The sequence below is a fragment of the Corynebacterium rouxii genome (genome assembly GCF_902702935.1).
GTDB lineage: Bacteria > Actinomycetota > Actinomycetes > Mycobacteriales > Mycobacteriaceae > Corynebacterium > Corynebacterium rouxii.
This window is the reverse complement of the sequence record NZ_LR738855.1, coordinates 1-57,055: the sequence shown is the minus strand read 5'-3', so window position 1 is coordinate 57,055 and position 57,055 is coordinate 1. Positions and strand designations below refer to the sequence as shown.

Sequence of the window (57,055 nt, the reverse complement as noted above, 5' to 3'; positions counted from 1 at the left end):
CAAGCTTCGTAGGACACAGCGGGCTCCCTTACAGTAGCGTTCTCGAGCACAATATCCCAGCTCCCGCCATTTCTATCGGTATAGCCATTACCGTCATCGTTAGCATTTTGGCAGGAATTAGCTCATCTCGAAAAATTGTACGCGGTGATCTTATTACTGGCGTTAAAGCCTCCTCATCTTTCGAGACAAAGCGTGGTTCAGTCAAAGGCTACATATTCACAACTACGCTCGGGGTGACGTTTCTCGTTGGAATCATCGCAATCTATTCTGCGATTGGAAACCGAACCGAACTTACCGATCCGCAGGAAATCGGTGATTTCGTCACAATCTACCCAGGCATGGGTATACTGCTTTGTCTTGTTTTTGCATTCCTTGGCCCATTCTTAATCCGTGCACTTGTCGCACTAATTCAACTACGTCCTGGCAAAGTTTCCTTTTTTCTAGCCGCTAGGGAAGCCTCCTCGCGCCCTGCACTAACTAAAGCGCTTGTCATGCCGATTAGTCTCGCAGCCTCCGCTGTTGGGGTAATGACATCGTGGGTATCGAAACTTAAAGATATTCTCGAAACAGTTAGCGGGGCTTCTAGCTCCGTCTCTGCCCCACCTGAGCAAATGGCATTATTGCTCGCAGGTCCTATCATTGCGGCATGTGTATCGGCATCATCAATCGTCTTTGCGACGGCCTCAAACAGAGAGCAAGATAATGCACTCTTGATTGTGTCCGGTTCCACTCGGAGCGCAGCTTATACAAAAGCACTGTTTGAGACCATCGTTTATGCGTTTATCTCACTATTCTGCGCTTATTTCATAATCATCGCTAACGAACTTGCAATGGTCGCTGCTTTTTCATCGGGACCAATTCCCTCCGCACAAGTTTCATTACCAAGTTGGGCGGCTACCGGGGTTGTCACATTTGGCATGTCACTCACACTGCTCATGCTACTTACCGTGACAAGCACAGGTTTCCGAAAAGAATCCATAACCGTCGTACTGGGGAGTAAATAATGACAGCACTCATCACAGCCACCGGAGTGAAGAAAAGCTTCGGTAAAGGTAGTCAGAAAGTAACAGTTCTCAAGGGAATTGATCTCACTATATTACCTGGAGAATCTGTTGCAATTGTCGGAAAATCGGGTTCAGGAAAATCTACATTACTGTACTGCTTAAGTGGATTACTCGCACCCGATGAAGGATCTATCTCCCTAGCCAATCAGAACATCACCGCCATCTCGCCACGAAAAGTTGCTGAGATCAGGAGAAATCACGCAAGTTTCATCTTCCAAGACTTAAACCTCATTAGCTCCCTGACGGTCGCCGACAACATCCGGCTTCCTTCAAAGCTTGCTGGCCGAAACCCAAAAAAACGCGAAATCGACTCAGTTCTTGAAAAAGTGGGGCTGTCAGGAGCTGGCAATAAGTATCCAAACCAATTATCCGGAGGACAACAACAACGCGTAGCTATCGCACGTTCTCTTGTCAGATCTCCCCAGATACTCTTTGCCGACGAACCGACTGGAGCACTAGACGTTACAACCAGCGCAATTATCCTAGAACTACTTCAAGAAACGGTCACCAAGAGAACTTCTCTAGTTATGGTCACACATGATCTGGATATTGCAGCATCAGCTGACCGTGTTGTGGTGCTAAAAGAAGGAAACACAGGTCAAATCCTCCATCACGCAACACCAACAAACATATTTGATGCTATGCATAAGAGTTAGTCAAAACGGTATCATCGCCAGTCTTGAAGGCGCGCCCTCAGTGTGAACAAAGCCGAAAAAAGAACTCGAATAACGCTGCCAAAGCACCCCACGGGGTGCTTTTATTTTCCCTGTTCAGGTTGCGCATATTTACCCTCACGGAGACAATTATCCACAGGGTTTGACCAGCAGGTTTACCTATTTCCACAGGTCACCTATAACTATATAACTATATACCTAGGGGTAAAACAGATCAGTAACCGTTACTGCGTCTTGGTGGTGGAGTGTTATCGGGTGCTAGCGCGGAAACCCTAAGGGTTCCCTTGCTCACGAAAGTAGTAGGGCAAGGAAGCTATAAACAAACAGGCAACAAGATGATGACCCATAGGTTGCTATATAGAAAGCTATTCATTTCCATGAAGTGATTGCTACGATGAGGTGAAGAAACCGGAAAAATTTCTCGCCTCTACCTGCTGGATCCGGCTTGGTTAATAACCAACAAACCTATTCCGCAGCGTTGCTGTTTAAGTTTCCTTATGCTGTTGCAAGCTTTTGCGCCCTTTGGTAGGACACCTCGAGAATATCACCCATGTCGCGTACAGTCATACCGGACTTTTTCATTGCGGCAGCCAATTCCCGGGTACTTTCTTGCGTTGTTCATCGGCACGTGTCTTTAGCTCGGCGATATTAGAGGGGAGGATAGCTTCAACAACAATATTGAAGCTATCGGGACTTGCTCCTGCTTGGTAGGCCATAGCTTCTCGCATCTCGGCAGCGGCATGGTCTAGCCGCTTGGTCTGGGACACAGCTCCCAGTTCGACACATTCAAGCACCCACACGTCGCTGCCTCGTTCTGCAGTGACCGTGTATGTCTTTGCCATTATCTCCACCAACCTTTTACTAATTCTTGTGCATACTGATCAAAAAACTTTTTCGCTGTCACGTCGTCGATCTCGCGGTGCCTGCCAAGCGTTCGGGTAGCCACACGCTAAATGAACAGTTGCCCCTAGACTATCTGCACTGTTCGCTAGGGTTGAATTATGAATAACCAAACACATACGCCACTTTTTGTAGACCCTAGCGAACATATTACGCCTATCGTGGGGCAAAAAATCGGCTACGCACGAGTAAGTACCACTGAACAAAACCCCGAACGCCAGCATGCCAGGTTACGTAACGCGGGTGCTGTTCGTATCTACACTGATTGCATCAGTGGCGGTACTCGCCACCGCCCACAACTTGATGAGGCTTTACGTTATCTTCGTGAAGGCGACCGCCTGATTATCACAAGCATGGACAGGCTTGCTCGTTCGCTTACTGATCTCAGCAGTATTGTCACCAAATTAACCGAGCGTGGTGTTATCGTCGAGTTCCTCAAAGAAAACCAAACCTATACCGCTACTAGTGATCCGATAGCCCGACTTATGTTGGGGATCTTGGGGGCCATCGCAGAGTTTGAGCGTTCACTGATTCGTGAGCGTCAGGCAGAAGGTATTGCCCGAGCTAAAGCTAGAGGAGTGTATAAGGGGCGCGCAAAAGTCCTTACCGACGAACAAATCAGTCAGGCTCGGCAGTGGGTAGATACAGGTGTTCCGAAAGCTGAAGTCGCCCGCCGTTTAGAGATCGGCAGAACCACTCTCTACAAATATCTAAGCATATAGCCTTATGTCTATATGGGCATACGGCTATATAGACCTTAATCAAATCGTACGTTCACGATGGATACCCCATCTTCAGCTTTGCACTAGGAATACGTCTATTCGCTAACCATATTTTCTTTAAGAGAGCAATTCGTGCGTGGTTGGGGTCTTTGATTATGCCTACAACTCCGGCTCATACGAACTGTGTTCCCACTGCACAGACACACCATCGTCTTCTTGCGCCGTAGACTCACCAGCCGCACACTGCGCTGCAAGCAGCGCCGCTGCCCCACTCGTCGTTGTCACCCGAGGACTTAGTACAGAACCTGTACCCCGCTCCGGTTTAACTACACGCTTCTCCCGCAGTACGCGCAGTTCCCCCGAGCTAGCTTTAAGATACCTTTAGACACCAGCGCCGCGAACGTGCCTCGTATATCATCAGCCAGATTCGACGGGTGTCCTCCTGCACTGCCTGTCTGATCAATGTCGACGACGATCACGGCAGCGCGCTTGATCTTCGTCAGTATCACGTACTGGCATTTGCGGAAAGTCTCAGAGTTCACACGGTACATACGTGGCTTTGTGATCTGTTCTCCAGTCTCCTCATTCGTCGCTGTGTAGTAGGCGTGGGAGAACTTGCAGGTGCGACTAGCGTGGAACACTCGCTACCAAGATGTTCTAAGAGAAAATCCTTGTCAGTGGCACTCGCCGGGGTGTCGTAAAGCCCACCTGTACTGCGGCGGTCGCCAGCATGATGGTGTTCGTTGTTTTACCCACACCCCCTTGGTGTGAACGAATGCGATACGCATGTCACTGCTACTTTCTTTCAGTGTAAAAATCTTAGCACGTTAAAACGTTAGCGTTTCAACGTCATAACACTAACGTTTTAACCTTTATGTCAATCACCCTCACAAGCCAATCACGGCTAGGTATAAAGAAACTCCGCAGTTTCGGCAGTCCGTTAGACGTTACGAAAAGTTCAAAACTGTCTACTGAGGTTGACTCGGTTGTCGCTTTTTTGGGCAGACTAACGTTATAAAACGTAGCGCCATAATCAAGAGACTGAAAGCTGAAGCTAAGCGGCGTGGACTTGAATTTGAGGAGATGGCTCTTACTCGTCACGATGTTTACTGGGTGGGCAATACAACTCGAACGCTGGGCCTGCACCGGGAGATGGACGCTGTAACAGCCAGGAAGTTTTTCGATCAATATGCGCAAGAGCTAGGAAACAGTGATGTATGGGGGGCTAGAGTGTGAGGAACTGCGTGCCGTATCCCGGACCAAGCGTCTAGCTCATGCCGCCGACGAAATACGGGAAACCATGGCGTATCAGGCCGGGGTAAGCTCTGATGAACTAATATTATTGTTAAAGTCATTCGCTCTCTGCACATTGTCGAGATGAAGATCCTCTCCGACGCGCAGCGAAGCTGCACGGCTTAGTGTCATGGTTCAGGAGAGTATTCGAGATCTTGCTGACAACCTGAAGAAAATCGGGAATGACTGTGCGTGACATGGGGAAAATCTTGGCGTGCCCTATCAACGATTCCAAAAAACTTGCCACCGCCTAGCATGCCTTACTAGCAAATCTTTCTCCATCCAGAACATAGCCACCCGAGTCCTTTACGACCCTCGAAGACCCAATCACTATCAGGGCGAGCAGGGGCCGCTCCGGTCTCCTAAGTACATAGGAATTAAGCCTGTTGCGGCATTTCTAATCCTTAGTTAGGCGCGTGTGCCGTCCTTTTTAAGATATTCATCTACGCATAGGCTGGGAAACAAGCAGTCGATAAACGCTCAAAACTAAAAGAATGTTGGATGGCATCTACCGAAATAGCGCTGACCAACATTCAAAACGGAGAAAGTTTACTTCTTTTTCTTGAGTGACAGGACAAAAAGCACGATTATGATCACAAGTAAGGTAGGGATCAGAAAAGCGATACTAAAGCTGCCAATTATAGTCAGAAATTCTACCATCTACACTCCTAGGGCTTAATCGTAATGCAAGCCCAGTTTCCTGGACCCGCACCTTGCACGTGCGCTCGTCCACAGACCCGCGAATTAGGGTCAAAATTCCTATATACCCGAAAAGTATGGGTGGTACGGTACAGAGCGCAATTATGTCCCGAGGTCATGACCTTGCTTTGGCCATTCTCCCGATATGTGACCTCAAATTTATCGACACAGGCATTCGCCAACTGCCCTCCCACATTATAAGCCATAGCGATGGAATTAACGCGCGTCCCCCACCCGTTTACATATAGGGTATTCGTGGCACCGATTCCTCCTGGAGCCCAAGTGGATCCGCTGGCCGAGCGTACGGTTATGGTAGGTTCTTCCTCATTTTGCACGGATTCAGCAGGAAGGGGTGCCCAAGCTTCAGCCACCCATTCTGACCCCTCGGCCTGACCAAGTTCATCTGCGCTAGCAATACCGCTTTGCCCCCAGCAAAACAACGGAAGCAGCGATTGCAAAAATCTTTGATTTCATTTTCATCTTTCGAGCGTAGAAGTAACAACAAATAGCTGCAGTAACCGCAAAAGGGTGCTGTAAATACGTACCTGTACGCCTGCACCCACAGTTTACCTGTATATAGTCTGCGTTTTTCACCCTGCTCACCCTATGTTAGGGGGGGTATTTGCAAAAATTCCAGAACCTCGAGAAAGCCCCTAAAAGAAGTCCAAAACAGAACTTGGATCTTTTGTGGCCAAATGCAACTTCCCCTAGGGTAAACGTTTACAACGTTTTAACATCACAACGTTAACCGTTTGGGCAGCTCAGATGCGTTTAGAGTTCCATTCCATCCTCGACAACGATGTCGTAGGAATCGGCGGGCTCGTCGGTTTCAGAGGTGGTGTATCCGGTTCCGAAGTCGGCGCGTACGCCGACTTCTCCGAGCTATTAACGAATGGGTTCGTCTGCGAAACGGGTCTGTTCGGTCTCTTTCAGCAAGGTGATCATCTGCCACGTGGGTGGAACTCCGAGTTCGGCGACAGGGTAGAGCAAAGCATGCGGTCCCCTCAGCGAATCAGCTTCGTGCTGGGTGTCAGCAGTCCTGTCTTTGATCTGTCGTGCTTCGGTTTCAATTTCTTCCTGGCGCTGGCGCAGCTCGTCGAGTTCCTGCTGTCTCTAGATTAAGCAGCTTTTTATCCAGCGCAGTCCACTTACGCGGGTGCGCTGGCGAGCGTCCTCGCCCATGCCGCTGCCGGCGTAGTTCCGTCCCCGGAGTAGTAGCCGTCCAGGGCCAAGGTTCTCGTCCTAGTCCTGGTCCGTGTCGACGGTGGACTCATAGTAGGTGCCACGGATTCACCGTGCATCTTCGCGACGGTCAGCACGCCCCGCATCCCTCCCAGACTCCCCTCTCGATCTTCTATGCTGCCGCGAAAATCGCTACGCGATTTCCTTGCCTCTTACCCACTTTCCTCCACACCTAGCGCGCCGCCGTACACTCGCAGATTCTTTACCTTTGACCCGCTTTTGGCTACACACAGTATGCACTTTTAGTGAGAATGGTTCGAAAGCCGTTTAACCAGCGGATATAAAGAGGAAAAACTGGCCAAAATAATATCGAACGTTCGATATTATGGGGATCATGAATACCCTCTCAGATCCAGTTTTCTGTGAGCACTGCGGAAGGAAAAATCCTCCGCGCCTTGGCCCCCAAGGGCGAGCAAAACGCTTTTGCTCAGATGCGTGCCGTGCAGCAGCTAGCCGCGCCCGCCGTGAGCGTAAGCGTCTAGACGAGCTAGAGAAAGCACGCTTACAGTCAGCCCGTGATGCATGCGGGCAGGACGCTATAGCTAGGGAGGCAGCGAAGATTTTGCGTGACATCACGGCTGCTTTGCTCTCCAACGATAGACCAATGGTTACCCACGCAGTCGGAGACTTGATCACTGCCGGCCAAGAACTCAACCAAACAATGAACGCAGTCAAAGCCACCGAATCGTCAACGCCTCGACCCAACCGGGCACAGCGCCGACGAGCCAAACGGTAGAGCGGACAACCTAAGGTCTATCTCTTACTAGAAACAGACCTTTCACTTACCACATGAACCCTCTCTAAAAGATCATTTTTGATCCAAATTCTTAACCTACTGTGCTCGCGCCCAGGGGAACCGTATATTGCTTACGGTGTGGCACATTTATTTTAATTGGCGCTTGCGTCCCCTGGGGAGGGAAACATCTGCTGCCTTCAACGCACGGTTAACCGTCTGTCTGGATACCCCGAACTCATTCATTCCTGATTGAATCGTCGGCCATTCTCCTGTTTCGCTTTCCGCTTGGATAAACCAACCAGCAATCGTTAAGCGGGCGCCTTTTGCTGCCCTAGAACGCTTCTTAGAGGCTTGTTCAAGCTTCTTTCGCTCTGTTTGTGCGTAGTCGCCGTTGGGGTCGGTTTCCCAGCGTTTAGCAGCCTGCTGACCACCCCTGCGCCCCATTGTGGATAGCGCCTTACGTTCGCTGCTTGTAGCGTGCCCTAGGGCACTACAACCGTAGGCATCAGTCTTTGCTTGGGTGACATACCCACGCACACGCCTCGCCATCGTTTGACGGTCACGCATCGGCGGCATCTCATCGACACGACCATCTGCACCAACCCTATGTGCGGTCTTGTAGGCGTGCTCATAAGCGTCGATGATCGCAGCATCAGTCATCCGCTCGCCTGCTGTGCGCAGGCGGTGGGCGACTTTCAAAGCGTGTCTAAAAGCCGTCTCGTCGCGCGCTGTCTTACCCTCGCTAATCCACAGCACCCGCACCCCATCAATCAGCTCCGGATCGAACTGATCAAGATCGGTACCCATCTCTTTCCCAACTTCGCGGGCAATGTCGTCGCTAGCGACGCGGCAACAAAGTCACCCGGGCTCATCCCCGCTAGCGCGGGGAAAACTTGCGGACGGGGTTCGCGCTGCCGACTCCATCGGGCTCATCCCCGCTAGCGCGGGGAAAACTTTCCTCGATAAAGTGTCGGCAGGAATCAATGAGGCTCATCCCCGCTAGCGCGGGGAAAACGTGTTGCAACATCCGCGATCCACTCTGCGATAGGGCTCATCCCCGCTAGCGCGGGGAAAACGTGTTGCAACATCCGCGATCCACTCTGCGATAGGGCTCATCCCCGCTAGCGCGGGGAAAACGGCGGAGATGCTGCGGGGGTTGGATGATAGCGGGGCTCATCCCCGCTAGCGCGGGGAAAACCCGTGAAAATAACCTTGGACGTCGCCAGACTAGGGCTCATCCCCGCTAGCGCGGGGAAAACGATGTTATGGCTTTGACGTATGGGCAGTTTTCGGGCTCATCCCCGCTAGCGCGGGGAAAACAGCCCCAACCGAAACAAGGTTGGGGTTAAAAACGGCTCATCCCCGCTAGCGCGGGGAAAACATGACTCTCCTCGTGGCGTTCGCCACTGACGAGGGCTCATCCCCGCTAGCGCGGGGAAAACTAGAGGCTTTTGATTGCACCGTGGGGGGGGAGGGCTCATCCCCGCTAGCGCGGGGAAAACCGAAGCGTTTTAGTCGAAATACGTTGTATTTAGGGCTCATCCCCGCTAGCGCGGGGAAAACCTGTCGATCCGAACCCTTTAGCACCGCGCTGCGGGCTCATCCCCGCTAGCGCGGGGAAAACACATCCCACTCATCATTACGGATGAGAACAAACGGCTCATCCCCGCTAGCGCGGGGAAAACAACCGTGTGTACGTCGCGCTTTGGGTAGTCACGGGCTCATCCCCGCTAGCGCGGGGAAAACTCTTTTTGAAAATCCTGTAAATCGCTTCCCACCGGCTCATCCCCGCTAGCGCGGGGAAAACAAATCCCGTTATCGCATGGTCTAATGACGGGCGGGCTCATCCCCGCTAGCGCGGGGAAAACCTGTGACCCCAAATTTTGCGAATTTTCGCTCGGGGCTCATCCCCGCTAGCGCGGGGAAAACGCTGTATCTTTCCTGACCGTCGGTGGCTTTTTGGGCTCATCCCCGCTAGCGCGGGGAAAACGTGCGGCGGTAGCCCGCCCACGCGGCGTACGTGGGCTCATCCCCGCTAGCGCGGGGAAAACGTGCGGCGGTAGCCCGCCCACGCGGCGTACATGGGCTCATCCCCGCTAGCGCGGGGAAAACTCTACGAAATCGAGCCGTTGAAAATGAAATCTGGGCTCATCCCCGCTAGCGCGGGGAAAACATGTCGCTCCTCGTGATGTTCGCCACTGACGAGGGCTCATCCCCGCTAGCGCGGGGAAAACCCATTTCGCCATCGGTGGTACTGACCATCCTCGGGCTCATCCCCGCTAGCGCGGGGAAAACAAGGCCGGGGTGGCCGCACAGGCTATCGCTGGGGGCTCATCCCCGCTAGCGCGGGGAAAACTGATCGTCGCCGGCCGCATGTCGAATCAGATCCGGCTCATCCCCGCTAGCGCGGGGAAAACGATCGAATGATTGCTAAGGCTGTGCTTGCTCACGGCTCATCCCCGCTAGCGCGGGGAAAACCGCGGCGTGAAGATCGGCACCGTCAGCAAGTCCGGCTCATCCCCGCTAGCGCGGGGAAAACGCGTTGGCAGTAGTCATGATCGTCGAGGGTGAGGGCTCATCCCCGCTAGCGCGGGGAAAACCCACGGGTAGCGGCTCAATAATCACGGTGCCTGGGCTCATCCCCGCTAGCGCGGGGAAAACCCTGCTCATGTTTTTTCGTGTTCCTCTCACCCAGGCTCATCCCCGCTAGCGCGGGGAAAACCACCATGGCACCACGGCGTAGCACTGGCACCTGGGCTCATCCCCGCTAGCGCGGGGAAAACTCACCAATCTCATGAACACCAGCCTGCCCCTTCGGCTCATCCCCGCTAGCGCGGGGAAAACAGTCGCATAGACCACCCCATGGTCGAGCATTGCGGCTCATCCCCGCTAGCGCGGGGAAAACACTTATCGAGCTGCACGTTCAGAGCCAGTTAGAGTGTATTACATATAACTTTGCTTCAGCAATTTTTCTACTTTCCCATTATTCCTACTGTTTTAGAATCAGTCATTCACCCAAATTTGCTTAGTCTTTTCCTCTAGCCATAGGCTGGCATTATTCCCTGCGATCAGGGATGAGCCTGCTTAATATCTCTACTAGATTTGCATAGGCATACTTCCCCGCACCAGCGGGGTTTCCTTTTACGCGTCTTCCTTTGGGCAGACGTCCACCTCTAATCCACGTTCATTGGTATAACACACTAGGAATCGACCCACACGAGCCTCCCCACTTTCATCGAAAAGCAACGCAACTTGGCCTTTAAGCAAACCGGATCGTTGCCATTCGGGCGGAGTTTGCGCTTCGAGCGAATCAATAACAGCATTAAAATCCGAATCGCTACGTGTCATTCGGGCTGGCAGGCGCACTGTGTTTCCAGCCAATGCCTCAGCTTCTTTCCAAGTAAGTTCTCTGCCATTCTCGATTTCTTCTTCTCTACCAAACGGATGGTATCCATAATCGGTCTTCAAAAGAACAACTACTTCAATAGAGAATTCAGCATCCCTAACCTGTGCACTACCTGACTCGTCATTCTTATCAACTGAATTAGAATGTTGCTGCTTAAAAAGATCACGCAGAGTTCGTGCCATATGAGGTTGCGGGAAGCTAAACGTTTGAGCTTTCCGCACGGATTTTTCGTAGTTTTCTTTCGCTTTTACGCAAGATTTTTCCCATTGTTCTTTCCAATTTTCTGGAATACAAGGGGTATCTGAATACACGTTTTTTACAAGTTTAGGAATGTCGCTGGGGCGATGGAATTCATCAGGAAGATACGCCATGGTGGCGTACAGAATTTTTTCTCCATATATAGCAGTCGCACCACCATCAAATTCTGGTACTTCGTTAGAATTTTCCCCATTATTAATACCTCTAATAAAAATTTGGGGCTGTCCTAGAATCTCTGGTCTGTCAGAATGCGGACGTTCATGACGATGCAAACGTCCTGCACGTTGAATAAGGAGGTCAATAGGCGCAATATCTGTGACTAGTACATCGGCATCGATATCCAAACTCTGTTCGGCGACTTGAGTAGCCACTACTATTCGACGCCACGGTCGATCCTCCCCACGAGAAGCATGGGGACCAAGAGATTCTCGCAAAGCATCTTCTTTTTCACTTCTTTGAGTTGCTATAAAGGCAGCGTGGTGAAGCTCTACTTCATCAGGAAATAGTTCTTTTAAAGAGTCATAAGCTTGTTGCGCTCGACGAATCGTATTACAGATAACGAGTGCTATTCCACCATCTACAAGCAGATCGTTAAACATACCACCTAGAGCAGGCAGAGAATCGTCGATACGCCTTATTTTTATCGTGGTGTCAAGAGTTTCTTGAGGGACTTCTGTGACACTAATTCCCTTTTTGTTCACAGCAGTAATCAGCGGATATGCGTCACTGTTTAATGCGCTTGCATCGGCTTTTTTACACACCTGCGAGGCATAGGCATTAACGAGTCGAGCACGTTGCTGTGGTGGCAGTGTTGCAGACATCAAGATCACGCTCACGCCATATTTAGCTAACCATTGCAAAGTCAGATAAAGATATTGAGACATGTAGGCGTCATAAGCATGAACTTCGTCGATAATAACGATTTTCCCAGCGAGTCCAACATGACGCAGCATAGAAAAACGCACCTGAAGTGCCATCATAAGAACCTGGTCGACAGTTCCCACTACAAAATCAGAGAGTATTCCACGGTACCGACCAGACAACCATTGAGAAGCCACAACTGATCCATGCTTTTCTAAGTGGTCGTCTTCGCCAATGGACGTAAAACGTAACGATTGGAAGGGACGCGATAGTTTGTTCTTTGAATGTGCCAAATACAGCGAAGCTACTTCACCACGAGACGAAGTACATTGTGCCCAATTCTTTGTTCTGTCAAATAGTCCATTAGCTGTAGACATAGTGGGGGCAGCAAAGAAAACCCCTTGAGCACCGGTTTTTTGACCAAGAATATGAGAAGCGGCAAGCCCCGCTTCCGTTTTCCCTTCCCCAGTGGGGGCCTCAATGATGATGAGCGTTGGGTCTTGCACAGCACGTGCCACAGCTACTGCTGCTTGTTGCACGGGTCGCACTTGGTAGGAATCTGGCCACGTGAAAGTATCACGAAACAGAGTTTCCACATTATCTGGAACATCGGTAGGGACCCATGCCGGCGGCAAATTCACATGAGCCATGCCCTCCACAACACGATCATGCTGCGAGCTATCACAAACATAAGGGAATGCTTTTTCATCCGAGGCGATCCAGTCTGCCATAATCACCAACCCAGTCATGATTTGCATGGCTGGCGCGCTTGGCGTGGATTGATCCGCTAATTCTTCTAGGGTTTCACCAATGTCAGTGATCTCAGCCATGGAGTCTAGGATTTCCGCATGGACTGCCAACCATTCAGGCGGATAGTAATCCAAGGTATCTTCGTGGCTTCGGTAGAGCTCTTCGTCTGAAGCAAAGCCGTGGTGAGCATCAGCAATAAAACTCAAACGCGCTGCACTACTGGGGTCGATATCGTGTTTTTCCAGCCACGCAGCAATGATGAGCGCAGATGCCATTCCGTGGGGGAATTTTTTGCCCTCACCCTCGTTAAGCGTCCATTGCAGCGACAAACCAGCTTCGCGAACCGGCCCTAGCAGATAGTTACCGTGAGAAGTTTTTTCTACAAGTCGTTGGAAAGAAATGGTCGCTTTTCCCACGTCGTGAGTTCCAGCGTAGAAAGTATAAAGACGTCCTACTTCTTCAGCAGGTAGTCGCCATGCTGTACTAAGAGTGGATTTCAGTGAGTCCGACACCCAGTTGTTCCAAAGCCATTCGGCTACGCAGGCGGCGTCGATAAGGTGTTGGGGCAGGCGTAAATACAAGTCTTCATTTCCCGACTTAGCCCACAACGAATATGCTTGCACACTGCGCGCACGTCGCCACTGATCAGCTTGATCTACCACGCTCATGTGACCAATTCCCTCCGTCCCTGATCGATCACTCTTGACCATCAGAATATGCCCATTGCACAATCTTATCGACGCCTTCCATCTGTCCCACCCCCGCACGCGTACAATCGCACCTCATATGAACTCCATTATCTCGACCATTCCTTCCCTACCTGGTGTTGATTCCGAGCAGTTGCATGCGCGGGATCTCGGTGACGGCTATTACGTGATTACGTCGGTGCCGTTTACGGATCCTTCTCTTGCCCTTGGCGATATTGTCGAGGTCGCAGGTGGCCTGATTATTGCGGTGGTTACCCGCGGTGGTGGTCGCACGTTGCGGATATTAACTAGCGACCAATGTCCGAACGTGGTTGATCCACTTTTAGAGTTGGGGTGTCATGTTGAAAGTGGACCTGCGGGAATTCTTGGGGTGTGCGTTCCGGCTGATGCTCCTTATGATTCGATTGTGTTGTGGTTGGAGGATCTCCACGATCAGCAGTTGTTGCAGTTAGCTGAGTATTCCCCTAGCCGGTAGCTGTGGTCGACAGGCCCGTTGCCGTGACCTACGTTGAGGTCACTGCCATGGGCGATTGCCCCGTTGAGCCAGGTAGTAGCCCAATGGAGGGCGGGTTCTGGAGATTCGATAGCAAGGCGGGTGGCAAGTGCCGAGGAGAGCGAGCAGCCGGTGCCGTGGGTGTTGGTGGTGTGGATGCGTGGGCTGGGGGCGTGAAATTGAGGCCCGTCGACAGTAATCCAGGTGTTGCCAAGGTCGTCGGTTCCGTGTCGGTGTCCACCTTTGAGCAGCACTGCGCAGTCGTATTGTTTTGCGAGGCTGCGTGCGGTGTGTTCAGCCTGTTCAGGGTCGTGGTTGTTCGCTAGGACTGCGAGCTCCGGCAGGTTTGGGGTGATCACAGTGGCATGGTGTAGCAGGGGTTCGAAGTAGTGGCGTTGGCCGAGTACCGATCCGGAGGTGGCTACCATGACGGGGTCGAGAACCACGATGGGTGTGTGGTGTAGCTGGTCAAGCCATGTGGCGATGGCGGTGGCCGCATCAGGGGATCCGATCATGCCGATTTTGATGGCATGGATGGTGATGTCGTCGGATATGGTACGGAGTTGTTCGCTGAGAAACTCCGTGGGTGGGGTGTGTATTGCGGTAACTCCGCAGGTGTTTTGCGCGGTCAGGGCGGTGATTGCTGCCATACCGTAGCCGCCGGCTGCCATGATGGATTTGAGGTCTGCTTGAATTCCGGCCCCGCCGGAGGGGTCGGATCCTGCGATGGTGAGTATGTGTGGGTTCATGGGAGTTCGTTGATTCCGCCGGGGACGTTGTGGAAGGTGATGCGTGGGTTGAGGTGCGCAAATTGTTCGATAAATGCGGCACTTCTTATGCCGGAGGCACAGACGACCACCACATCATCTGTGGTGATGTGGTCGAGTACATGCTGGATCGTCGTGGTGTCACTCCACATGGATTGTGGCAGGGTGATGTGCGCACCACTGGGGGTGTGTTCTATTTCGTGGGGTTCGCGAACGTCGATAAGTTCGTATTCGTTGGGAAGCTCCCATGTGTGAAGTGTGCGTGCTGCAGGCCGAAGGGGGTCACGCCCCACAGTGTATGTGCGAAATGTGCTGGTCAAAGCGTTGTAGGTAGTGATAGCTCCCGGTTGGACGGTTCCGATTCCGGCGAGGATTTTGATGGTTTCAGTGGCCATGAGGTTGGCGATCACGGCGGTGGTAGCGCCGAGTACACCTGCGTCGGCACAGTTGAGGCCTTGGGTGGGGGCTTCAGGGAACAGGTCCCGTAGCCCTACCTCGCAGGCGAATACGCCCATGTGTCCTTCGAATTGCAGTACGCTGCCCCAGACGAGCGGTATGCCTGTTATCTCGGCAAGGTCACCGCAGAGGAATTTGGTAGCAAAGGTGTCGGAGCCGTCGAGGATCACATCGCAGCCTTCGCCGAGTTCGTGTGCGTTGTGCGCGGTGAGGCGTTCGGTGCGGGCGTCGATACGAATACCGGGTTGAATTGCACGCAATCTTTCGGCAGCGACGTGGACTTTGGGTTTCCCCACATCCCCAACACCAAACAGGATCTGGCGTTGAATGTTGGACACATCCACAGTGTCGTTATCCACGAGTCGAATCGACCCCACCCCAGCCGCCGCAAGGGATTGCAACGCGGGACTACCCAGCCCCCCAGCCCCGATCACCAGCACTCGCCCTTTGTTGAGCCGTTCTTGCTGCTCAATCCCAAAACCAGGTAGCCGCAGTTGGCGGGCTACGCGTTGGCGTTCCAGCTCGTCGAGCATCACAGCACCTCGTCCGCCCAGGAGGCAAGCCCCTCAAAGCTTGACGACGCCACCGCATGCTCCCGGCGCGGTATGCGCCCGGCTTCGCGCGCGAGTCGTCCTGCTTCGACAGCGTGTTTCATGGCGGTAGCCATGGTAATGGGGTTGATGCATCGGTTGATGGCGCTGGCGAGGAGTACGCCTGAGCAGCCGAGTTCCATGGCGAGGGTGGCGTCGGAGGCGGTTCCGATGCCGGCGTCGAGGAGTACGGGGACTGTGGCACGTGAGCAGATGAGTTCGATGTTGTGCGGGTTGAGGATGCCGAGTCCGGTTCCGATGGGTGACCCTAAAGGCATGACTGCGGCGGCGCCGGCGTCTTCGAGTCGTTGTGCGACTACGGGGTCGTCGGAGGTGTAGGCGAGGACAGTGAATCCGTCGTTGGTAAGGGTTTCGGTGGCGTCGATAAGTTCGAGGACATCGGGGAGCAGGGTGATATCGTCGGCGATGACTTCCACTTTGATCCATGAGGTGTCGAGTGCTTCGCGGGCGAGTTGTGCGGTGAGGATGGCATCGCGGGCGGTGCGGCAGCCTGCGGTGTTGGGCAGCGGGGTGATGTTGAGGCGCTGCATGAGTTCGAAGACGGATTCACCGTGAGCTCCGGTATGGGCGGCGTGTCGACGCATCGCTACGGTGGTGAGTTCGGTTCCGGAGGCGATGAGGGATTTTTCTAGGGTGTCGAATGAGCTTGCGCCGCCGGTTCCCATGATGAGGTGGGATTGGAAGCTGCGGTCTGCAATGGTGAGCATGTTATCCTCCCTGCACTGCGGTGAGAATGTCGAGGCGGTCGCCTGCGGTGACTGTGGTGGTATCCCATTGTGAGCGGGGTATCACGCGTTGGTTGATGGCTGCGGCGATCCCTGAGCGGATTCCGTTGCAGTGGTTGCTAATAATGGTAGTGAGCTGGGGTGATTCTATAATGGTGGGAGTGTCGTTAATGTAGATGTTCATGGGTTGCTTCCCTTTCGTTGCGGTGTCGATCTGGTGCGCATGCTGTGAGGTCGATGCCGGGGTCGGTACCGTCGATAAGGCATGCGGTGACGTGGGCGCCGAGTGCTGAGAGCAAGATACCGTGGCGGAAGTATCCGGTGGAGATAATGAGTCGGTCTGATGCCCACCCGAGGTATGGGAGGTCGTCGGGCGTGCCGGGGCGTATCCCTACGTTGGCTTCTAGAAGGGAGCTATCGACGATGCTCGGGACTACGCGTACGGCATCGCGGAGTAGGTCGTATATCCCTTCTACACTGGGCAAATCACGCTCGTCTTCGCGGCTGGTGGCACCTATGGCGATTTCGCCGTCTGCGCGCGGGATGATGTAGATGGGGCGGTCGTTGACCCAACCACGTACAACCATGTTGACTGCCCTTGGTTCTGTTTGTACTCGTAGGATGTCGCCGCGCACGGGCCGTAGAGCTAGCGGTATGGGGCTTAGGTGTTGTGCGCCGAGGCCTGCTGCGAGGACAACAATATCGAATTGTTGGTATAGGGGTTCAAGGTCAGTGATTTTTTCTTTTACTACCTCTACCCCACAATCGTGGAGGGCGTCGAGTAGTGCGGTGAGGAATACACGTGGTGCAACTTGGGTGTCATTGGGGATATGTACGGCCGCCGATAGCCGAGGCCCTAATGCCGGTTCGAGGTCACGGGCCTGTCGGGTAGTGATGGGGCGAACGTCCATTCCGGCTGCCTCTTGGGTTGTGTGCAATTGTTTAAGATGTTCTGCATCCGCACGATCGGCTGCCACAACGAGGGTACCTTCTGTGCGATAACCCATAGGCAGGTTGGTATGCTGCGCTCCCCGACGCACCATGTCCGGCCACAGCTCCCCGGCGCGCCGCATTAGGGGAAACAGCGGGTCTTGTTGGAACTGTACTTCGGCGGCGGGGGCGAGCATTCCGCCGGCAAAGTGTGAGGCCCCGCTTGCTGGGTTGGGGTCAAATACGTGAACGGTATGCCCGCGGACACTGAGCTCAAAGGCGGTACTTAGCCCTACGATCCCACCACCTACAACAGCTATTTTCATTGTGCAAAACCTTTCAATACGAGGTTTACATCGGCAGCTACATCCTGCGAGTTCATTAATGCGCGCACGATTGCCACACCAGCGACCCCCGTTGCGGCAAGATCGGCCGCATCTTCGGGGCGAACATCCCCAATGGCAACAACTGGCACCAATGATTCAGCAACCAGTGACGGATACCCCGCAAGACCTACAGGTGCCCGCCCAGAATCTTTTGTCGGGGTGGGCCGAAATGGGCCGGCACCAATGTAGTCGATCACCTCGGCAACGTGGCGCGATGCACGAACTAACTCCAGTGTGCCCGTGGTTAACCCAATAATGGCGTTATCACCCAACAAGGCGCGAACATGGCGCACCGGAAGATCGTCTTGGCCAACATGCACCCCGTGGATGTGCTCGCCGTCGTTCATTAACGCAAGGGCAACATCCACGCGGTCGTCGATAAGCACGCGGGTGCGAGGATTAACCTCCACCACCGCGCGGGCTACCTCACGGCCAAGAATGTACAGGTCACGGGCAGCAATGGGTTTGCTGCGCACTTGGATGAGCCCAGCGCCGGCGCGTGCCGCCTGGTGCGCTACGTCGACAATGTGATCCACAGAGCCCGTGCCGGTGACAAAGTAGCACCGCGGATCAAAGTCTCGACCCCACCTAGGCGTGGGCAGCATTATCACGCACCTCGCTATAAAGCTGCGATCCTTGGGCCACAAACTCCTCAGACTTTGCCGCCATGCCAGCCTCTACGTCGCCGCCAACCTGCGGAATGCCTAAGTCAGCGATCTTGTCAGCGAACATGTCACGAATATCTTGGCTAATGCGCATGGAGCAGAACTTCGGACCACACATGGAACAGAAGTGCGCAGTCTTTGCCGGCTCCGCCGGAAGCGTTTCGTCATGGTAAGCAATCGCGGTATCTGGATCGAGCGACAACGCGAACTGATCATGCCAACGGAACTCAAAACGTGCTTTACTCATCGCGTCATCCCACGCACGAGCACCAGGGTGCCCCTTAGCCACATCGGCCGCGTGAGCTGCGAGTTTATAAGTAATCACACCGGTTTTCACATCATCACGATTAGGCAGACCCAAGTGTTCCTTGGGGGTCACATAACACAGCATCGCCGTACCACCCATAGCGATATGAGCAGCTCCGATTGCCGAGGTGATGTGGTCATAGCCTGGCGCAATATCAGTCACCAATGGGCCAAGAGTGTAGAAAGGCGCATCGTGAGCCCACTTTTGCTCCAGCTCATTGTTTTCTTGCACCATATTCAGCGGAACGTGACCTGGACCCTCGATCATGACCTGTACATCGTATTCCCACGCACGGCGAGCCAGCTCACCAATGGTTTTCAGCTCCGCGAACTGGGCGGCATCATTCGCATCAGCAACAGAACCAGGGCGCAGACCATCACCCAGCGAGAAAGCGACGTCGTACTGCGCGAAAATCTCGCACAGCTCATCAAAGTGTTCGTAAAGGAAGGACTCCTTGTGGTGCGCAAGGCACCAACCAGCCATGATGGATCCACCACGGGACACAATTCCGGTTACGCGTTTGGTGGTCAGCGGAATGTAGGCAAGCAACACACCGGCGTGAATGGTCATGTAGTCCACGCCTTGTTCACACTGCTCAATGACGGTATCGCGAAAAATCTCCCAGGTGAGATCCTCAGCCACACCATTGACCTTTTCTAACGCTTGGTAGATCGGTACCGTACCGATAGGCACTGGGGAGTTACGGATAATCCATTCGCGGGTGGTGTGGATATCGTCGCCAGTAGACAAATCCATCACGGTATCTGCACCCCAGCGGGTAGCCCACCGCAGCTTGGATACTTCTTCCTCGATGCTCGAGGTCACCGCGGAGTTACCGATATTGGCGTTGATCTTGGTCAGAAACTTTCGACCAATAATCATGGGCTCCGATTCCGGGTGGTTAATGTTGTTCGGAATAATCGCACGACCACGGGCGATCTCACTGCGCACAAACTCTGGGTCCATGTGCTCGCGCAGCGCCACGAATTCCATTTCCTTCGTAATAATGCCCTGGCGCGCATAGTGCATCTGAGTCACGCGCTTACCCTGCTTGGCGCGTCGTGGCGTGGGCTTCACACCTTTCCACTCCAGTGACGCTGCGCCACGACGCAGCGCGGAACGACCATCATCAGCCAAATTCCGCTCACGGCCAGCATATTCTTCCGTATCCTCACGATTGTCAATCCACTGTGCACGCAGCGGCTTCAATCCCACCGTGGGATCGCACTCAGGGCCGCGGGTGCGATAGATCCGAACTGGATCATTGGGGCCGGTAGGAGAATCGTCAAGCTGAATCTCTGTTTCTGGAACCTCAAGGTCGCCGGAAACGATCGGCGAATAGGAGTGCTTCGGATGGATCTCGGAGTTTTCCCAAGCAGATGGATTGGTAACTGAATTAGCTGAGGCTGCCGACACTAGGCTCGCGCTCCTCTCTTCCTTCGCTGGTGTTAACCAGACAGGTTCAAACGGTGCTTGCACAGCATCAGCGCAATCTCAGCCCGTGCTCGGGCGCCCGCGGGGGGACACTCACTAACCTAGAACACGCACCCAACATTGTGCCGCCACACCCCACTCCGATGGGGGTAGCAATATCACCAAAGCGTGAGACGACCTGCAGTTTTAGCAAAGCGTCTAGGGGTGCGTCCCAGACCGGTCATGCCCCTCAATCACTCGGTTTCTAGAAACTTCCACAACACCCACCAGAACCTTAATTTTTCTCAGCTAATAGCGTAACGTGCGAGTTCTTATCGCCCCACAGCCACTTCTTGCTCAAAAGTAGCTATTTATCTGCACAAACAGTCACTCCACAGCTGAACAAGTCCATGACGTTGACCTGTGCCCTTATACCTAGAGTGCACGGCACAGCGCTCCTTTTTTAGGCCAGAACCACCAGATGTGAAGTTTACTCACAAGTTATCCACCACTTGTGAACATCTATCACCAAAAGTTATCCACAGGCTGTGGAAGAAATTGTGGAATTACACGGATGGAAGTTATCCCCAGACTTTATCCACACCCTGTGGATAAAGTTGTGCACTTCTTCCCCACCTGCGGATTTGTTCGAAATCTTGTGGAAAATAGCAGGTCGCACACTTCGAACACACAGCTATTCGATCACTACCCTGTGAACAACACACATGTAATTATCCACATTGTGGATAACTGCTGTGGAATCTTTTTCACACGATCAGCGCTGTGTTCACACTCCAGAAGTTGTGAAATTTTGGTGGATAATTACAAAAATCTGGGGATAACTCAGAACAGCTGTGCACTATTCTCCGCCCAAAATTGAGGTGCCAGACCACCCCAGTAGCCTCATGTCGCCTCTTGTGACAGCCGATAACCACATTGCTCCCCACCAGCAGTCAACCCAAGAAACTGCAGCTAACTGCTGGGTTTCATGTTATTTGTGTGGTTTGTGTGATAAGGATTTTCTCAAAAAAAGAGGCGCCTCATGCAAACACGAGACGCCCCTAGATAAACTCCTTATCTCACCCCCGCTTACCACCTCGAGTAGTCTGCGCAATCACCAAAACAATCCCCAGAACACAACCCGTCAGCAAGCCACCCAGATGTCCCCACAGGGAAACACCATCCATAAGCAAGGAATAGCCCACATTCACTGCGATAAGAATCAACGGTGCTGTGATATCTTTACGCAACCGGTACGACATCGCCACAAAAATCGCCATAAGCCCATACACAGCACCAGAAGCACCCACCGTAGGCGCAAGCGGATCCATCAGCAGAACAGTTGCAGAGGCCCCGATCCCGCTCACAATATAAGCCAAAGTAAAACGACCACTACCTAAATAATGCTCAATCTCGCGACCAAAGAAGAACAACATAAACATGTTCAACGCCAGATGTGTGGGCCCGCTGTGGAGAAACACCGTCCCCACCATGCGCAGCCACCCTAGGCCATGAGAATACGGACCATAAAGAGTCCAGTGATCTGCAATCCACGAATCACTAAGGTTGTTTTCAATCGAGCGGGACTCCACAACAGTAAGCAGATAAATAAGTATCGTCAGCGCGCAAAGAACCACGGTCACAGGTGCTTGACCATATGTGCGTTTGAGTGCGTTCATCACTTCAGTATGCACCACCCCCACCTCGTTAAAGAATGCGATCACATAGCATAAACATGGTGAAGGGTTGATGGTGCACACTGACCAAGGGATCTGAAATGCCCCAGGTTTTGCTCCTAGGCATTTGCCTTGATTTCTATTATTTCTCGACTTGGGTGATGTTCCCAAAACTCGGCTTCTACTTCAGCCGGTGTGCGGTAGCCCAGGCTCTGGTGGAGCCTTGATTCGTTCCACCAATTCACCCCTCGAACGTTGCAACCTCGATATCAACCACGTCGGCCCACGAGCGCTTATGGATCAGCTCATTCTTGTGAGGGGCCGTTGACGTTCTCAGCCAAAGCATTGTCATAGGAATCACCAACAGTCCCGATAGACGCGCTAATTCCGTGTTCTTCCAGGCGCTCGTTGTAGACAATGCTCACATACTGCGAACCGTGATCTGAATGGTGAATCAAACCCGTTGTTTCCTTAGCACACAATCATCTGGTTGACCAAGTCAGGGCGAAGGTCCAGGCCCTTAGATTGACGAGTTGTGACAGGTGCCCCACCTTTGCCCTTGCCAGACAGTCCAGCACTGCGCATCAGCCAGGCTGTGCGCTCACGCCCAATGTCAATGCCCTGACGTTGCAGCACGCGCCACATCTTCCGCACCCCATAGACGCCATAATTTTCAGCATGAACGTCGCGAATATGCTCTACAAGGGCAGCGTCGCGAAGAGCGCGGGCACTTAAGCCCCGGGCCTTGGATTGGCGGTAACCACGCAAGCTAAGAAAACCACCTGCGCGATGCGTGTTTAACGTCTGGCAGATGAACAAGGCAGAGAAACGATTCCAATACTCATCGATGAATCGGATCATTTCTTAACGTTTTAGGCCTGGTTCGGATGCGAAAAAGCTGAGGTGGCTTTCAACAACTCATTGGTATCCCGCAGCTTTTGATTTTCTCGACGCAACCGTGCGTTTTCTGCCACAAGGTCCTCGGGCATTGATTCCACAACACGTCCTTCGCGACGAGCGGGCTTACGTCCATTGCCTCGCCGTGTGCCACGAAACACCCAGCTTTGGTGCCACGATCTTGCAGGCTGCCTGCATGGAAATGTTCTCCGCCAGGATGCGGTCTTCCACGAGGCGGACCACACGGTCTTTGGCTTCCTGGTCAAATTTTCCTTGGCATGTTCGAAGATTTTCCCATCTATTCAAACGGAACAAAACCTCGGGCACTTCATCAGGCCTGCCCCTCATGACGGCTTAGCATCAATCACGGCAGTGCCCAAAGGAGCCGGTAACTAAATAGTTGGTGGTTGTGATGACCACGCCCTGATCACATCGGAGGTAAGACCGCAATACTCCTGATACTTGGCAAACGGGATGCGATCCTCAATGGGATAGTATTGATGCTTTTTGCCCCATAGTTCGATTAGGTAGCCGGACGTGCCGTAGAACGCATCATCAAAGACATCAATACCGAGTTGCTGACAAATATGGTCCACATCGTCAAAGTTGAAGATCTCCCACATACGATCGATCTCTTGACTTGACATGTCTGTTTTGAGTTTGAAGTCGACATCAATCTCAGGAGCGTCAGTGACACCGAACGAACTCAGCGGAGCCATAGTCCACGACCGGACCTCAAAAGAATCAATGCCACCATTCATCACCCGGCTTAGCTCGTGACCGTATTCCAGTGCTTCTTCGAAATCACCTGTACTACGGATTATTACTCCACATGTGCCACAACGGCTTTGAAACTTTCCACTTGTTTGTTTAGCAGTACGGCGTGGCTCTGCAGTGACGGTAACAGAGTATGGGGCGTGTTCTGGCAGCTCTAGTTGACGAGCTGCCCAGATCCCCAAAGTTTGAATGGGAATGTCAGTCTTGGTGAAACCACCTAATCGATGAATGCTGTGTGGTGAAAAAATCGCTGTCCATCGCGACTTGGTGGGAACGAGTACATATCGGCAAATCGAGTTCTGAGGCTTCAACAGGTTCGGTAGGTCCTCGCGCTTGGCGGAAACCTGTGAGATTTCGGCCTTTGTTCCACCGAGATCACGAAGCGATTCATCAAATGGTTTACCCTCGTCATCTTCTGCCCACTGGATAAAACACTCAACGGTGTCTTCCAAGGAGAAGGGAACGAACGTCACACCGTAGGAGATCGGGGCGATCGGAGAATCGAAGTAATACTTGTCCATTTAGATATCTCCTTCTTCCTGCTGCCACCCAAGCCACGTACGGCGTCCTGCGTAATAGTCATCCATGGTGTAGCTGACCTCACGTAGGGGGCCGGTAACAATCTTGATCATCCGCCCAGTGAGAAAGCGACGGTTAAACGGATCAAGCCCAAACAATCGTGCCGCATCCTCCAGGTCGTCGGTGGTAAATCGTTTACGCAACGGCCCTTTCTTGGTACGAAGTCGCTCCAAGCCTGGGAAGGTCCAGCGCGAGTCATCTGGCCACGCATCCCAGGCTTGGAATCGGTATTCTCCTTGGGAGATACCAACACAGAAGTCGAATTGGGTGGCAGGCTTTGGCCGAACAGTCGGAGACATGGGATGTTTGTTGGGCATGTTCACGGAAATCATGCGCTTACCCACGCCATAGGCACCTTCCCCGAGGTGTCGCTTATCAGGTTCCCTCTCGATTTGTACCATTACGAACTCAGGTGACGACGGCACGATCGTGCCAGATGCGGCGGCACTATAAAAATTACCCTCTGGGGCATACCACCCAGAACCATCAATCATCAGGCACCAATTGGGATCTACGGTTTCCAAGACAGCAAACCAACTATGCAACGCATCGACAGCCCCGTGTTTGTGTAACGCAACCATGATGTCATTGACATCACTGGTGATGTCAATGTGTCGCGCATTCCACACCGTCGTTGCCGTGTATGCGTCACTGTGCGTCCGCATCAAGACATTCGCCACTTCAACAGCGTGTTCTAGTGGAAGCCGAAGAAACAGCTGCTTATACGAATATCCGGCCATGATGTGGTCAATGTCGCGTTCCAGATAAATACCCATCTGATTAACTCCTCCGCTCTAGAGCTTTGGCTGCGGCAAGGTTTGCTTCAATAACCTTCCGGATATCCCCAGTAAACACCCTAGGCCCGCCAGCGGTGAGCAACAACACCTGAGCATCTGGATTTGCGTCGAATGCTGCCTGAGCATGCCCCACGCCCCTGTTGGAAGAGGGGAGATCGTACTCGATTTTGGTAGTCTTGGCGTTATTCTCCGCTTCAGCCCATAGATTGATATCAGGGCGTCCTCGACTGGTCGCTACCTCCTGCAGTATGGTTCCTCCTTTACCGTCATCAACCAAGGTTGCGAATGTGTCCCGCTGATTCAACCGCACAGCATTTCCGTGCGCGTTCTTAGAGATCATGGCTTCGGCTTGAGCAAGCTGATTTTGCATGTCATCTCGGCTGACCTTTCGAGAGTCGAAAGGTAACCGGTCTGGGGCTCTGTCCTCCTTCAGTCCTTTTACTGCAGAGTCATTGAGCCTGTGAGGTCCGTCCACTGTGACGTCTTGGAAGCGTATTTTGCTTTTCAGTGAATCGATCACAGGGTGCAACGAACTTTCTGGTGGTAGCGGGTATCCTTCTACCAAATCAACGCGTAGAATGTCCTTTGCGTTTATGTCTATCAGTGGTCTTTGTTTGTCCCATCTCATAAAGACGTTCATTTCATCCGCCGTGAGCGTATTGAGATCAAGCGTCACAGCCTTAAACACCCGAGGATATCCCTCACATCTCGACGCGGCAGGACGAAAGACAGGACCACGATCTCGACCAGTTTCATATCGGGCGAATCGGTACGTCGGGGAACGATCAGTTCTTGCTAGGGCGCAGGATACGGTAGCGGTGAGGGAATCCTCAGCTCGTTGCGCACGCGCTGCGGCCTTGGTTCCCATCAGGCGTTTGATATCAGGCAGCTTGCCAATGAGTTTCTTTACCGCTGGGATAGCCTTGCCCATTTTGACAAGCTTTCCTACAGGTAGGAAGTTCAACGCAGTCCATAGGCAACCGGCGACATCGCCCTTGAAACAGTTGATGGCATCGGTTACCCCGATGAGGTCAAGGATGAGATTGAGGGCTTCTTTGCCGATGATTTCTCGAATCGACTCGATGACGCTGTCTTGTGGGTTTTCGCTGATTCCGGCAGCAGCAGCTTCTTGTGCTTCGGCACGCTCCTGCAAATCCATCTGCATGGCTGCGTTGTAGGCTTCAGTAGCAGCTTGGCTAGCAAGCTCAGCATCCTGACCAGCGGCAGCCGCAGAGGCACGTGCTGATGCTGCTGAAGATGCTGCCTCGTTCGCGGATTGGTGTGCAGCTGCGGCGTAGCTTGCTGCCTGGTCCGCGTTCGCAGTGGCCTTCGCAGCATCAGCCTCAGCCTGATTGGCTGCCGTATGAGCGCGTTGTTGTTGCTCGAGTGCGAAGGCAAGGGAGCCTTCCGCAGATTTCACGTGTCCTGCAGCAAGGTTGGCGGATTCTTGGGCTTTACCTGCCCAGGACTCAGCCTCCTGCGCGTACTTGGTTGCTTGTGCCGCATCACCTTGTGCTGCGAAGTACGACTGTTGGGCATTGGATGCTGATTCGGCTGCGCGTTGGGCTGCGGCGTAGCCGCGTTGCAGGAGTGCGTTGATGTGCCCGTCGTGGGTGGCGCGTTGTGCATCTGCTGCACCCCGTCGGTACATTTCGATTTGCACGAATTCGTCTAGTCCTGCTCGATCACCAAGCACCGCAGCTTCAGCAGCAGCCTTGACTTCTGGGGTGCCGGTGGATGCTAAGTCGTAGGCGAGGCGGAGTTGATCCTCGTACCGTGCCCGATCAAAACCACCACCGTTAACGAAACTGTCGAGCGCGTCGTAGGTGTTGGCTTGTAGTGCTGCATCTGCTGCTGTTTGTACAGCTGTTTCTCCTTGGGCACGCAGTTGCCAGGTGTGTTGGATCAGGCCTGGTTTACGCAGTTCAGTGAGATCTGTGTCGAGAAATCCTTTGATTACGCTCGGGGATTGCTCCACCATAAGGTCTGCTTGGTGACGGATTTCTTCATTGGGATCGGTTTGCCACAGGTGTTGAACCTGACCAAGATCATCTTGGTAGGTGAGGTCTTGGTAGCTGCCTACGAAGGCCTTGAGATCAGCATCGCTTCCGGTTTGCAGGGCTACTTTTGCTCCGCCGGCCACTGCGGGGTCAGCAACCTGGACGGCGGAAACAGCCAATTGTTTCACTTGGGCGGTGTCGACCACGGTGGTGTCTGACTGGGCTGCGATCTCTGCAAGCTTGGCCAGATCTGCTTCCAGTGACTTTTGTTTCTTTAGCTGCTCAGCCTTGATCGCATCGCGTGCGTCTTGGACTTCGCGGGCTTGCTTTGCTTGCGCTTTGAGGAAGTCTGCTTCTTGAGCTAGCCGCTGATCAGCTGCGGTACGGGCGAACTCAGCTGTCTTAGTAGCAAGGTTCATCACCTCAATGGCCTTGGATGCTGCTGTTTGCGCGTCTTTCGCGTTGATTCCTGCTTTTTGAGCGGAGTCGGCAGCATTACCGGCATGCGATACTGCTTCTTCTGCTGCCTGTGCAGACAGACGCGCATGTTCTGCCGCTTCTCGTGCAGCAACCCGAGCTTGCTCTACCAGCGAGCTGATCTGACCAACCAGTGCGTCGACTTCTTTTGCCGATGCTCGTGCACGGGAAGCTGCTGCCCGAGCACGCGTCGCACCAGCGCGTGCTTCTGCTGCTGCAGCGTCACCGGCACCGGCGGCTGCAGCGGCTTGTTCTGCGGCGTGGGCTGCGGCATCGGCATTGCCTGCTGCTGAGGATGCAGCTCCACCAGCATCACGTGCATGTTTAGCAGCATCGTTAGCATAGTCGAAGGACTTGGCTGCATTATCGGCTGCGGCGGCGGCATTACGGGCTTGTTCAGCGGCCACGCGGGCTTGGTGAGCCACGGTTGCATCCATGCCTGCGGCGGCGGCGCGGGCAGCGGCTTCGTTAGCAGCTATGCGTGCGGTTGCTGCTGCGGACGCTGCCCTAGATAAGGCGTCGGCGGTTTGCGCTAGGGCTCGTTTTGCCTCTGCGGCGGCGACAGCGTTATCAGCTGCGGTAGCGGACTGTGTGGCTAGTTGCCCTGCTGCGGTGGCGGCATTGCCTGCGCGTATCTGCGCTCCATCAGCGGCGATGGCTTCGTTTTTGGCTCGTTCAGTAGCCTGTTTGGACAGTTCTGTGGACCGGCGTGCTTGGTCGGCGTTTTGGGCTGCAAGGGAGGCTGCTTCTTCTGCCTTGGCAGATTGGGCGGTGGCGGTATCAACCAAGTTGCTGATATCCATTTTTTCTGTGTCTTGGGCAGCATCAACAAATTGCCCATAACGCAGGTAGGAGTTAATGGCGGTTTCAGTTCCTACTTGAATTGCTTCATTAGCGCCACGAACGACAGAAGGAAACGGGGAGCGCGTGAGTTCGTAGACATCACGGCGGGCATCGTGGGCACGTGCGATGTCGGCGCCGGTGGAAGCGAAATCACTTAACGCTTCAGGCGTGCCATCTTTAAGGGCTGCGTCTGCCGCTGTTTTCAGTGAGGTGCCTTCTGGAGCTTTGGCGGCTTCCCATGCTGTGGCACGGTCATCGACAGCTTGGGCGCGTTGCCATCCGTTTTCCATGAAGTCAGCCATGACTTGTGGGTCATTGGTGTCTAGAGCTTTGGCGGCTTCTTCTTGAACTTTTTGTCCTGATATGCCAGAAATGGTGACGAGGATTTGGGCGAGGTCTTGGCGTTTTGCTTCTTCGAGTCCAGTGCGGGCGTAATCAGTAAGTTCTCTATCGCCACCACGTAGTGCTGCTTCGGCAGCGCTTTTCGACGCTGGGAAAGTGGTACCGAGCATGTCAAGAGCAAACTGCTTGGCTTGCTCGTTAGTGGCTGCTTGCTCAGCTAGTCGAATCTGGTCGGTTTGGGCAATAACTGCGGGGTCGCCAGTGGCACTGGCCAATGCAATGATAGTGATAGCAGTGAGGGCTCGAGTAAACAGTGACCTCCACGTTTTTCTGCTGCGGTGCTCGGTTGTCAGTGTCATAACTTCACTTCCAAGTATCTTTCTTCAGGCGTGGCCAGTGGTGGGCGTTAAGGGTGTGCGAGCGCGGTGTCAACGAACCAGGCTGTACCGGTGGTTGTGGTCGATGCCAAGGAGACGGCACCTGTGGCGTTGACTGCGAGTGTTTTGGTTTGGTCTGCTGCGAGGCGTAGTTGTTGGGCGGTAGCTGGGGTGGCAACAGTTGTTGGGCACCAGGTGGCTCGGTTTGGGATGGGGGTGTGGCTGACCGCGAGGGTGGTGGCTGTGGGTGCGGTGAGGTAGGTGCCGGGGTAGGCGGCGGATTCGAGAGAAATGCAGGATGAGCCGTCTAAGGCTGGGATGGCTTTGAAGGATCCGTCGAGGCGATCGGTGAAGCTGGAGTTGCGGTCCATGGTTGTGGTGGTTATGCCGTTCCAGTTCACGCGTAGGATGCGGCCGGCGGTGGGAGCTGTTGCTTGACGCAGAGAGATGTAATTGGGGGCTGTGTCGGTGGAGGGGGTGAGGGTACCGGTGGCTGGGCCTATGCTGGTGGTGACGGGTGTAATTTGAATTTCGACAACAGTGGATCCGAAGCGACCCACATCGATGGTGGCAACTTTGCTGGGTTCAACGGTTTCTTGCCAATACACGTCGCCGTCAGGGAGTTTGAAGGCAATGTGGGCAGGGACGGTAAGCGTCTATGGTCATGGCACTACATGGGGATGGGTTGAAGGCAATGTGGGCAGGGACGGTAAGGTTGTTGACCACTCCATATGATCCGGTGATTTTAGTAGCTATCCATCCCGTGGGTTTAACAAGTCCAAAACAGGCCGAGAAAGAGCTAAAAGAAGAAGAGTCGATGCGAATTTGTGCGGTTGTGCTGCCGCAAGTTTGTTGAACGAGTCCGCCATCGCCGTCAAAAATGGTGACGGTATCTGCTGCGTGAGCGGTGGGGGCGAAAGCGAGCAGGGCTGTTGTACATAGGATTGCGAGACGGCGTGTACGGTGTGTGAGAGAGGTATACAGGGTCATAGTGAGCTCCTTTATGACGTAGAGAGTGCGCGCACGTGTACAGGGTGCGCGCAGAAATAGGGTTGTGTATTGGTTAAGCTGTTATGAGGTGACGCGACCGTATGTAGTGGTTGCTTTGTCAATGGTTGTGGTCAAGGTCGTGGCCATGTGGGACCAGACTTGGGTTCCGACGTGGTCGGAGCTAAATGGTCCTGCCACTTTGGTGGTAGCTGTTTCTCCGAAGGCTTCGACGATCATGCGTAGCCATGTTTTGTTGGATCCGACGTAGGCGGTTTTGATGGCTGGGTCGGTGAAGATCATGTCTTCTTCGGCTGACGCTGGTGCGGTGACTTTATCGAAGCGGATATTGAGGATGCGACCCTGCCCCTTCGGGGTGTCCCGCCTGGGTGATGAGAGTAAACCCAGTGTCGGAGATCCGGTCGATTGTGGCTGGGCCTTTCCCACCGCCAGTGGTAGTAAAGGTGCATGTTGCGCCGACAGTGATCACATCGGGACAGCCGGTGAGTGGGAAGTATGTGCCCATGTGTTGGGCGACTTCGCGCAGTATGCCTGCTTCGTGCCATCGTGGATGGTCATTAGTGGTCAAGATGGGGTAGATCTGTCGGTAGCTGGAGTAAGCCTTGTTATCGTATTTTTGTAGTACTTGGCCGGTGTCAGGGAAAATTTGAAGCCGTCCGTGCTGGAAGTCTTGAGTGGTTGCACCGTTAAGCTGGTAGCGATCTGAGGTGGGGTATCCGAGTTTTCCTGTTTCCCAACCTTGGCTACCCCAGAGGTCAAAAATGTCTTTTTCTATCGTATGGGCACCGGTCTTAGGAGACCAGTAAATGTGTCCGTGTTCGAAGCGATTGAATCGGCCGATACCATCGGGGTAGTGATTTCATCGGTGACAGGGTATCCGAGTTTTCCTGTTTCCCAACCTTGTTTTTCCCAAGACTCACGAATTTTTCCTTGAATACTGTGCGCATCGGTTGACGGAGACCAATAGATTGATCCTGTTTGAAAGTGGTTGAATCGGCCGATACCGTCAGGGGCGTAAGTTCATCAGTAATGGGGTACCCGACGCTGGAATTTTCCCAGCCAAGGTCTGCCCATTTGTCTCGGATGCGGCCTTCGACAGCATGGGCTATGGCGTTATCGACGTTGGGATGCCAGTAGATAGATTTGTTGTTTGCAAAATGTTGAAAGCGGCCATTGTTCGCGGAGACGGATTCGTCGTTAAGTGCATCACCGAAGTGGTTCCATCCGCCAAGGCGATGGTAGGTGGCTTCGATAGCACCGCCGATCCAGTGTCCGTGAAAAGTTCCTGCAATAGCTGGCGGGGTAATCAGAGCTGCGGTGGTGAGGGTGGCGATAATTGCACGTTTATAGAATCGTATTTTGGTAGAGAACTGCAAATAGTTTTTCATAAGTGAACTTTAAATCCATTAACAGGGGTACGTTATGTGAATTGTGGTTTTAGTGTATTTTCTTTTAGTTCCCCTGGTGTTTTCTTAGGTTTTTATGGTTTGGGTGGGCACATGTGGGGGTGGTTATCCTTTGATGAAGGGGCCAACGGTAGCCGGTGCTGGGGTGATCCGGGTGGTTTCAGCGCGCCGGTGGGTTGTGGTGGCGTGTTTTGGGGTGGCTGCATCGTTGGGTGATTAGGTAGATAAGTACCCATAAGATGACTGTTTCAAGGATGTGCGGAAGGTGTGTTGAAGTGCCTCGGGTTTTGCTCCTAGGCATTTGCCTTGATTTCTATCATTTCCTATGGCGGGTTCTGCTTCCAAAAATCAGTTTCCACCTCAACAGAGGGTGTCGGAAGCAGGCGTTTGACAATAATGCACCGACTGACCCCGCATAATTAGTAATTCATTCCGATCGTGGTTGCCATTATCGGGGCAACAGTTGGATTCAAGCATCACAGGACATCGGCTTTACGCGTTCGATGTCGAAGAAGAGATGTTCACCCGACAATTCAGCGTGCGAGGGATTGTTCGGCAGAATGAAAAATGAGATGTTCTATGGGCGTAAGTGGCCCCATTGTGATGAGTTAGAGCGAGCAATTCATGAATATGTTGGCTTCTATAACGAGCATAGAATCAAGCTTGAGTTTGGTCGCGTAGGTATCGTCACAATAGTTATTGCTGGAATATTTTCATTGCTGGGTTACATGAAAATTTCTTATGCTTTCCTAGCTATGGCAACTATAGATCTTCTGGTTACAGTGCTGTACCATCCTAATAAATTTAAAGATGCAAAAGATAGTAAAAAGGCAAAAATCATTAGCTATCTAAGCATCGTCAGTGGAGTTATTTTTATCTATGCAACCGGAAATTGGATAGGACTCTTGCTGGTCTCGGGAGGAATCCACGATTTGCTGTTCGGGGAGAATTCGATCTTCAAAAAAACAAAAGACTTAAAGAGATATCCGAATCAAAAACGCTAAAGAAGAGCATATCGGAGCCATTCTCGCAGGAGAAAAGAAGTTCACCAACGGCGGTGCCATAAATGTCTCTTCCGAGCTTCTAGAGCACGGCACTGTTTTGGCTCATGCAACGCGTGTTAAAAGTGGCACAGCCTCTCGAGGCATGGAGCCTAGCTGCTTTTAAACATGCTGGGAACCGCTGCTGCAACAGGACTGTAGTTCAGTATCGCCACTCCGCCCCCTGCTTGGGGGATGGGTCTTTCATTAACTGCATGGACATCCCAATATATGAATAGAGTTGCGACCTGTGCGGGATAAAAACTACTTCTGCTCTGGACAATCATTGCGACAATTGCTTTGCTCATAAATTTGTACGCAAAAGCGCTTTGGTACAGCAATATTGCAATCGTCGTGATTATTTTGTGGGGAATTTGGGCAATAATTAAAACACCTAGAAATTAGTTGCCCTAAAAGTGAGTGGAGACAACCACAAGGCTTGTCTCCACTCACTTTTTCATCGGTTCTTGCACAGTCGTGTGCGAGGGTAAAACCATGACTTCAACCAGCGTGCTTTGGAGTGCCCTAGGCTTAGGAACAAGGGTAAGTGGTTGCGTCCGTTAGCGTGGTGTACGAGTTAGTTCCTGTGATGGGCCCCGAGGACAAATAGGGCAACCATCATGGGTACCTTTCGAATCAACTTCTACCTATCCTCGAAAGGACGACACCCTCAAGACCGAAATGTACTATGGCGAGTACTTCGCCAGTGTTGATGAGTTTTACAGGGCCGTAGATGATTACATCTTCTGGTACAACAACGCCCGGCTACAACAACGGTTCAAGGGCCTGACTCCGATGCACTACCGGAATCAGACCCTTGAAGGCCCTAACCGCCTAGAATTAAACCAGTCCAACCTCTGGGGGCTAGTTCAGTAAAAAGTGCTAGCAGGGGCGTCGTTAAGCGTTAAAGCGCTCAGCGTAAGCTTTTTATTCGGTGATTTCGACGGACTCGATAACCACTGGCTCAACTGGGCGATCCATACGATCGGTTGCAGTCTGAGCAATGTCAAGAACAACCTTCTGAGAAGCTGCATCGGTGACCTCACCAAAGATGGTGTGGTGGTTGTTCAAGTGTGGGGTTGGTACCACGGTGATAAAGAACTGGGAGCCATTGGTTCCTGGGCCGGCATTCGCCATAGCCAGCAGGAATGGGCGATCGAACTGGAGCTCAGGGTGGAACTCATCAGCAAACATGTAGCCTGGGCCGCCACGACCGGTGCCGGTTGGGTCGCCACCCTGGATCATGAAGCCGTCAATAACGCGGTGGAACACTGCGCCATCGTAGAAAGGGCCCTCGTTGGTGCCGGAAGCGTTTTCGGTCTTGTACTCAGCGGTACCGTTTGCCAAGGTGACAAAGTTTTCGACGGTCTTTGGCGCATGGTTGCCAAACAACTCGATGGAAACGTCACCACGGTTGGTGTGCAGAATCGCAGTAGCGGTCTTCAAAGTCATGCCATTCATCATAAGCATGAAACCCGCAACCTCGCTACGCTTGATAGATAAGTAACCACAACTGGGAAGGACGATAAAGGATGAACCCAACCACCATCCGTGGCGCAGTTGTACTGACAAAGGCGGCATACGACAAGTACGCGGACTACCGCGACCGTAAGGCCAGCGAGGCGTACGACGCTCTCCTGTCCGCAGCGGATACCGCCGAAGATGTCCGCGACAGCGCCGTAGAAAACGTAACCTCGCTAGCAGGCCAAGCCCGCAAGCGTCTCGACGCAGCCCTCGCGGATGCACAAAACACCGCCGAGAGCACCAAAAAAGACGTCGCTAAGACCTCAAAGAAACTCTCCAAGAAAGCCCGCAAGCAGGCCCGCAAACAAGCTCAAAAAGCTGGCCTAACCAAGAAGAAGCGCAGCGCCGGCGCCCAAGCGGTGCGCTGCTCCCTCTACACCGTAGTACTTGCAGCACTCGGCGCTGCAGTCTACTTCCTCTGGGATAAATTCTCCGGCTCCGGCGTATCCGATGAACCACCACGCGTTGAGGACTTCGGTGCCGATACCGTTAACACCGAAGAATCCCGCTTGGTGTACTCCACACAAACCCCAGAAGAGGGAATCCCCGAGCGCGACGAGGAACTCCTCAACTCCCTCGAAAAGCAGCTCAAGGACAGCGAAAAGAACGACGACTAACCCATTAGATTTGTAGCCTGCCACGCGTTTACGTGCGGCAGGCTACGTTATCGGCGCAGTTCGTGGCTCAGTGCTTCTAGCTCGCCACCGCCAGCCATGTGCTGAGTGAGCTCCTCAAGAGTCACGTTGCTGCGATCAGCATCCAGAATCTGATTACCCAGATTCAAGATCGTGAAGTGATCGCCCACAAGATACGCATGATGGGGGTTGTGCGTAATAAGAACAACACCAATACCTTTTTCACGAGCAGCCGCTACAAAGCGCAACACCATACCGGATTGCTTCACACCAAGAGCAGCCGTGGGCTCGTCAAGAATAATCACACGGGCGCCAAAATAAACCGCACGGGCAATCGCCACCACCTGGCGCTGACCACCAGACAACGACTCCACTTCCACATCCACATCAGGAAGATCAATACCCATAGCAGCCAACTGTTCCTGGGTAATACGCCGCATCTCATCTTCACGCAGCCGACCTAAAAACCCCGTCAACTCCTGGCCCAAAAAGAAATTGCGCCACACCGACATGTGTCCCACCACCGCCAGGTTCTGGTGCACCGTAGCAATGCCATGATTCAAAGCATCCCTCGGACCATTGAACACCGTCGGGGTGGCGTCGATAAGCATCTCGCCACTCGTGGGCTTATGAATACCCGACAAAATCTTAATCAGCGTAGATTTTCCGGCACCATTATCACCCAACACACACAGGACCTCGCCTGTGGAAATTGAAAGCGACACCCCGCGCAGCGCATCAAAACTGCCATAGGATTTGGTCACATCCCGCAACGCAATAATCTCAGACATTTAGCGCCTCCCCTTGGTCAAACTAGCAAACGACGTATTAGTCAACACCGCAAACAACAACATGGCACCAAGGAAGAACTTAAACCAATCCGGATTCCACCCCGCGTACACAATGCCCTGATTAGTCATACCGAAAATCAAAGCACCAATCGCCGTACCAATAATCGTTCCACGGCCACCCGTCATCGCGCAGCCACCAATAACCGCAGCAATGATGTACAAAAACTCATTACCCACGCCCTGGCCAGCCTGAATCGAATCAAAAGCGAAAAGATTGTGCATGCCCACAAACCACGCCGCAAAACCAACAAACATAAACAGAATAATTTTTACGCGATCCACCGGAACACCCGAAGCACGAGCAGCATCAGCGTCGCCCCCCACCGCAAAAATCCAGTTGCCAAACCGAGTTTTAAACAACAACCACGAACCGATCACGACGAAGAAAATCCACCACAACACCGTGGCACGAATCGACACCGATCCCACATGAATCGTGCCAGCAAACACCACGCGCGCAGAACCAAAACCCTCCATGTCAGAAATAATCGGAGTAGCAACCTGGCCCGTCACCCACTTAGTGATCGCCAAATTCAAACCCTGCAAACCCAAAAAACCTGCCAGAGTAATCAAGAAACTATCAATGCCAGTACGCGTGACCAGAAAACCATTCCACGCACCAATACCCAGCGCAAACACCAGCGAAATACCAGCACCCACCCAACTATTCAGGTGGAAATTGTAGTTCAGCATCGTGGCCGCCAACGCAGTGCTCGTCACCGCCACACCCGAAGACAAATCAAACTCCGCGCCGATCATCAGCATGCCCACCGCTACCGCAACAATGCCGATAGTGGAACTTGCGTACAACACCGTGGAAAACGATTCCAACGAGCGAAACGACGGTGCCAACACCATGAACAGCACGAAAATAGCGATAGCGCCCAGCAAACTCGCCAACTCAGGGCGACGAATCAGCGCAGAAAAACCAGTACGACGACGAAGTCGATCATCAGCAGAAACAGAACTCATCGCAGACCCGCCTTCGCAGCCTCAGAAATCGCCTCCACATTGGAGCTATCCACAAAACTTGGACCCGTGTACACCGGACGACCACCACCCATCGTCGAACCATTACGATGCGCCAACCAAATCGAATCCACAGCCAAATAACCCTGCATATACGGCTGCTGATCCACAGCCCACGCAATCGCACCCGAAGAGATGGCGTCGACAAGCTGGGCGTTGGTATCAAACGTAGCCACCTTCGCTGCACTGCCCGCGTTCTTCACAGCCTCCGCGCTGGTCATCGCAACCGGAGCTTGCAGACCCATCACCCAATCAATGCTCTTATCCTGCGACAACTTCGCCTGCACAGTCGCCTGCACACTCGTAAGATCCTTGCCATTGACGTACAACGTCTCCACGTTGCCGCCCATGCCCTGCTTCACACCAGCACAACGCGCCTCCTGCGAAGAATTGCCCTGCTCATGGATCACACACAACGCATGACGAGCACCATCCTTAGCCAAACGCTCACCAGCCAACGTGCCAGCAACCTTTTCCTCCTGGCCAAAAAACGCACTGATGTTGTACTTCTGATAGGCATCCATACCAGCGTTCAGAGCCACAATCGGGATCTTCTTATCCGCAGCCTTGCGCGCCGCCGGACCAATCGCATCCGCATTAGGCAACGTCACCGCAATGCCATCAACACGGGAATCAATTGCATTTTGTACAAGATTCGCCTGATTAGGAGCCTCAGGATCCGAAGAATACCGCAGCTCAATGTTATTTTTACGAGCCGCATCCTCCGCCCCCTTGCGCACCAAATCCCAGAAGGTATCACCCGGCGCGCCATGGGTAATCATCGCAACGGTATAGCGTGGAGTATCCACGCCCCCTGCTTGGCCGTTGGGATTGTCAGAAGCCCTCGGGGCACCGCCGGTAGCGGAACATGCAGTGACAGTGACAAGGGCTGCCACAGCAGCTGCGGCGGCTTTGAGGGTCTTCTTTATACTTTTCACTCAAGCATGGTGTCGCATCAACGGCTTGAGGTCAAACCGCTGACCTGCATCTTTACCGATTCAGTGGGGTTGAGCTGGGAAGGGTTCCTCCCTATCTGGGGGTGCAATGTAGCGGTGGCCCACCATAGCAAGGAGGAGAAATTGCTCGGTCAAGTTGGCCCAGCGGCACTGATATTCCACCTAGCAGGACCCCATGACTCATAGTGATAGGAAAGCGTGGGATCCCACCACGATCATGTGGCAGGTATATCCGCTGGGATTTGCTGGCGTACCAGTGCGCGAGCCGGTGGATCCGGCACCGCGATTGTCGGCAGTGAATTAACAGTTGGACTATCTCGTGGAATTGGGGTGCACGGGATTGCAGAGGTCCGCAGTTACGTGGCGGACGTCATGCGGTATTGGTTAGACCACGGCGCAACCGGGTGGCGACGACGCCGTACGCCCCGAGTTCCACCCCGACGGTGACACCACCCTCCACGACGCCTATCGATGCATCATCACACTGCGCCGCACCCACCCTTGGCTTATCGACGCCATACTCGACGTGGTACTCACTCCTACCTCCAGCAGCGTGTATTCAAGACAAGGGCAACTGTTCTAGGAACGACGCAGCACCGGATGGCCGCTGGCGATCGACAACCTATTAAAGGAATTCATTACGATCACAGCCCATTCGAGTGCCGCAATCTGTTCGGTGTTAAAGACCTCACCTGCTGCGTCTTGAGCCGATTCGCACCCCGAGCCATCAATCACACCAGTGACAGCAGACCGTGACGTCAGCGCCTCCGCCAACCCCAACGCTGCCCGCTCCAAAGGAGAAAACTCCTTACTGTCACGCCACGCCGGCAAAATATCCAGCTTGACCTCATCCACGCCCTCCTTACGAGCAGCCGGAACATGGATACTCAAACACATCGGACACCCATTGAGCTGTGAGACCCGCACATTCACCAGCTCAACAAGATCGCGCCCCACGCCTGCATCAGCACAGGCCTTCTTTGCTTCCTGAGCCACCCCAATCAAAGCCTTATACGCTGCAGGATGCGTCTTATCCAGATACGGACGATGCGCCGACGACACTAACCAAGCACCCCCTGAACAAACTGGATATCGGATGTAGAGGGGCGTCGATAAGCGCCGCCGGAGGCCACAAAATCCTCACCATGCTTATCCAAATAACTCTTGACCAGCGGACACAACGGCACGACCGTCTTCGACTCCGCAGCCGTCACCGCCAATGCCTCCTGCACCAACACCGACGCAATCCCACGGCCACCATACTCATCAGCAACCTCCGTGTGAAAGAAAATTCGCTCATCGCCACGATCGATAAACAACGCACGACCAGGAATCAGCCTCTCCTGCGACAACACCGCCACAAAAGCAGGCTCCAACACATCACGCACCACTAACAACGGCGCACCAATCTTATCTTCCATCATCAACTCCTAACGAGGTAACTCAACACTTTCCGACTCACTACCAGGCTCCGGTAAATCCGGACGCGCATACGACGGCGGATTCTTCCGAGCCTTAATCCTCCCGTGCGGCAACGCAGGCGCCGGTAACCACGACAAACCCTCCGCATTCTTATCCACACCCCCATGACCAACATAGCCACGCACCCAACCAAAACGCTCAGTGCGATCCTGCCACTGCTCACGAAACTCCGCGATCTCCCCCGACTCACGACCCACAAAATTCCACCACATCACAATCTCCTCCCCGAACGGAACACCGCCAAGAACAACCATGCGCGCCGGAACATCACCACCATTGTGCAAACGCAACTGCGACGCCCCCACACCCGTATAACCAATCGCAGCCTGCGGAATCGCAACCCCCTCCAGCTCAACACTGCCACTATCGAGCAACACCCCATGCTCAAAATCAGGGTTCACATTCAACGTCACCGTGCGCCCAGGATGCACAATCAGCTCCGCGCCCAACAGTGGAGTAAACGTCTCCACCGGACTAGCACTGCCCTCAAGCTCACCGAGGAACACCAAAAGCTGACCACCGGGGACGTCGAAACGCTCGGGCGCATAGTGCTCAAAATTACGAGGAGCACTCTGGCGCACCGAATCCGGCAACGCCAACCATAATTGCACGCCATGCAACACCGACGTCGCGCTTGTCGACGTCTCCGAGTGGCAAATGCCAGCACCCGCCGTCATCAAATTCACCTCCCCAGGGCGAACCATCCCACGATTTCCACCCGAATCCACATGCTCAATCTCCCCCTCAAACAACCAGCTCACCGTCTGCAACCCCGTATGCGGATGCGGAGCCACATCCATGCCACCAGTACGCGACACATCATCAGGACCATAATGATCCGCAAAACACCACGCACCAATCAAAGAACGCTTCTTCTGCGGCAACGTGCGCCGCACTGGCATGGCACGCGGACCGCCCAGTGGCACTTCGCGCGCGGTGATGATCTCTACAGGCTGCAAATTGTTGTTCATGTCAACATTCTAGCGATGGAAAGGCGTCCGCGAGCGGTTTGTGACAAATTTTTCAGGCATTTTAGGCCCGCGGACCGAGAACTCGAGTTCAAGAACACAAAAACCCAAGGACGGCTATTGTGCCCCGTGAGTACCGCTCTTGGTTTTTTGTGTTCTTGAGTTCGAGGAGGCGAAAAATGCACTCACATACAAACAAAAAAGAACCCAGCCTCACCGGCTGGGTTCCATACTGTGGAGCATAGGAGAATCGAACTCCTGACCTTCTGCTTGCAAAGCAGATGCTCTACCAATTGAGCTAATGCCCCTTGTACAACCACACTATAACAACCCCGATCCCGAAACTCCTAATCCCCGTCCCCGCCACAGCGTAGCTTTAGCTTGCTATCATGACATATCCCACACGCCAGTATGACGACATGATTACTTCCTTGCCATTTCATCTGCTCATCGTCCACTTGGCGGTGGTAGCGATTCCGGTCGCAGCACTCCTCACATTAACCTTGAGCATTCGCCCAACGCTTTACCCTAAGATCGGCAAGCTCACGGTAGGTGTGGTCACGGTGGCGTCGGCAAGCTATTGTTCTTGCCAAGGTGACCGGTGAAAGCCTCATGACAACCCTCGGACTCAGCGAAGCGCAGCCAGGTCCGGTGTCCACGCACGCCGAGCTTGCCGACGCCAGCGTTATCGCCTGCGGAATTCTCTTCCTCGCAGCAGCCGCATCGCTCGTCACCATCATCATGGCAAGCCACGAAAGTGCCGTCCGAATCTGGCAACACCCAGACCCCCAGCTCTCCCGAGTCTTATCGGAATGCGAGTCCGTGAGATCGTCGACAAGCTTTGCCGCCATCAACGACTCCATATCAGACACCGTAGGAATCTCATCCCACCCCGCAGCAACAACCACCAGACCAGCCACGATTGCCCCACCACATAGCGCAACTGAGCCCAAAAAATCATCAGACCAAGGGCATTGACAAAACCAATCATCACCGAGCGCGGCATAAACCGCTGCAAGCGAGCAACACCAGCAGCAGTAATCATCGCAGGGCGGCCACCGGTGAGCGCGATGACCAACGGCATGATCACCGAAAATGCGATCGTTTCTGAAATCAGCGCCAACGCAACTGTTAATCCGCCGATGATTTCTCTACGTCACATCACAAATTTCACTTTCACAAAACACGACAGGGATTGTTGGTGCGCTACCCGTTCCTCCGTCTCCTCGATCTCAAGAACGCGAAAACCGCAGGAAGACTATTGCATCCCATAAGTACCGCTCTTGGGTTTTCGTGTTCTTGAACTCGAGGAGGCGAAAAATGGCACAAAGCGCTACACAAACAAAAAAGAACCCAGCCTCACCGGCTGGGTTCCACACTGTGGAGCATAGGAGAATCGAACTCCTGACCTTCTGCTTGCAAAGCAGATGCTCTACCAATTGAGCTAATGCCCCATTCGTCCCTGGTGGGCCTAGCAAGAATCGAACTTGCGACCTCATCGTTATCAGCGATGCGCTCTAACCGACTGAGCTATAGGCCCTCTTAGGAACGAAAAAGAACTTTACAGCATACGCCACGCAATTCCAAAACGGCACGTCAGTACACGTTTTCACATTCGCAAAGCCCTGAGCCAAGTCGCAATCATATAATTGCACCCAGCCCAGGGTCTTACGTCTTTCCTTATTCTTTCTTCACCAGCTCTAGCGCGAAATTACTCCGCGGCAGGAAGCGCAATCTCTGGAGCGTCCTCCTTAGGCGAATCCGCCTCCGGATCACCAACGGTGAAGGTTACTTCACTCCATGTGACGTTGCCGTCGAGGTCAACAGCCTTCACCTTGACGGTGTAGTTGTCGCCATCTTGGGCATCTGGGGATGCACTGACAGTTACTTTGCCGGAGTCTTCGTCAACGCTAACGAACCAGCCTTCTGGAATTCCAAATTGGGAGTACCCAAAGATGGTGTCTTCAGAAACGTCGCCTACTTGCTCAGCTTCTGCAGAGTGTCCTGCTCGCACGATTTGCGACTCATAACGAGGATTGTCCTGCGAAGCCTGTGCGGACTGCTCTCCCTCTTCTAACGTCTGCGGTGCCTCTACTGCTGGGGAATTATCTGCGGTCGGTGCCTCCTGAGCAGCATCTACTGCCAAAGCCGGCCCCATCGCAGCACCCACGCTTATTGCTGCCGCTCCTGCGGCAATCGAAAGATTTCGAATTAGTGCGTTCTTGCTACGAGACAAAGAGATTCCCCTCTCAAATAGAAAGATCGGTATCGATTGAATGGAAAAACACAGCCTTTTGACCTAAGGCTCTGTGGTTCGTCCGGCCGGACACCACACACCATACGGATAATCATTCTCATTTCAAGAGGGATAAAACCATTTGCCGGCAAGCAGCACGGGTGCAGCCAGCCTCAGGTGCGAGAATCGCAGAAAAATTTTTTTATTAAATCCACCATTTTTCGAAATATTTTCATTTGCAACACTTTTGCAACATTGCACCGCAGCCACACATACACATCACCCCAGCATTGACATGTGACATAGATCAACTATAAAGTCTGTGGCCTTACCACTGTGGTCAGACCAACCCAAGTTGTTGTCGAGTCGATAGTGGTAGAGCCCCTGCCGGTTCTTAGCCGCCCAAAGGGCAGCTAACTTAAAAACTCCAGGAGTTTCCTCAAGATGGACACTTTTACCGCAAACGTGAGCGCGGTCGGAGGCAGCACCACTGCCTCGGCTATCGTCGCACTTCTGCCCCTCATCACGTTCTTTGTCATGCTTTTGGTCGTTAAAGCAAAAGCATATGTTTCCGGCCTTACAGCCCTCGCCGTTGCCATCATTGTGGCCATCGCAGCGTTCCACATGCCATGGAATTTCGCCCTATTGTCTGCAACCCAAGGTGCAGCCTTCGGCTTGTTTCCCATCGTATGGATCGTGGTACTAGCCCTGTGGTTCTACCAAGTCACAGTCGCTAGCGGACGCTTTCAAGATATGCGCGCTATCTTCGACACCGTTGGCGGTGGCGACCTGCGCATCCAAACAATCTTGATCGCGTTTTGTTTCGGAGGACTCCTCGAAGCACTCGCCGGTTTCGGCGCCCCAGTAGCGATCACCGCAACCATGATCATGGCGCTTGGTCTTAAACCGCTCAAGACCGCCACCGTGGTACTGATCGCCAACACTGCACCCGTCGCATTCGGCGCAGTCGCCATCCCAATTACCACCGCGGGCACTCTGACCGGCTTGAATTCAGCCCACATTGGTGCCGTCGTCGGCCACCAAGCCCCCTTCTTTGCAGCACTCGTGCCGTTTATCATCGTGCTCATCATCGACGGCGTACACGGCCTGCGCGAAACCTGGCCAGCAGCGCTCACCATCGGCTTGAGCTTCGCTATCTCCCAGTGGTGGAGTGCCACTTACTTCTCCTACGAGCTTACCGACGTCGTCGCATCCCTCGTTGGCCTTATCGCCGCCGTGCTGTTGCTGCAGGTGTGGAAGCCCAAAAGACTCGACGCGGTCCGCGAACGTCTGGGCGTCGAAAAGCACGAAGCTGCAGACCGCCTCACCCTGTCACGCACATGGATGGCCGTCTTCCCCTACGTTTTGGTCGTCGCGATCTTCGGTGTTGCCAAACTATGGACGCTCGGCATCGACATCCCCAAAGCACTCGCCACAACCGACGTGAAAATCCCATGGCCAGGCCTGCACGGACACATCCTGAACAGCTCCGGTGAAGCGATCAAATCCACCACCTACAACTTCCAGTGGCTATCTTCACCAGGTACTCTCCTGCTGATCACCGGTATCATCGTCGCCATCGTCTACTCGATTTTCGACGACAAAGGCCGCTACCAACTCCCACTCGGACGCGCAGCCATGGAACTAGGATCGTGCTTCTACAAGATGCGATTCTCCGCACTGACCATCGTCAGCGTCCTCTCCTTGGCCTACGTTATGAACTTCTCCGGCCAAACACTCGCCATCGGAACCGCAGTCGCAAGCCTCGGCGCAGCATTCGCATTCTTCTCCCCTGTACTCGGCTGGATCGGCACCGCCGTCACAGGCTCCGACACCTCAGCCAACGCACTCTTCTCCAACCTGCAAAAAACCGCAGCTGAAAACATCGGACTAGACCCCCACCTCATGACCGCAGCCAACACCTCCGGTGGCGTCGTCGGCAAGATGATCTCCCCACAATCACTCGCCATCGCCGCAAGCTCCGTAGGAATGGAAGGCAAAGAATCCCAGATCTTCCGCTCCGTCATCTGGTGGTCCATCGGACTCCTCGCAGTCCTATGCACCATGGTGTTCCTACAATCCAACGTATTGGCATGGATGCTACCAACACCATAGCGGCACGACTTCCAAGGCACGTGGATTAGGATTACATCTAACACATCCGCCTTGAACAAGGGAGCCTTTGCACATGTCTCAATCCACCCAACGGGCCTATCAAGAAGTCCTCGATTGGCTGGAAAAAGAGCTGCGCAAAGGCTCCATTGCTATTGGCGACAAACTCCCCGGCGAACGCGCACTCGCAGAACGATTCGAACTCTCCAGAGCCTCCATACGCGAAGCCATCCGCATCCTCACCTCCATGGGACTCGTACGCACTAGCACCGGATCCGGCCCGCACTCCGGAGCGATCGTCATCTCTGAACCATCCGCAGGACTCTCTTGGGCCATTCGCATGCACCTCAGCGCCCGATCGCTCCCGCTTAAAGACCTCGTCAACACCTGCGTTCTCATCGAATCCAACGCAGCCGCCGACGCAGCCACCCCAGAAATCAGCCCAGACTCCCCCGTACGCAGCCGCGTCCTCAGCGAAGCTCACCGCCTCCTCGACAGCATGGACGACCCCACCCTGCCGTTCCACGACTACCACATCAAAGACGTCAACTTTCACATTCTGATCACCTCACTAGCAGGCAACCTCGTCACAGAAACCATCATGGAATCCCTGCGCTACTCCGCCATCGCATTCGTCATCGAACGCCTCGCCATGAGCACCGACTGGGCCGAAGTATCAGAAAAACTACAACGCGAACACCGCAATATCCTACGCGCCATCGAAGAACGCAACCCAGACAAAGCCCGCACCCTCGTTCACGACCACATCGCGGATTTCTACGAGCTCACTTCACACTAAGCACAAGCACGCTTATCGACGTTTCCCACTGCGGCTCTTCTCTAACCGCGAACTTGAATTCAAGAACACAAAAACCCAAGGACAGCTCTTATGCCCTGCGAGTACCGCTCTTGGGTTTTCGTGTTCTTGAACTCGAGGAGGCGAAAAATGGTACAAGCGCTACACAAACAAAAAGAACCCAGCCTCACCGGCCGGGTTCCACACTGTGGAGCATAGGAGAATCGAACTCCTGACCTTCTGCTTGCAAAGCAGATGCTCTACCAATTGAGCTAATGCCCCATTCGTTCCTGGTGGGCCTAGCAAGAATCGAACTTGCGACCTCATCGTTATCAGCGATGCGCTCTAACCGACTGAGCTATAGGCCCTCTTAGGAACGTATGCCAACTTTAATCAAGTTCTGGCAATAACACAAAAACAGGCCATGCGCTGCCACGATGGTGGCACCTTGCATGACCTGTTTTGCTAAAGATACACGCTAGTCGAGTTCTTCGCGCAGGGTTACCCCGATGCCGCCGAAGAGATCAACGAATGCGTTGTAAGCCAATGCCGCAAGCGGTGCGAGCACCGTAGCAATGATCGCCACGATGGTTCCCAGCAGCGCTGCTAGGCTGATGATCAGCCCGAAGGACACGATCTGGTCGCCGCCGACACCGCCGATGACCTGGTTGATTTTGTCCCAGATACCTACGACTTGCATGCCGAAGTACAGGATGACAACGCAGATCAGCCATGCGATAAGTCCGATCAGCGACAGGGATAGCGCGGTTTTAAATGCGCTGGCTGGTGCTACTCGGGTAATGATCACGTCGCGTGTTGCCATTAGGCCTCCTCGTCGGCGCTATCTATGCCGAGGTCGACTTCGGTTTGCTTGCCGCGTTCGGCGGGGCCGTCAACAGCTCCGGTGGCTACGGCTTCAGCAGCCTCTTCGCCTTCACCTTCGACGTTGCGGTCGATAGCGAGCAGTTCGACGCCGTCTTCGAGGTTGACGAGGCGCACGCCCATGGTGGCGCGTGACGACGGGCGGATCTGGTTAACCACGGTGCGGATAACGCCGCCAGCGGAGGTGATAGCCAGGATCTCGTCGTCTTCGTCAACGACGACTGCGGCGATGAGCTTGCCACGCTTTGGCGTGTACTTGAAGGTGAGCACACCCTGGCCGCCGCGTCCCTGTGGTGAGTATTCATCCAAGGAGGTGCGCTTGCCGTAGCCGCCGGAGGTAGCTACCAGCAAGAATGCATCCGGTTTGACCACTGTCATAGCGAGCAGCTGGTCGTCACCCTTGAAGCGCATGCCCTTCACACCTGCGGTAGCACGGCCCATGGGGCGCAGCTGGTCGTCGTTAGCATTGAAGCGAATCGACTGGCCTTCTTCGGAGACGAGCAGCAGGTCGTCGTCGTTGTCGCATAGCGCGGCGCCGATGAGCTTGTCGCCTTCGTTGAGGTTGATGGCAATAAGCCCGCCGGAACGGTTGGACTCGTAGTCGGAGAGGCGGGACTTCTTCACACGCCCCTGTGCGGTTGCCAGTACGAGGTATGGAGCATCCTCGTAGGACTGGATTTGAATGACCTGGGCGATGCGCTCTTCCGGCTGGAATTCCAGCAGGTTAGCCACATGCTGGCCACGTGCGGTACGCGATGCTTCTGGCAGTTCGTAGGCTTTGAGGCGGTAGACGCGACCAAAGTTGGTGAAGAACAGGATCCAGTCGTGGGTGGAGCTGACAAAGAAGTGGCGGACCACGTCGTCTTGCTTGAGCTCTGCACCGCGTACGCCCTTGCCGCCGCGCCGCTGGGACTTGTAGGCGTCCACTTTGGTGCGCTTGGCGTAGCCGGTGGAGGTGATGGTGACAACCACGTTCTCGCGGGCGATGAGGTCTTCTTCGGTGACATCGCCAGTTGCGGCGATAATTTGGGTGCGGCGGTCGTCGCCATACTTATCGACGATCTCTGCGAGCTCGTCACGCACGATAGCGCGCTGGCGTTCTGGGCGGGCCAGAATGTCTTTGTAGTCGGCGATTTCCAGCTCGATCTCGGCGAGTTCGTCGACAATCTTTTGCCGCTCGAGAGCTGCCAGACGACGCAGCTGCATAGCCAAGATGGCGTCTGCTTGGATTTCGTCGACGGTAAGCAGTTCCATCAGGCCGGTGCGGGCGATGTCGACGGTTGGTGAGCGACGGATCAAGGCGATGACCTCGTCGAGCATGTCGAGAGCCTTAACCAAACCGCGTAGGATGTGGGCCCGCTTTTCCGCTTCGTCGAGGCGGTACTGGGTGCGGCGCACAATCACTTCGATCTGGTGCGTCACATAGTGGCGCAGCATTTGGTCGAGACGCAGGGTACGTGGCACACCATCCACGATGGACAGCATGTTGACACCGAAGTTGGTTTGCAGCTGAGAGTGCTTGTACAGGTTGTTCAGCACCACACGTGGTACGGCGTCACGTTTGAGGGTGACGACGATGCGCATACCCACGCGATCGGAGGACTCGTCCTCGATCTTGGAGATGCCCGCGAGTTTGCCGTCGCGAACCTGCTCCGCAATGTTGGAGATCATGTTGTCCGGGTTGACCTGATAAGGCAGCTCGGTGATCACGATGATCTGACGGTTGCCTTCTTCCTCAATCGAGGTAACCCCGCGCATGCGGATGGAACCGCGACCGGTGGTGTAGGCGTCGTTAATGCCTTGGGAGCCGACGATCTGCCCCGCGGTGGGGAAATCGGGTCCCTTGACGTACTTCATGCAGGCTTCCAGTGCCGATGCCTCGTCTGCTTCTGGGTTGTCTAGCAGCCAGAAGATGGCGTCGCCGAGTTCGCGCAGGTTATGCGGAGGAATGTTGGTGGCCATACCGACGGCGATACCGTTGGAGCCGTTCATCAGCAGGTGAGGAACACGCGATGGCAACACGTCTGGTTCTTGGGTCTTGCCGTCGTAGTTCGGGGAGAAGTCCACGGTGTTCTCGCGGATGTCGCGAACCATCTCCATGGCCAATGGGGTCAGGCGACACTCGGTGTAACGCATAGCTGCGGGGCCGTCGTTACCGCGGGAGCCGAAGTTACCCTGGCCATCCACCATCGGGTAACGCATGTTCCAATCCTGGGCAAGGCGCACCAAGGTGTCGTAAATAGCGGAGTCGCCGTGGGGGTGGAACTGACCCATGGTGTCCGAGACTGGGCGCGCAGACTTTACGTAGCCACGGTCGGGGCGGTAACCGGAGTCGTACATCGCGTAGAGGATGCGGCGGTGCACTGGCTTGAGTCCGTCACGGACCTCAGGCAAAGCACGGCCGACGATGACCGACATCGCATAATCGATGTAGCTGGTCTCCATTTCCTCGTTGAGGTCGATCGGGTGGACGCGGTCGTAGCCGTCACCACCGAGAAGATCGTCGCTCATATGTCACCTTTTCTTAAGATTCATCGAGTATGTAGCCAATAACCCCTCTATTCTAGCTTCTAGCACCACAGTCAAACATTTTTGATACCAGATTGATACCATTTCCACATGGCCATGACCCTACGCCTCACGGCGGAACACGATCGCGCACTCACCCTCCTCGCCCACGCTCAAGGCTGCAGCAAACAAGAAGCGGCCACCAGAGCAATCGTCGCCGCAGCAGCCCGCATGCTTGCCGACGAAGAAGTGCGCACCCTCGCCCGACAACACCTCCCCCATTACGCAACCATCGAACACCGACTAGGCAGGTAGCCCCATGCGCGGACTTACCTCCGAACAAACACTCATGCTTGCCGACGCCTTCTGCGCGGATTCGCGCGGCGGCCTGAGCGTGCGCGACTATGCGGCATTGACAGCAATCGCCGCCGTAACCACCGCTCATATCCACGCAGTGACGGTCTTCCCCACTGCACATCACATGGTGAAGTACGTGCGCAACTTGGTCATTCAGCTTTTACCTTTAAATGATCGCAACACGGATTTTGCCGATTTTCTCGTGGCAGTTCTTCGCGACCTCAACGGACTCTAAGACAAAATTCTCGTGGTTTGTTGTACGACACCACGTCACTCCTGTAACATTTGCGACTGTTGTGATTGCAGTACATTACTGTGGCGGAAGAATGACAACGCAGGCGACCCCCGTCGCTGGATTTCCAACACGCACCCCGTTGGCGTGGAGGTCCAGCAATGGAGGTCGCTTTTCCCATTTTCCCCTGTACCCCACCGACTCTCCAGACACATGTCATGCCACAACAGGCTAGAATGCCGGATAACACTCCAACTTTATGTTTTGACGAAAGGACTCGCGGATGAGTACACTCGCGCAGCTTTTGGACACCAAGCGTACTGCCCTAGCAGCTGAGCTCGCCGGCTTCATTGATCGTTCAGTTTCGCAGTCCAGCGGCATTTCCGGTGTGGCGCTCAAAGGCGCTGTAGCAGCTGCTAAGAAAGTCCGCCCCGACATTGTCACCAAGGGAGCCGAGCGCCTCTTGCCCGAGGTCGTCGAGGTATTGGATCCTTACTGGACTTCTTTCGAGGCCTCTGACAGCACCCACTTTGGTGAGTTCTTGGAACAGCACAAGTCTGAAGTCAGCGACAAGATCCTCGAAGTTGCAGATCGCAACGCTGAGAAGGTCGACATGCCAGCGTTGAAGAAAGCATATGGTTCGTTGCGGGGTAAGGCAGCAAGTTTTATCGAGCCCAACCTGCCAGGTTTGGGACAAATCATGCAGAACTACATGAAGTAGCTCTCCCTACTACGAAGGCCCGCCACAGAAACCTGCGGCGGGCCTTCGTCATGCTAGATGTCCAAGAAACGAACATCCTTAGCACGGCGAGTAATAAAGCTACGGCGTGCAGCCACATCATCACCCATGAGGATGGAGAAGATCTCGTCGGCACGCTGTGCGTCAGTAATGTCCACGCGACGCAGGACACGGTACTTCGGGTCGAGAGTGGTTTCCCACAGCTCAGAGGCGTTCATCTCACCCAGACCCTTGTAACGCTGGATGCCGTCGTCCTTGTTGATCTTGCGGTTTTGGGCAAGGCCTTCTGCCAGCAAGGTGTCGCGTTCCGCATCGGAGTAAGCAAAGCCTGGCTCGCCTTTGCCCCACTTGAGTTTGTAGAGCGGTGGCTGTGCGAGGTAGACGTGGCCTTCTTCGATCAGCTGCGGCATGAAGCGGAACAGCAAGGTGAGCAGCAAGGTTGCGATGTGGGAGCCGTCGACGTCGGCATCGGCCATCAGCACGATCTTGTGATACCGCAGCTTCTTGATGTCAAACTCATCATGAATACCGGTGCCCAAGGCGGTAATGATCGCCTGAACTTCAGTATTCTTGAGAACCTTGTCCAGACGTGCTTTCTCCACGTTCAAGATCTTGCCGCGCAGCGGAAGAATTGCCTGGTAGAGGGAATCGCGACCCGCTTTAGCGGAACCACCTGCGGAGTCACCCTCCACGATGTAGAGTTCGGACTTCTCCGGATCCTTAGAACGGCAATCGGCGAGCTTGCCAGGCAGGCCACCGAGGTCAGTTGCAGACTTACGACGCACCAAATCGCGTGCTTTACGAGCAGCCACGCGAGCATGGGCCGAGGACACCGCCTTGTTGATGATCGTCTTGGCTTCAGCAGGGTTAGCGTCTAGCCAATCAGCGATGTGTTCATTGACCATACGCTGAACAAAGCCCTTGACCTCAGTGTTTCCAAGTTTGGTCTTGGTCTGGCCTTCGAACTGCGGATCGCCAACGCGCACGGAAATCACGGCGGAAAGGCCCTCGCGGCAGTCGTCGCCAGTAAGGTTTGCTTCCTTTTCCTTGAGCAGCTTGTGCTCACGGGCGTAGCGGTTCATCAATGATGTCAACGCGGCACGGAAGCCCTCTTCGTGAGTGCCACCCTCGAAGGTGTTGATGGTGTTAGCAAAGGTGTGCACGCTCTGCGAGTAGCTGTTGTTCCACTGCATTGCCACCTCGACCTCGTGGTCGTCGCCCTTAGCGTCGAAGGAGATGATGGTGGGGTGGATAACCTGCTTGGACTTGTTCAGGTGCACAACATAGTCCTTCAAACCGTCTGGGTAGAAGAAAACCTTCTTCTTCTCACGCTTCTTTGGCGCAGCAGGTGCATCGATGTTGCCGTCGGCATCGACATCGATTTGGTCCAAGGAGACGTTTTCAGCGGTGTCGCCTTCCTCAGCGATCGCTTCGAGCTCAAGCTGTTCGTCGGTGACGCGCTTATCCACCAACGTAATGGTCAGACCCTTATTCAGGAAGGCCATCTCTTGGAGACGTCGGCTGATCGTCTCAAATTTGAAGGTGGTTGTTTCAAAGATCTCTGCATCAGGCCAGAAGCGGATGGTGGTACCAGTACCGCGCGCGTTGCCGCCCTCGATCAGTGGATCAGGGATGGCCATGGAGAAGTTCTGCAGCCAGTGCTTGCCGTCGCGTTTGATGTCGGCTTCTACGCGAGTAGATAGTGCGTTCACCACGGAGATCCCCACGCCGTGCAGACCACCGGAAACCGCATAGGAGTCGGAGTCAAACTTGCCGCCGGCGTGCAGCTGGGTCATAACGACTTGGACAGTAGGAGCACCGGATGGGTGCATTTCGACGGGGATACCACGGCCGTTATCCACGACCTCCACGCCGCCATCGGCGAGAAGTGTCACCTCGACGTGGGTGGCGTAGCCTGCCATTGCCTCGTCGACGGAGTTGTCCACAACCTCCCACACCAGGTGGTGGAGGCCGCGTTCACCGGTAGAACCGATGTACATACCGGGACGCTTGCGGACGGCCTCCAGACCCTCGAGGATCGTAATGGATGAGGCGCCATATTCATGTTCAGCGGTTGCCACGGAAGCGTGCACTCCTTGCTATGCGAGATTTGAGCCTAGACTCTCCCATATTACACTGCCTACCTCCCCACTAGGTAGCCCCTCGCACACGCCCCACGGGCTACACAGCGCCTGTTATCCGTATGTGTCGCGTGGCCCCCTGCCTTTAACGTGCAAAGGACCATGCCGCCAGCTCGGTGCCTTGGGGCCAAAAATCTTCAGTTCAACGATGATATCTGGGCCGATTTGCTCGCTAATAGACCGCAAAATAATGCGCTGCATCATGCGTAAATTGGTCGCCCACGCAGTGGAATCACATGTGATAAACAAAGCTTTATCTTTGAACATTTCCACTTTGGTATGCGCAGCGATTTGGGCCCCCACCAAATCCTCCCAGTGCGAATTTACCCATCCACCTGCGATTTCTTTACGCCATCCTCGTTTTTTAATCTCATCGCTGAGAATACTTCCAGCGCGTTGCACTGAGTAACTACGCCGCCGCCGACGCCCATCAGGCCCCGTAGCAATGCCACGCTGCCGTGGGGCTGCAGGGGTGGCGTCGTTATCCGCGAGGCTTTTCGACGCCTTCGGCAGCGGCCGGTTCAGGTTCGGGACGGTGCCGGTGCGTTTTTTCGCCTCCTGGCGCATATGTGCAAAAGCAGCAGAAACCGCATCATTATCCGTCATGTGGTACCCCCATGGCGGCGTCGAGAAGCGAAATCCGCCCCTCGGGAGTGTCCTCCACGCTGACAAAGTGACGATGCACCGCCGATTCCGTAAGGGTATCGGGCAGATCATCGCCCACTGCAGCAGTAATGAGCACCTGCTCAGCCTCGGCGGTCACGCTCACCAGCTTTTCACGCCGCTGAGTATCAAGCTCCGCGAATACATCGTCCAAGATAAGCACAGGATCAGTACCGTCGCTACGCAGCAAATGAAACTCCGCCAACCGCAAAGCCAAACACATCGACCACGTTTCGCCGTGGCTCGCAAACCCCTTCGCCGGATAATCGCCAAGCACAACATCAAGATCATCACGGTGCGGCCCCACCAACGACACCCCGCGATCAATCTCCTTATCTCGACGTTGGCCCAGCTCAGCGAGCATAGCTGCCTCAAAATCCTCAGGTTTTGGCAGTTCTTCCGGCGCAGCCAACGGCACCGTCGACACGTAGCGAATATGCGCCGGACGAGACTCCGGAGCAATCCGCGCATACGCATCATGCACCAACGGATCCAACTCTTGAACCACACTATGACGAGCATGAATCAGCTGGCCACCAAGGTGTGCAAGCTGGGTATCCCACACGTCCAAAGTAGAAAGTGCGCCATCATCAGCGCCATAGCCACGGCGCAAAGCAGCACCCGCAGTTTTGAGCAAGGAATTACGCTGCCGCAGTACCTTCTCGTAGTCCGCTTTCACACCGCCAAGTCGGGGTTTGCGCGTGGCAATCACATGGTCAAGATACCGCCGGCGCTCCGCAGGATCGCCTCGCACCAGGCTTAAATCCTCTGGAGAAAACAGCACGGTTTTGACGACACCTAGCAGCTCACGGGGGCTTTTCAGACGTGTGCGGTTGATCTGAGCTTGGTTAGCTCCTTTGGCTTTGATCAACAAATGGGCGGTGAGTTCGCGGCCGTGGTTGACCGCCGTTACCGACACACGCGCTGATTCTTTCCCCTGCCGGACCAGCGCAGAATCATGAAACACACGGTGTGAACCCAGATGCGCCACATAGCCGATGGCCTCCACGATGTTCGTTTTGCCAAAGCCATTGCGTCCGACGAACAGCGTCACCCCAGGTTCCAAAGTGACAGTACACTCTGGCCACGAGCGGAAATCTCGAAGCGAAAGCTCACGAATGTACACGGTGGGGCGACGTCCTTTGTGCTAGTCAGAGTGTATTTTTTATCCTGGCAGTCGAACCGGCATCAGCAGGTAGGTGAATTCGGTATCTGGGGTGGCAAACGTTCCGTCAGCGCTTGCTTCCGGCAGCGATTCTGGCTCCGGAATCATGATTGCTGGGCGGGAAGGCTCAGTGAAACCGAACACTACACGGCTGGTGCGGATCACGCTCAAGCCATCACGCAGATATGCCGAGTTGAACGCGATCAAAAACTCTTGGTCACCGGTGAAAGCACACGGCACGGATTCCTCAGCGTGGCCGGCGTCGGAGCCGCCAGCGGAGAGAATGACCTCGTCACGGGTGAATTGCATCCGGATCTGAGCGTTACGCTCAGCAACCAGAGCTACGCGGCGGATGGCGTCGGAAAGCGCAGAGATTTCTACACTGGCCATTGCGTTATGCACCTTGGGCAGCAATGGGCTGACGTTCGGGAAGTCTGCATCGAGCATGCGGGTGGTGGTCTGGCGGTTATCGATGTGAATACCGAACAAGCCCTCAGTGCCAATGTTCTCGCCGGTACCTACGGCGATTTCCACTGGTTCGGTGGAGCCAGAATCGAGGCTACGTGCATTATCCGAGAGGTTCTTCGCGGGGATCAGCAGCTTTGCTTTGGCTTCCGGATTAGCTGGTGACCAGGTGAAACGTCGTAACGCAAGACGGAAACGGTCCGTTGCGGTCAAGGTGACGTTCTCGCCATCGATCTCCATGTGAATACCCGTGAGCATCGGAAGCGTCTCATCGCGACCAGCGGCGGCTGCGACCTGCAGCACTACATCGGTGAACAAGTTGGGATCGATAGCACCGGTTACAGCTGGTAGCTGCGGCAATGGTGGGTACTCGTCGAGAGGAATCAAGGGCAACTCGAAGCGGGAAGAACCGCATACGACCTGCACCTGGGTGCCTTCAACGAAAACCTCAATGGTCTTGTTAGGCAGCGTGCCGATGATGTCCGACATCAGCTTGCCAGCTACGGCGATCCGACCTGGTTGGCGAACATCAGCGTTGATGCGCACTTTTGTGGAAACTTCGTAATCAAAACCAGCGAACTCGAGTCCCTCGTCATCGGCGGTGATGACAACCGCGCGCAAAACCGGCTGCGTGGGTTTGGTGGGCAAATTACGTGCAACCCAGCTCACCGCACCGGAAAGGTCGTCTTTTTCGACCCGGAATGAGACAGCGTGTGCGTTCATGCTTGAGGGCTCCTCGATGTGATCGACCACGTAGGCGCTGCCGTGAGGGGAGCCTGCGGATCGGAAGACTTCTTGAAATTACAAAAACTAACCGTACCTGTGAACGCCAAGAACGAAAACTCGTATTTGCCGGATTTTTGTAATTACAAGATCGCTCGCTTCGCTCGCGAGCTCCAGCGATTCGAGTAATTCCCCAACCCCTATTTCTCCCTAGGTTTATTTGGACTAAATAGTTGGTAACTACAGTAAGTCCTGTGGAATCTGTGGAAGACAGGATATCGCTCGTGGTGGTGGCCGTTTTCCGAGTTGTGAGTCCGGTTGTGGAATCTCTGTGGATAACTATAGGGGGTTGTGGATAACTTTTCCAAGACGTATTCCTTCCACAATCCTTCCCCAGTTCAGGGTTAATTTTTACACATCTTAAGCAGGGTTATGCACAGGGGTCTGTGGGCACAAATGTTCCGCGAAAAGTGATAGAGATCACCGAATTACAATTTTGTAATTACACACCTGTGGATAGTTTTGTGGGATATTTTCCAACCACCGCGTGTTGCTCATAAAAGAGGCTGTAGGTGTTGTATCCCCGCGGGGACCACCTACAGCCTTGTAACGCTCTGAGCTGCAAAAACACCGTAACTAGGCGCGATCAGAGCTCTTAATCTGCTGCGTCAATTGCTGAATCTCATCGTAGGTATCACGCTTTTCCGTGATCTCTTTACCGATCTTGCGGTACGCGTACATCACCGTCGTATGGTCCTTGCCACCGAAATGCTCACCGATCTTTGGCAACGACAAATCTGTCAATTCACGGCACAAATACATAGCAAGTTGTCGAGGATGTGCCACCGAACGCGACTTGCCACTGCCCTTAAGCGTATCGACGTCGATGTGGAAGTACTCGGCAGTCACCGACATAATCATGCCAGCCGTGATTTCGATATCTGCCTGCTCAGGCATCATATCGCGCAGTGCTTCCTGGGCCGTGGCCATGTTAATGGGGGCCTCGTTGAGCGATGCATAGGCCGAAACTCGAATGAACGCGCCTTCGAGCTCACGGATCGACGCGTTGAACTGGCTCGCAATCAGCTCTAAAACATCGCGGTCGGCTGTAATGCCTTCTGCTGATGCCTTGTTCAACAAAATAGCAATACGAGTTTCCAAATCTGGTGGATAAATATCTGCGATCAAACCGGACTGGAATCTGGTGCGCAGACGATCTTCCAAGGTCGTGAGCTGTTTTGGTGGTCGGTCCGAAGACAAAACAATTTGTTTATCGGCCTGCTGTAGTGCATTGAAGGTATGGAAGAACTCTTCCTGGGTACCCTCTTTACCCTGCAAGAATTGTATGTCGTCGACCATCAAAATGTCGAGGTCACGGTAGCGACGCTTAAACGCCTCTTGGCGGTCGTCACGCACCGAGTTGATGTAATCATTGGTGAATTCTTCCGAAGAAACATACTTCACCTTGAGCTTGGGATCGAGCTCTTGCGCATAGTTGCCAATTGCGTGCATGAGGTGGGTCTTGCCCAAACCTGAATCACCCCAGATAAATAGCGGGTTATACGCGCGAGCTGGCTTTTCCGCGACAGCCCATGCCGCAGACCATGGAAGTTTGTTGGAATCAGAAACCACGTAGGTGTCAAAGGTATAGCGCGGATTCAGTGAACCATTGCGATCTGGGTCGTGAGCTGGCTTTTCGCGCGCACGACGTTGCCCCATGACTGGTTCCTCGGAGCGCTGCGGAACGTTCTGCTGCTCGGAGTACCTGCGACGATCCGGCATGAGTTGTGTCGGTTGTTGATCTTGTTGTTGCCGTGCATGCGGTGAGGACTGCGAAGACTGTGGCTTTTGTACATGATGAGTAGCCCAACCAGAGGGGTACTCATCAGAATATTCGGCGTTGTATTCCGGCTGCTCCTGTACATATTGCGGCGGATATCCTTGAGAAACCGGCGAGTAGTGGGGGTGCTCTGGTACGTGATGCTGGACTATGTGCTGTTCTGGCACGTCATGCGGCAAATCCTGGATGACATCCAAAGTAGGATCGACGGTGACTGCCACAGTAAAAGGACGGCCCATTCGACGCGAGAGCACTGAGGTAATCGCTTGTCCCAGATGTGTTTCGATGGTCTCCTTGGCGCGGGAGTGCGGAACCCGCAAAACGGCGATGCCTTCGACAAAAGCCGCAGGTCGGACGAGTTTGAGATAAGCGCGTTGTTCAGCAGTGATTCGTGGAATCTCGCTTTCGGGTTCGCGAGATAGCTGAATGAGTTCATTAGTGATCTCATTCCACGTCTCGTTCCACAC

56 protein-coding genes, 5 tRNA genes, 1 pseudogene, 1 CRISPR repeat array and 1 riboswitch (1 of these 64 cut by a window edge) are annotated in these 57,055 nt (G+C 54.0%); of the genes and pseudogenes, 19 read left to right on the top strand and 43 right to left on the bottom strand.

The features are described 5' to 3' along the window. Positions 1-1,004, top strand: the 3' portion of a protein-coding gene (locus tag CIP100161_RS00295) for an FtsX-like permease family protein (protein WP_155871135.1). 388 nt of this gene lie to the left of the window's left edge; only the last 1,004 of its 1,392 coding nucleotides appear in the window; the start codon falls outside the window, past its left edge; the stop codon is at positions 1,002-1,004. Continuing rightward, positions 1,004-1,720, top strand: a complete 717-nt coding sequence (locus CIP100161_RS00290) for an ABC transporter ATP-binding protein (RefSeq protein WP_155871134.1) — start codon at positions 1,004-1,006, stop codon at positions 1,718-1,720. Before CIP100161_RS00295 ends, CIP100161_RS00290 begins: the two co-directional genes overlap by 1 nt. A 596-nt stretch (positions 1,721-2,316) precedes the next feature. Here CIP100161_RS00290 and CIP100161_RS00285 read toward each other — a convergent pair. After that, positions 2,317-2,580, bottom strand: a complete 264-nt coding sequence (locus CIP100161_RS00285) for a hypothetical protein (RefSeq protein ID WP_232053015.1) — start codon at positions 2,578-2,580, stop codon at positions 2,317-2,319. A gap of 159 nt (positions 2,581-2,739) precedes the next feature. Between CIP100161_RS00285 and CIP100161_RS00280 the strand changes: the two genes are divergently transcribed. After that, the gene (locus tag CIP100161_RS00280) at positions 2,740-3,360 is read left to right on the top strand and encodes a recombinase family protein (RefSeq protein WP_166443128.1); all 621 of its coding nucleotides are present in this window, start codon (positions 2,740-2,742) and stop codon (positions 3,358-3,360) included. A 159-nt stretch (positions 3,361-3,519) separates the two neighbouring features. Here the strand turns inward: CIP100161_RS00280 and CIP100161_RS12320 are convergent, their stop codons facing one another. Further along, on the bottom strand, positions 3,520-3,645 hold the full coding sequence (locus CIP100161_RS12320; RefSeq protein WP_269472932.1) for a hypothetical protein: 126 nt from the start codon (positions 3,643-3,645) through the stop codon (positions 3,520-3,522). A 2,472-nt stretch (positions 3,646-6,117) separates the two neighbouring features. Between CIP100161_RS12320 and CIP100161_RS00275 the strand changes: the two genes are divergently transcribed. Next, on the top strand, positions 6,118-6,474 hold the full coding sequence (locus CIP100161_RS00275) for a hypothetical protein (RefSeq protein ID WP_155871133.1): 357 nt from the start codon (positions 6,118-6,120) through the stop codon (positions 6,472-6,474). Between the two features lie 454 nt (positions 6,475-6,928). Next, entirely contained in the window at positions 6,929-7,330 is a 402-nt protein-coding gene (locus tag CIP100161_RS00270; RefSeq protein WP_155871132.1) for a hypothetical protein, read from the top strand. Between the two features lie 147 nt (positions 7,331-7,477). On the opposite strand, the gene CIP100161_RS00265 is transcribed toward CIP100161_RS00270, so the two are convergent. Both CIP100161_RS00265 and cas3 read right to left on the bottom strand, forming a co-directional pair. Continuing rightward, positions 7,478-8,137, bottom strand: coding sequence for a hypothetical protein (locus CIP100161_RS00265; RefSeq protein ID WP_232053014.1), 660 nt, complete (start codon positions 8,135-8,137; stop codon positions 7,478-7,480). A 58-nt stretch (positions 8,138-8,195) separates the two neighbouring features. Beyond that, positions 8,196-10,235: a CRISPR direct-repeat array (repeat unit 28 nt; unit sequence GGCTCATCCCCGCTAGCGCGGGGAAAAC). Positions 10,236-10,471: 236 nt separating this feature from the next. Beyond that, on the bottom strand, positions 10,472-13,273 hold the full coding sequence (gene cas3, locus CIP100161_RS00260) for a CRISPR-associated helicase Cas3' (RefSeq protein WP_155871131.1): 2,802 nt from the start codon (positions 13,271-13,273) through the stop codon (positions 10,472-10,474). Positions 13,274-13,391: 118 nt separating this feature from the next. Here cas3 and CIP100161_RS00255 point away from each other — a divergent pair, with 118 nt between their 5' ends. Further along, positions 13,392-13,787: a DUF4265 domain-containing protein gene (locus CIP100161_RS00255; protein WP_155871130.1), complete on the top strand. Its 396-nt coding sequence runs from the start codon at positions 13,392-13,394 to the stop codon at positions 13,785-13,787. On the opposite strand, the gene thiD is transcribed toward CIP100161_RS00255, so the two are convergent. From thiD to CIP100161_RS11955, 19 genes and pseudogenes are all read right to left on the bottom strand, one after another. Beyond that, positions 13,745-14,554 carry a bifunctional hydroxymethylpyrimidine kinase/phosphomethylpyrimidine kinase gene (thiD, locus tag CIP100161_RS00250; protein ID WP_155871129.1) on the bottom strand — a complete coding sequence of 270 codons (810 nt, stop codon included), beginning with the start codon at positions 14,552-14,554 and terminating at the stop codon, positions 13,745-13,747. The genes CIP100161_RS00255 and thiD overlap by 43 nt on opposite strands. Further along, the gene (locus CIP100161_RS00245; RefSeq protein WP_155871128.1) at positions 14,551-15,561 is read right to left on the bottom strand and encodes a ThiF family adenylyltransferase; all 1,011 of its coding nucleotides are present in this window, start codon (positions 15,559-15,561) and stop codon (positions 14,551-14,553) included. The genes thiD and CIP100161_RS00245 overlap by 4 nt, the downstream gene beginning before the upstream one ends. Next, positions 15,561-16,346 carry a thiazole synthase gene (locus tag CIP100161_RS00240; RefSeq protein ID WP_155871127.1) on the bottom strand — a complete coding sequence of 262 codons (786 nt, stop codon included), beginning with the start codon at positions 16,344-16,346 and terminating at the stop codon, positions 15,561-15,563. The genes CIP100161_RS00245 and CIP100161_RS00240 overlap by 1 nt, the downstream gene beginning before the upstream one ends. A 1-nt stretch (position 16,347) precedes the next feature. Continuing rightward, entirely contained in the window at positions 16,348-16,548 is a 201-nt protein-coding gene (gene thiS / locus CIP100161_RS00235; RefSeq protein WP_155871126.1) for a sulfur carrier protein ThiS, read from the bottom strand. After that, positions 16,532-17,620: a glycine oxidase ThiO gene (thiO, locus tag CIP100161_RS00230; protein WP_155871125.1), complete on the bottom strand. Its 1,089-nt coding sequence runs from the start codon at positions 17,618-17,620 to the stop codon at positions 16,532-16,534. The genes thiS and thiO overlap by 17 nt, the downstream gene beginning before the upstream one ends. Beyond that, positions 17,617-18,285: a thiamine phosphate synthase gene (locus tag CIP100161_RS00225; RefSeq protein WP_155871124.1), complete on the bottom strand. Its 669-nt coding sequence runs from the start codon at positions 18,283-18,285 to the stop codon at positions 17,617-17,619. The genes thiO and CIP100161_RS00225 overlap by 4 nt, the downstream gene beginning before the upstream one ends. Next, positions 18,269-20,068 carry a phosphomethylpyrimidine synthase ThiC gene (gene thiC, locus CIP100161_RS00220; RefSeq protein ID WP_155871123.1) on the bottom strand — a complete coding sequence of 600 codons (1,800 nt, stop codon included), beginning with the start codon at positions 20,066-20,068 and terminating at the stop codon, positions 18,269-18,271. The genes CIP100161_RS00225 and thiC overlap by 17 nt, the downstream gene beginning before the upstream one ends. Continuing rightward, positions 20,069-20,179, bottom strand: a riboswitch (TPP riboswitch). Positions 20,180-21,144: 965 nt separating this feature from the next. Further along, the gene (locus tag CIP100161_RS00210) at positions 21,145-21,762 is read right to left on the bottom strand and encodes a rhomboid family intramembrane serine protease (protein ID WP_155874480.1); all 618 of its coding nucleotides are present in this window, start codon (positions 21,760-21,762) and stop codon (positions 21,145-21,147) included. A gap of 284 nt (positions 21,763-22,046) precedes the next feature. Next, entirely contained in the window at positions 22,047-22,199 is a 153-nt protein-coding gene (locus CIP100161_RS00205) for a DDE-type integrase/transposase/recombinase (RefSeq protein WP_166443127.1), read from the bottom strand. Between the two features lie 13 nt (positions 22,200-22,212). Then, positions 22,213-22,602, bottom strand: coding sequence for an IS3 family transposase (locus tag CIP100161_RS00200; RefSeq protein WP_155871121.1), 390 nt, complete (start codon positions 22,600-22,602; stop codon positions 22,213-22,215). A gap of 11 nt (positions 22,603-22,613) precedes the next feature. Further along, positions 22,614-22,739, bottom strand: a complete 126-nt coding sequence (locus CIP100161_RS12315) for a hypothetical protein (RefSeq protein ID WP_269472958.1) — start codon at positions 22,737-22,739, stop codon at positions 22,614-22,616. Positions 22,740-22,764: 25 nt separating this feature from the next. Next, positions 22,765-22,986 (bottom strand): hypothetical protein, encoded by a 222-nt coding sequence (locus CIP100161_RS00195; protein WP_232053013.1) that lies wholly within the window; start codon positions 22,984-22,986, stop codon positions 22,765-22,767. A gap of 44 nt (positions 22,987-23,030) precedes the next feature. After that, positions 23,031-23,936 (bottom strand): hypothetical protein, encoded by a 906-nt coding sequence (locus tag CIP100161_RS00190; RefSeq protein WP_155871120.1) that lies wholly within the window; start codon positions 23,934-23,936, stop codon positions 23,031-23,033. Then, positions 23,937-24,770 carry a hypothetical protein gene (locus CIP100161_RS00185; protein ID WP_155871119.1) on the bottom strand — a complete coding sequence of 278 codons (834 nt, stop codon included), beginning with the start codon at positions 24,768-24,770 and terminating at the stop codon, positions 23,937-23,939. 4 nt (positions 24,771-24,774) lie between these two features. Further along, positions 24,775-28,812, bottom strand: a complete 4,038-nt coding sequence (locus CIP100161_RS00180; protein WP_155871118.1) for a hypothetical protein — start codon at positions 28,810-28,812, stop codon at positions 24,775-24,777. A 47-nt stretch (positions 28,813-28,859) separates the two neighbouring features. Beyond that, a complete protein-coding gene (locus CIP100161_RS11970) occupies positions 28,860-29,438 on the bottom strand; it encodes an AbfB domain-containing protein (protein WP_232053012.1) in 579 nt (192 codons plus the stop codon). A gap of 463 nt (positions 29,439-29,901) precedes the next feature. Continuing rightward, positions 29,902-30,120, bottom strand: coding sequence for a hypothetical protein (locus tag CIP100161_RS00170; protein ID WP_155871117.1), 219 nt, complete (start codon positions 30,118-30,120; stop codon positions 29,902-29,904). A 31-nt stretch (positions 30,121-30,151) separates the two neighbouring features. Next, positions 30,152-30,406 (bottom strand): hypothetical protein, encoded by a 255-nt coding sequence (locus CIP100161_RS00165; RefSeq protein ID WP_155871116.1) that lies wholly within the window; start codon positions 30,404-30,406, stop codon positions 30,152-30,154. Positions 30,407-30,947: 541 nt separating this feature from the next. Next, a pseudogene (locus tag CIP100161_RS11955) lies at positions 30,948-31,226 on the bottom strand (LGFP repeat-containing protein); the annotation flags it as partial. A 521-nt stretch (positions 31,227-31,747) separates the two neighbouring features. Here CIP100161_RS11955 and CIP100161_RS12470 point away from each other — a divergent pair. Both CIP100161_RS12470 and CIP100161_RS00150 read left to right on the top strand, forming a co-directional pair. Continuing rightward, entirely contained in the window at positions 31,748-32,248 is a 501-nt protein-coding gene (locus CIP100161_RS12470) for an IS3 family transposase (RefSeq protein ID WP_155871115.1), read from the top strand. Between the two features lie 642 nt (positions 32,249-32,890). Continuing rightward, positions 32,891-33,160, top strand: a complete 270-nt coding sequence (locus CIP100161_RS00150; protein WP_269472951.1) for an integrase core domain-containing protein — start codon at positions 32,891-32,893, stop codon at positions 33,158-33,160. 51 nt (positions 33,161-33,211) lie between these two features. Here the strand turns inward: CIP100161_RS00150 and CIP100161_RS00145 are convergent, their stop codons facing one another. Next, a complete protein-coding gene (locus tag CIP100161_RS00145) occupies positions 33,212-33,748 on the bottom strand; it encodes a peptidylprolyl isomerase (protein ID WP_003853344.1) in 537 nt (178 codons plus the stop codon). 68 nt (positions 33,749-33,816) lie between these two features. Between CIP100161_RS00145 and CIP100161_RS00140 the strand changes: the two genes are divergently transcribed. Further along, the gene (locus CIP100161_RS00140) at positions 33,817-34,425 is read left to right on the top strand and encodes a hypothetical protein (protein WP_155871114.1); all 609 of its coding nucleotides are present in this window, start codon (positions 33,817-33,819) and stop codon (positions 34,423-34,425) included. Positions 34,426-34,472: 47 nt separating this feature from the next. Here the strand turns inward: CIP100161_RS00140 and CIP100161_RS00135 are convergent, their stop codons facing one another. The 3 genes from CIP100161_RS00135 to CIP100161_RS00125 are packed head-to-tail and all read right to left on the bottom strand — an operon-like array spanning position 34,473 to position 37,261. Beyond that, positions 34,473-35,234, bottom strand: a complete 762-nt coding sequence (locus tag CIP100161_RS00135) for an ATP-binding cassette domain-containing protein (protein WP_155871113.1) — start codon at positions 35,232-35,234, stop codon at positions 34,473-34,475. Then, a complete protein-coding gene (locus CIP100161_RS00130; protein WP_003853341.1) occupies positions 35,235-36,266 on the bottom strand; it encodes an ABC transporter permease in 1,032 nt (343 codons plus the stop codon). Continuing rightward, positions 36,263-37,261, bottom strand: coding sequence for a substrate-binding domain-containing protein (locus CIP100161_RS00125; protein WP_155871112.1), 999 nt, complete (start codon positions 37,259-37,261; stop codon positions 36,263-36,265). The genes CIP100161_RS00130 and CIP100161_RS00125 overlap by 4 nt, the downstream gene beginning before the upstream one ends. A gap of 193 nt (positions 37,262-37,454) precedes the next feature. Between CIP100161_RS00125 and CIP100161_RS12310 the strand changes: the two genes are divergently transcribed. Continuing rightward, entirely contained in the window at positions 37,455-37,583 is a 129-nt protein-coding gene (locus tag CIP100161_RS12310; protein WP_269472931.1) for a hypothetical protein, read from the top strand. 275 nt (positions 37,584-37,858) lie between these two features. On the opposite strand, the gene CIP100161_RS00120 is transcribed toward CIP100161_RS12310, so the two are convergent. The 4 genes from CIP100161_RS00120 to CIP100161_RS00105 all read right to left on the bottom strand — a co-directional run bounded on the left by CIP100161_RS00120 (position 37,859) and on the right by CIP100161_RS00105 (position 40,037). Beyond that, a complete protein-coding gene (locus tag CIP100161_RS00120) occupies positions 37,859-38,341 on the bottom strand; it encodes a carboxymuconolactone decarboxylase family protein (protein WP_155871111.1) in 483 nt (160 codons plus the stop codon). Beyond that, entirely contained in the window at positions 38,341-38,703 is a 363-nt protein-coding gene (locus CIP100161_RS00115) for a GNAT family N-acetyltransferase (RefSeq protein WP_232053010.1), read from the bottom strand. Before CIP100161_RS00115 ends, CIP100161_RS00120 begins: the two co-directional genes overlap by 1 nt. Before the next feature lie 6 nt (positions 38,704-38,709). Beyond that, positions 38,710-39,732, bottom strand: a complete 1,023-nt coding sequence (locus tag CIP100161_RS00110; protein WP_155871110.1) for a pirin family protein — start codon at positions 39,730-39,732, stop codon at positions 38,710-38,712. A 232-nt stretch (positions 39,733-39,964) separates the two neighbouring features. Next, a tRNA-Ala gene (locus CIP100161_RS00105) sits at positions 39,965-40,037 on the bottom strand. Positions 40,038-40,118: 81 nt separating this feature from the next. Between CIP100161_RS00105 and CIP100161_RS11945 the strand changes: the two genes are divergently transcribed. The 3 genes from CIP100161_RS11945 to CIP100161_RS12460 are packed head-to-tail and all read left to right on the top strand — an operon-like array spanning position 40,119 to position 41,003. Next, complete coding sequence (locus CIP100161_RS11945) at positions 40,119-40,334, top strand: hypothetical protein (protein WP_232053207.1); 216 nt, start codon at positions 40,119-40,121, stop codon at positions 40,332-40,334. 7 nt (positions 40,335-40,341) lie between these two features. Next, positions 40,342-40,707 (top strand): hypothetical protein, encoded by a 366-nt coding sequence (locus CIP100161_RS12465; protein WP_408609458.1) that lies wholly within the window; start codon positions 40,342-40,344, stop codon positions 40,705-40,707. Continuing rightward, positions 40,704-41,003: a hypothetical protein gene (locus CIP100161_RS12460; protein ID WP_155871109.1), complete on the top strand. Its 300-nt coding sequence runs from the start codon at positions 40,704-40,706 to the stop codon at positions 41,001-41,003. The genes CIP100161_RS12465 and CIP100161_RS12460 overlap by 4 nt, the downstream gene beginning before the upstream one ends. Before the next feature lie 107 nt (positions 41,004-41,110). Here the strand turns inward: CIP100161_RS12460 and CIP100161_RS00090 are convergent. From CIP100161_RS00090 to CIP100161_RS00080, 3 genes are all read right to left on the bottom strand, one after another. Next, positions 41,111-41,183, bottom strand: a tRNA-Ala gene (locus CIP100161_RS00090). Between the two features lie 9 nt (positions 41,184-41,192). Then, positions 41,193-41,269 (bottom strand) — tRNA-Ile (locus CIP100161_RS00085). 171 nt (positions 41,270-41,440) lie between these two features. Further along, positions 41,441-41,887, bottom strand: coding sequence for a YPDG domain-containing protein (locus tag CIP100161_RS00080; RefSeq protein WP_155874477.1), 447 nt, complete (start codon positions 41,885-41,887; stop codon positions 41,441-41,443). A gap of 522 nt (positions 41,888-42,409) precedes the next feature. Here CIP100161_RS00080 and CIP100161_RS00075 point away from each other — a divergent pair. Continuing rightward, positions 42,410-44,080: an L-lactate permease gene (locus CIP100161_RS00075; protein WP_155871108.1), complete on the top strand. Its 1,671-nt coding sequence runs from the start codon at positions 42,410-42,412 to the stop codon at positions 44,078-44,080. A gap of 73 nt (positions 44,081-44,153) precedes the next feature. Then, positions 44,154-44,876, top strand: a complete 723-nt coding sequence (locus tag CIP100161_RS00070; protein WP_155871107.1) for a FadR/GntR family transcriptional regulator — start codon at positions 44,154-44,156, stop codon at positions 44,874-44,876. 206 nt (positions 44,877-45,082) lie between these two features. Here the strand turns inward: CIP100161_RS00070 and CIP100161_RS00065 are convergent. The 4 genes from CIP100161_RS00065 to gyrA form a co-directional block, all read right to left on the bottom strand. Beyond that, positions 45,083-45,155: transfer RNA gene (locus tag CIP100161_RS00065), tRNA-Ala, on the bottom strand. A gap of 9 nt (positions 45,156-45,164) precedes the next feature. Next, a tRNA-Ile gene (locus CIP100161_RS00060) sits at positions 45,165-45,241 on the bottom strand. A 110-nt stretch (positions 45,242-45,351) separates the two neighbouring features. Beyond that, complete coding sequence (locus CIP100161_RS00055; protein ID WP_155871106.1) at positions 45,352-45,696, bottom strand: DUF3566 domain-containing protein; 345 nt, start codon at positions 45,694-45,696, stop codon at positions 45,352-45,354. Beyond that, a complete protein-coding gene (gene gyrA, locus CIP100161_RS00050; RefSeq protein WP_155871105.1) occupies positions 45,696-48,266 on the bottom strand; it encodes a DNA gyrase subunit A in 2,571 nt (856 codons plus the stop codon). Before gyrA ends, CIP100161_RS00055 begins: the two co-directional genes overlap by 1 nt. Before the next feature lie 108 nt (positions 48,267-48,374). Here gyrA and CIP100161_RS00045 point away from each other — a divergent pair, with 108 nt between their 5' ends. The 3 genes from CIP100161_RS00045 to CIP100161_RS00035 all read left to right on the top strand — a co-directional run bounded on the left by CIP100161_RS00045 (position 48,375) and on the right by CIP100161_RS00035 (position 49,573). Then, the gene (locus CIP100161_RS00045; RefSeq protein WP_155871104.1) at positions 48,375-48,578 is read left to right on the top strand and encodes a CopG family transcriptional regulator; all 204 of its coding nucleotides are present in this window, start codon (positions 48,375-48,377) and stop codon (positions 48,576-48,578) included. Positions 48,579-48,582: 4 nt separating this feature from the next. Next, positions 48,583-48,855 carry a hypothetical protein gene (locus CIP100161_RS00040; protein ID WP_155871103.1) on the top strand — a complete coding sequence of 91 codons (273 nt, stop codon included), beginning with the start codon at positions 48,583-48,585 and terminating at the stop codon, positions 48,853-48,855. 280 nt (positions 48,856-49,135) lie between these two features. Then, complete coding sequence (locus CIP100161_RS00035; protein ID WP_155871102.1) at positions 49,136-49,573, top strand: DUF6918 family protein; 438 nt, start codon at positions 49,136-49,138, stop codon at positions 49,571-49,573. A 53-nt stretch (positions 49,574-49,626) separates the two neighbouring features. Here the strand turns inward: CIP100161_RS00035 and gyrB are convergent, their stop codons facing one another. From gyrB to dnaN, 4 genes are all read right to left on the bottom strand, one after another. After that, positions 49,627-51,672 (bottom strand): DNA topoisomerase (ATP-hydrolyzing) subunit B, encoded by a 2,046-nt coding sequence (gyrB, locus tag CIP100161_RS00030; RefSeq protein ID WP_155871101.1) that lies wholly within the window; start codon positions 51,670-51,672, stop codon positions 49,627-49,629. Positions 51,673-51,786: 114 nt separating this feature from the next. Beyond that, the gene (locus tag CIP100161_RS00025; protein ID WP_155871100.1) at positions 51,787-52,338 is read right to left on the bottom strand and encodes a DciA family protein; all 552 of its coding nucleotides are present in this window, start codon (positions 52,336-52,338) and stop codon (positions 51,787-51,789) included. After that, positions 52,328-53,521, bottom strand: coding sequence for a DNA replication/repair protein RecF (recF, locus tag CIP100161_RS00020; RefSeq protein WP_155871099.1), 1,194 nt, complete (start codon positions 53,519-53,521; stop codon positions 52,328-52,330). The genes CIP100161_RS00025 and recF overlap by 11 nt, the downstream gene beginning before the upstream one ends. 39 nt (positions 53,522-53,560) lie before the next feature. Then, on the bottom strand, positions 53,561-54,748 hold the full coding sequence (dnaN, locus tag CIP100161_RS00015) for a DNA polymerase III subunit beta (protein WP_155871098.1): 1,188 nt from the start codon (positions 54,746-54,748) through the stop codon (positions 53,561-53,563). A gap of 18 nt (positions 54,749-54,766) precedes the next feature. Between dnaN and CIP100161_RS00010 the strand changes: the two genes are divergently transcribed. Beyond that, on the top strand, positions 54,767-54,937 hold the full coding sequence (locus CIP100161_RS00010; RefSeq protein ID WP_155871097.1) for a hypothetical protein: 171 nt from the start codon (positions 54,767-54,769) through the stop codon (positions 54,935-54,937). Between the two features lie 447 nt (positions 54,938-55,384). Here the strand turns inward: CIP100161_RS00010 and dnaA are convergent. Further along, positions 55,385-57,055, bottom strand: a 1,671-nt coding sequence (dnaA, locus tag CIP100161_RS00005) for a chromosomal replication initiator protein DnaA (RefSeq protein ID WP_232053007.1), incomplete at its 5' end; no start/stop codon positions are given.

Bases quoted from the DNA above. Each gene is read 5' to 3' on its own strand.
- CIP100161_RS00290 (WP_155871134.1), top strand. From the start codon at position 1,004: ATGACAGCACTCATCACAGCCACCGGAGTGAAGAAAAGCTTCGGTAAA.
- CIP100161_RS00285 (WP_232053015.1), bottom strand. From the start codon at position 2,580: ATGGCAAAGACATACACGGTCACTGCAGAACGAGGCAGCGACGTGTGG.
- CIP100161_RS00280 (WP_166443128.1), top strand. From the start codon at position 2,740: ATGAATAACCAAACACATACGCCACTTTTTGTAGACCCTAGCGAACAT.
- CIP100161_RS00275 (WP_155871133.1), top strand. From the start codon at position 6,118: ATGCGTTTAGAGTTCCATTCCATCCTCGACAACGATGTCGTAGGAATC.
- CIP100161_RS00270 (WP_155871132.1), top strand. From the start codon at position 6,929: ATGAATACCCTCTCAGATCCAGTTTTCTGTGAGCACTGCGGAAGGAAA.
- CIP100161_RS00265 (WP_232053014.1), bottom strand. From the start codon at position 8,137: ATGGGTACCGATCTTGATCAGTTCGATCCGGAGCTGATTGATGGGGTG.
- cas3 (WP_155871131.1), bottom strand. From the start codon at position 13,273: ATGAGCGTGGTAGATCAAGCTGATCAGTGGCGACGTGCGCGCAGTGTG.
- CIP100161_RS00255 (WP_155871130.1), top strand. From the start codon at position 13,392: ATGAACTCCATTATCTCGACCATTCCTTCCCTACCTGGTGTTGATTCC.
- thiD (WP_155871129.1), bottom strand. From the start codon at position 14,554: ATGAACCCACACATACTCACCATCGCAGGATCCGACCCCTCCGGCGGG.
- CIP100161_RS00245 (WP_155871128.1), bottom strand. From the start codon at position 15,561: ATGCTCGACGAGCTGGAACGCCAACGCGTAGCCCGCCAACTGCGGCTA.
- CIP100161_RS00240 (WP_155871127.1), bottom strand. From the start codon at position 16,346: ATGCTCACCATTGCAGACCGCAGCTTCCAATCCCACCTCATCATGGGA.
- thiS (WP_155871126.1), bottom strand. From the start codon at position 16,548: ATGAACATCTACATTAACGACACTCCCACCATTATAGAATCACCCCAG.
- thiO (WP_155871125.1), bottom strand. From the start codon at position 17,620: ATGAAAATAGCTGTTGTAGGTGGTGGGATCGTAGGGCTAAGTACCGCC.
- CIP100161_RS00225 (WP_155871124.1), bottom strand. From the start codon at position 18,285: ATGCTGCCCACGCCTAGGTGGGGTCGAGACTTTGATCCGCGGTGCTAC.
- CIP100161_RS00200 (WP_155871121.1), bottom strand. From the start codon at position 22,602: ATGATCCGATTCATCGATGAGTATTGGAATCGTTTCTCTGCCTTGTTC.
- CIP100161_RS00195 (WP_232053013.1), bottom strand. From the start codon at position 22,986: ATGAGGGGCAGGCCTGATGAAGTGCCCGAGGTTTTGTTCCGTTTGAAT.
- CIP100161_RS00190 (WP_155871120.1), bottom strand. From the start codon at position 23,936: ATGGACAAGTATTACTTCGATTCTCCGATCGCCCCGATCTCCTACGGT.
- CIP100161_RS00185 (WP_155871119.1), bottom strand. From the start codon at position 24,770: ATGGGTATTTATCTGGAACGCGACATTGACCACATCATGGCCGGATAT.
- CIP100161_RS00180 (WP_155871118.1), bottom strand. From the start codon at position 28,812: ATGACACTGACAACCGAGCACCGCAGCAGAAAAACGTGGAGGTCACTG.
- CIP100161_RS00170 (WP_155871117.1), bottom strand. From the start codon at position 30,120: ATGATCTTCACCGACCCAGCCATCAAAACCGCCTACGTCGGATCCAAC.
- CIP100161_RS12470 (WP_155871115.1), top strand. From the start codon at position 31,748: ATGTCGAAGAAGAGATGTTCACCCGACAATTCAGCGTGCGAGGGATTG.
- CIP100161_RS00145 (WP_003853344.1), bottom strand. From the start codon at position 33,748: ATGATGAATGGCATGACTTTGAAGACCGCTACTGCGATTCTGCACACC.
- CIP100161_RS00140 (WP_155871114.1), top strand. From the start codon at position 33,817: ATGAACCCAACCACCATCCGTGGCGCAGTTGTACTGACAAAGGCGGCA.
- CIP100161_RS00135 (WP_155871113.1), bottom strand. From the start codon at position 35,234: ATGTCTGAGATTATTGCGTTGCGGGATGTGACCAAATCCTATGGCAGT.
- CIP100161_RS00130 (WP_003853341.1), bottom strand. From the start codon at position 36,266: ATGAGTTCTGTTTCTGCTGATGATCGACTTCGTCGTCGTACTGGTTTT.
- CIP100161_RS12310 (WP_269472931.1), top strand. From the start codon at position 37,455: ATGACTCATAGTGATAGGAAAGCGTGGGATCCCACCACGATCATGTGG.
- CIP100161_RS00115 (WP_232053010.1), bottom strand. From the start codon at position 38,703: ATGATGGAAGATAAGATTGGTGCGCCGTTGTTAGTGGTGCGTGATGTG.
- CIP100161_RS00110 (WP_155871110.1), bottom strand. From the start codon at position 39,732: ATGAACAACAATTTGCAGCCTGTAGAGATCATCACCGCGCGCGAAGTG.
- CIP100161_RS11945 (WP_232053207.1), top strand. From the start codon at position 40,119: ATGACATATCCCACACGCCAGTATGACGACATGATTACTTCCTTGCCA.
- CIP100161_RS12465 (WP_408609458.1), top strand. From the start codon at position 40,342: ATGACAACCCTCGGACTCAGCGAAGCGCAGCCAGGTCCGGTGTCCACG.
- CIP100161_RS00080 (WP_155874477.1), bottom strand. From the start codon at position 41,887: ATGGGGCCGGCTTTGGCAGTAGATGCTGCTCAGGAGGCACCGACCGCA.
- CIP100161_RS00075 (WP_155871108.1), top strand. From the start codon at position 42,410: ATGGACACTTTTACCGCAAACGTGAGCGCGGTCGGAGGCAGCACCACT.
- CIP100161_RS00070 (WP_155871107.1), top strand. From the start codon at position 44,154: ATGTCTCAATCCACCCAACGGGCCTATCAAGAAGTCCTCGATTGGCTG.
- CIP100161_RS00055 (WP_155871106.1), bottom strand. From the start codon at position 45,696: ATGGCAACACGCGACGTGATCATTACCCGAGTAGCACCAGCCAGCGCA.
- gyrA (WP_155871105.1), bottom strand. From the start codon at position 48,266: ATGAGCGACGATCTTCTCGGTGGTGACGGCTACGACCGCGTCCACCCG.
- CIP100161_RS00045 (WP_155871104.1), top strand. From the start codon at position 48,375: ATGGCCATGACCCTACGCCTCACGGCGGAACACGATCGCGCACTCACC.
- CIP100161_RS00040 (WP_155871103.1), top strand. From the start codon at position 48,583: ATGCGCGGACTTACCTCCGAACAAACACTCATGCTTGCCGACGCCTTC.
- CIP100161_RS00035 (WP_155871102.1), top strand. From the start codon at position 49,136: ATGAGTACACTCGCGCAGCTTTTGGACACCAAGCGTACTGCCCTAGCA.
- CIP100161_RS00025 (WP_155871100.1), bottom strand. From the start codon at position 52,338: ATGACGGATAATGATGCGGTTTCTGCTGCTTTTGCACATATGCGCCAG.
- dnaN (WP_155871098.1), bottom strand. From the start codon at position 54,748: ATGAACGCACACGCTGTCTCATTCCGGGTCGAAAAAGACGACCTTTCC.